The organism is Streptomyces sp. NPDC045955 (assembly GCF_056430805.1).
Map to the genome: position 1 here is coordinate 57,672 of NZ_JBWKKY010000003.1, position 57,406 is coordinate 115,077.

General features: G+C 71.9%; 44 protein-coding genes and 9 pseudogenes (2 of these 53 only partly in view). 23 read left to right on the top strand and 30 right to left on the bottom strand.

Features of this window, described 5'->3' with window-relative positions; all coding sequences use genetic code 11:
- The 4 genes in view from AC07F0_RS06675 to AC07F0_RS06690 are tightly spaced (at most 55 nt apart) and all read left to right on the top strand, a layout consistent with a single transcriptional unit that may run on beyond the window.
- Positions 1 to 19: the final stretch of an 8-amino-7-oxononanoate synthase gene (locus tag AC07F0_RS06675; RefSeq protein ID WP_478975136.1), read on the top strand. Its footprint begins 1,148 nt before the window's first position; only the last 19 of its 1,167 coding nucleotides appear in the window; the start codon falls outside the window, past its left edge; the stop codon is at positions 17 to 19.
- A 55-nt stretch (positions 20 to 74) separates the two neighbouring features.
- Entirely contained in the window at positions 75 to 1,625 is a 1,551-nt protein-coding gene (locus tag AC07F0_RS06680) for an AMP-binding protein (protein ID WP_478975139.1), read from the top strand.
- Positions 1,622 to 2,821 carry a thiolase family protein gene (locus AC07F0_RS06685; RefSeq protein WP_478975142.1) on the top strand — a complete coding sequence of 400 codons (1,200 nt, stop codon included), beginning with the start codon at positions 1,622 to 1,624 and terminating at the stop codon, positions 2,819 to 2,821. Before AC07F0_RS06680 ends, AC07F0_RS06685 begins: the two co-directional genes overlap by 4 nt.
- A gap of 5 nt (positions 2,822 to 2,826) precedes the next feature.
- Complete coding sequence (locus AC07F0_RS06690) at positions 2,827 to 3,471, top strand: energy-coupling factor transporter transmembrane component T family protein (protein ID WP_478975145.1); 645 nt, start codon at positions 2,827 to 2,829, stop codon at positions 3,469 to 3,471.
- A 4-nt stretch (positions 3,472 to 3,475) separates the two neighbouring features.
- Here the strand turns inward: AC07F0_RS06690 and AC07F0_RS06695 are convergent, their stop codons facing one another.
- The gene (locus tag AC07F0_RS06695) at positions 3,476 to 4,714 is read right to left on the bottom strand and encodes a cytochrome P450 (protein WP_478975148.1); all 1,239 of its coding nucleotides are present in this window, start codon (positions 4,712 to 4,714) and stop codon (positions 3,476 to 3,478) included.
- 180 nt (positions 4,715 to 4,894) lie between these two features.
- On the opposite strand from AC07F0_RS06695, the gene AC07F0_RS06700 reads away from it, so the two are divergent.
- Complete coding sequence (locus tag AC07F0_RS06700; RefSeq protein WP_478975150.1) at positions 4,895 to 5,461, top strand: biotin transporter BioY; 567 nt, start codon at positions 4,895 to 4,897, stop codon at positions 5,459 to 5,461.
- Entirely contained in the window at positions 5,458 to 6,138 is a 681-nt protein-coding gene (locus tag AC07F0_RS06705; protein WP_478975153.1) for an energy-coupling factor ABC transporter ATP-binding protein, read from the top strand. The genes AC07F0_RS06700 and AC07F0_RS06705 overlap by 4 nt, the downstream gene beginning before the upstream one ends.
- A gap of 130 nt (positions 6,139 to 6,268) precedes the next feature.
- Here the strand turns inward: AC07F0_RS06705 and AC07F0_RS06710 are convergent, their stop codons facing one another.
- Positions 6,269 to 6,817: a streptavidin gene (locus tag AC07F0_RS06710; RefSeq protein ID WP_478976218.1), complete on the bottom strand. Its 549-nt coding sequence runs from the start codon at positions 6,815 to 6,817 to the stop codon at positions 6,269 to 6,271.
- A 423-nt stretch (positions 6,818 to 7,240) separates the two neighbouring features.
- Here AC07F0_RS06710 and AC07F0_RS06715 point away from each other — a divergent pair, with 423 nt between their 5' ends.
- The 4 genes from AC07F0_RS06715 (at position 7,241) to AC07F0_RS06730 (ending at position 15,870) form a co-directional block, all read left to right on the top strand.
- Complete coding sequence (locus AC07F0_RS06715) at positions 7,241 to 8,425, top strand: MFS transporter (RefSeq protein ID WP_478975156.1); 1,185 nt, start codon at positions 7,241 to 7,243, stop codon at positions 8,423 to 8,425.
- A 57-nt stretch (positions 8,426 to 8,482) separates the two neighbouring features.
- Positions 8,483 to 9,349: an SDR family NAD(P)-dependent oxidoreductase gene (locus AC07F0_RS06720; RefSeq protein ID WP_478975158.1), complete on the top strand. Its 867-nt coding sequence runs from the start codon at positions 8,483 to 8,485 to the stop codon at positions 9,347 to 9,349.
- Positions 9,350 to 9,400: 51 nt separating this feature from the next.
- Positions 9,401 to 14,140, top strand: a complete 4,740-nt coding sequence (locus AC07F0_RS06725; protein WP_478975161.1) for an amino acid adenylation domain-containing protein — start codon at positions 9,401 to 9,403, stop codon at positions 14,138 to 14,140.
- 77 nt (positions 14,141 to 14,217) lie between these two features.
- A complete protein-coding gene (locus AC07F0_RS06730) occupies positions 14,218 to 15,870 on the top strand; it encodes an AMP-binding protein (RefSeq protein WP_478975164.1) in 1,653 nt (550 codons plus the stop codon).
- Positions 15,871 to 15,914: 44 nt separating this feature from the next.
- Here the strand turns inward: AC07F0_RS06730 and AC07F0_RS06735 are convergent, their stop codons facing one another.
- Positions 15,915 to 17,276, bottom strand: a complete 1,362-nt coding sequence (locus AC07F0_RS06735) for a cytochrome P450 (protein ID WP_478975167.1) — start codon at positions 17,274 to 17,276, stop codon at positions 15,915 to 15,917.
- Positions 17,277 to 17,437: 161 nt separating this feature from the next.
- Here AC07F0_RS06735 and AC07F0_RS06740 point away from each other — a divergent pair.
- A pseudogene (locus AC07F0_RS06740) lies at positions 17,438 to 17,721 on the top strand (PIG-L deacetylase family protein); the annotation flags it as partial.
- Between the two features lie 131 nt (positions 17,722 to 17,852).
- Here AC07F0_RS06740 and AC07F0_RS06745 read toward each other — a convergent pair.
- From AC07F0_RS06745 to AC07F0_RS06785, 9 genes and pseudogenes are all read right to left on the bottom strand, one after another.
- A complete protein-coding gene (locus AC07F0_RS06745; protein WP_436729319.1) occupies positions 17,853 to 18,311 on the bottom strand; it encodes an RrF2 family transcriptional regulator in 459 nt (152 codons plus the stop codon).
- Positions 18,312 to 18,414: 103 nt separating this feature from the next.
- Positions 18,415 to 19,314, bottom strand: a complete 900-nt coding sequence (locus AC07F0_RS06750; RefSeq protein ID WP_478975170.1) for a TauD/TfdA dioxygenase family protein — start codon at positions 19,312 to 19,314, stop codon at positions 18,415 to 18,417.
- 40 nt (positions 19,315 to 19,354) lie between these two features.
- A complete protein-coding gene (locus AC07F0_RS06755; RefSeq protein ID WP_478976221.1) occupies positions 19,355 to 19,714 on the bottom strand; it encodes a 4Fe-4S dicluster domain-containing protein in 360 nt (119 codons plus the stop codon).
- Positions 19,715 to 19,769: 55 nt separating this feature from the next.
- Positions 19,770 to 20,045, bottom strand: a pseudogene (locus tag AC07F0_RS06760) (LLM class flavin-dependent oxidoreductase); the annotation flags it as partial.
- Between the two features lie 67 nt (positions 20,046 to 20,112).
- Positions 20,113 to 20,496 (bottom strand): annotated as a pseudogene (locus AC07F0_RS06765) (ABC transporter permease); the annotation flags it as partial.
- Positions 20,497 to 20,776: 280 nt separating this feature from the next.
- The gene (locus AC07F0_RS06770) at positions 20,777 to 22,006 is read right to left on the bottom strand and encodes an acyl-CoA dehydrogenase family protein (protein ID WP_478975172.1); all 1,230 of its coding nucleotides are present in this window, start codon (positions 22,004 to 22,006) and stop codon (positions 20,777 to 20,779) included.
- 13 nt (positions 22,007 to 22,019) lie between these two features.
- Positions 22,020 to 22,589 carry a winged helix-turn-helix domain-containing protein gene (locus AC07F0_RS06775; protein WP_478975175.1) on the bottom strand — a complete coding sequence of 190 codons (570 nt, stop codon included), beginning with the start codon at positions 22,587 to 22,589 and terminating at the stop codon, positions 22,020 to 22,022.
- 272 nt (positions 22,590 to 22,861) lie between these two features.
- Positions 22,862 to 24,838, bottom strand: a complete 1,977-nt coding sequence (locus AC07F0_RS06780) for an FAD/NAD(P)-binding protein (RefSeq protein ID WP_478975177.1) — start codon at positions 24,836 to 24,838, stop codon at positions 22,862 to 22,864.
- Complete coding sequence (locus tag AC07F0_RS06785) at positions 24,835 to 25,842, bottom strand: amino acid ABC transporter permease (protein ID WP_478975180.1); 1,008 nt, start codon at positions 25,840 to 25,842, stop codon at positions 24,835 to 24,837. The genes AC07F0_RS06780 and AC07F0_RS06785 overlap by 4 nt, the downstream gene beginning before the upstream one ends.
- A gap of 528 nt (positions 25,843 to 26,370) precedes the next feature.
- Here AC07F0_RS06785 and AC07F0_RS06790 point away from each other — a divergent pair.
- The 7 genes and pseudogenes from AC07F0_RS06790 (at position 26,371) to AC07F0_RS06820 (ending at position 33,336) form a co-directional block, all read left to right on the top strand.
- Positions 26,371 to 27,507, top strand: coding sequence for an LLM class flavin-dependent oxidoreductase (locus AC07F0_RS06790; protein WP_478976224.1), 1,137 nt, complete (start codon positions 26,371 to 26,373; stop codon positions 27,505 to 27,507).
- Positions 27,504 to 28,049 carry a GNAT family N-acetyltransferase gene (locus AC07F0_RS06795; protein WP_478975183.1) on the top strand — a complete coding sequence of 182 codons (546 nt, stop codon included), beginning with the start codon at positions 27,504 to 27,506 and terminating at the stop codon, positions 28,047 to 28,049. Before AC07F0_RS06790 ends, AC07F0_RS06795 begins: the two co-directional genes overlap by 4 nt.
- A complete protein-coding gene (locus AC07F0_RS06800) occupies positions 28,046 to 29,038 on the top strand; it encodes an ABC transporter substrate-binding protein (RefSeq protein WP_478975186.1) in 993 nt (330 codons plus the stop codon). The genes AC07F0_RS06795 and AC07F0_RS06800 overlap by 4 nt, the downstream gene beginning before the upstream one ends.
- A gap of 21 nt (positions 29,039 to 29,059) precedes the next feature.
- Positions 29,060 to 30,085, top strand: coding sequence for an amino acid ABC transporter permease (locus AC07F0_RS06805; protein ID WP_478975189.1), 1,026 nt, complete (start codon positions 29,060 to 29,062; stop codon positions 30,083 to 30,085).
- 50 nt (positions 30,086 to 30,135) lie between these two features.
- Complete coding sequence (locus AC07F0_RS06810; RefSeq protein WP_478976227.1) at positions 30,136 to 30,888, top strand: amino acid ABC transporter ATP-binding protein; 753 nt, start codon at positions 30,136 to 30,138, stop codon at positions 30,886 to 30,888.
- Positions 30,889 to 30,926: 38 nt separating this feature from the next.
- The gene (locus AC07F0_RS06815) at positions 30,927 to 31,913 is read left to right on the top strand and encodes an ABC transporter substrate-binding protein (RefSeq protein ID WP_478975192.1); all 987 of its coding nucleotides are present in this window, start codon (positions 30,927 to 30,929) and stop codon (positions 31,911 to 31,913) included.
- A 205-nt stretch (positions 31,914 to 32,118) separates the two neighbouring features.
- A pseudogene (locus tag AC07F0_RS06820) lies at positions 32,119 to 33,336 on the top strand (LLM class flavin-dependent oxidoreductase).
- Here the strand turns inward: AC07F0_RS06820 and AC07F0_RS06825 are convergent.
- From AC07F0_RS06825 to AC07F0_RS06860, 8 genes and pseudogenes are all read right to left on the bottom strand, one after another.
- Positions 33,326 to 36,112: a fumarate reductase/succinate dehydrogenase flavoprotein subunit gene (locus AC07F0_RS06825; RefSeq protein ID WP_478975194.1), complete on the bottom strand. Its 2,787-nt coding sequence runs from the start codon at positions 36,110 to 36,112 to the stop codon at positions 33,326 to 33,328. The pseudogene AC07F0_RS06820 and the gene AC07F0_RS06825 overlap by 11 nt on opposite strands.
- Before the next feature lie 20 nt (positions 36,113 to 36,132).
- A complete protein-coding gene (locus AC07F0_RS06830) occupies positions 36,133 to 36,921 on the bottom strand; it encodes an ABC transporter ATP-binding protein (protein WP_478975197.1) in 789 nt (262 codons plus the stop codon).
- Positions 36,905 to 37,780 (bottom strand): ABC transporter permease, encoded by an 876-nt coding sequence (locus tag AC07F0_RS06835; RefSeq protein WP_478975200.1) that lies wholly within the window; start codon positions 37,778 to 37,780, stop codon positions 36,905 to 36,907. Before AC07F0_RS06835 ends, AC07F0_RS06830 begins: the two co-directional genes overlap by 17 nt.
- Positions 37,777 to 39,120 carry an ABC transporter substrate-binding protein gene (locus AC07F0_RS06840; RefSeq protein WP_478975201.1) on the bottom strand — a complete coding sequence of 448 codons (1,344 nt, stop codon included), beginning with the start codon at positions 39,118 to 39,120 and terminating at the stop codon, positions 37,777 to 37,779. The genes AC07F0_RS06835 and AC07F0_RS06840 overlap by 4 nt, the downstream gene beginning before the upstream one ends.
- Before the next feature lie 15 nt (positions 39,121 to 39,135).
- On the bottom strand, positions 39,136 to 39,363 hold the full coding sequence (locus tag AC07F0_RS06845; protein ID WP_020120576.1) for a 4Fe-4S dicluster domain-containing protein: 228 nt from the start codon (positions 39,361 to 39,363) through the stop codon (positions 39,136 to 39,138).
- A gap of 42 nt (positions 39,364 to 39,405) precedes the next feature.
- Positions 39,406 to 40,194 (bottom strand): GntR family transcriptional regulator, encoded by a 789-nt coding sequence (locus AC07F0_RS06850; RefSeq protein ID WP_478975204.1) that lies wholly within the window; start codon positions 40,192 to 40,194, stop codon positions 39,406 to 39,408.
- 484 nt (positions 40,195 to 40,678) lie between these two features.
- Positions 40,679 to 40,837 (bottom strand): annotated as a pseudogene (locus AC07F0_RS06855) (NADPH-dependent FMN reductase); the annotation flags it as partial.
- Complete coding sequence (locus AC07F0_RS06860; RefSeq protein ID WP_478976274.1) at positions 40,792 to 41,031, bottom strand: hypothetical protein; 240 nt, start codon at positions 41,029 to 41,031, stop codon at positions 40,792 to 40,794. The gene AC07F0_RS06860 and the pseudogene AC07F0_RS06855, both read right to left, overlap by 46 nt.
- Before the next feature lie 306 nt (positions 41,032 to 41,337).
- Between AC07F0_RS06860 and AC07F0_RS06865 the strand changes: the two genes are divergently transcribed.
- Positions 41,338 to 42,576, top strand: coding sequence for a PP2C family protein-serine/threonine phosphatase (locus tag AC07F0_RS06865; protein ID WP_478975207.1), 1,239 nt, complete (start codon positions 41,338 to 41,340; stop codon positions 42,574 to 42,576).
- An 85-nt stretch (positions 42,577 to 42,661) separates the two neighbouring features.
- On the top strand, positions 42,662 to 42,787 hold the full coding sequence (locus tag AC07F0_RS06870; RefSeq protein WP_478975210.1) for a hypothetical protein: 126 nt from the start codon (positions 42,662 to 42,664) through the stop codon (positions 42,785 to 42,787).
- Between the two features lie 467 nt (positions 42,788 to 43,254).
- Here AC07F0_RS06870 and AC07F0_RS06875 read toward each other — a convergent pair whose 3' ends face one another.
- Positions 43,255 to 44,544: an MFS transporter gene (locus AC07F0_RS06875; protein WP_478975213.1), complete on the bottom strand. Its 1,290-nt coding sequence runs from the start codon at positions 44,542 to 44,544 to the stop codon at positions 43,255 to 43,257.
- A gap of 163 nt (positions 44,545 to 44,707) precedes the next feature.
- Between AC07F0_RS06875 and AC07F0_RS06880 the strand changes: the two genes are divergently transcribed.
- Positions 44,708 to 46,759, top strand: coding sequence for a phosphocholine-specific phospholipase C (locus tag AC07F0_RS06880; RefSeq protein WP_478975216.1), 2,052 nt, complete (start codon positions 44,708 to 44,710; stop codon positions 46,757 to 46,759).
- On the opposite strand, the gene AC07F0_RS06885 is transcribed toward AC07F0_RS06880, so the two are convergent.
- The gene (locus tag AC07F0_RS06885) at positions 46,749 to 47,696 is read right to left on the bottom strand and encodes a DMT family protein (RefSeq protein WP_478975219.1); all 948 of its coding nucleotides are present in this window, start codon (positions 47,694 to 47,696) and stop codon (positions 46,749 to 46,751) included. The two genes, AC07F0_RS06880 and AC07F0_RS06885, sit on opposite strands and share 11 nt — an antisense overlap.
- Positions 47,693 to 48,508, bottom strand: coding sequence for a phosphatase PAP2 family protein (locus AC07F0_RS06890; protein ID WP_478975222.1), 816 nt, complete (start codon positions 48,506 to 48,508; stop codon positions 47,693 to 47,695). The genes AC07F0_RS06885 and AC07F0_RS06890 overlap by 4 nt, the downstream gene beginning before the upstream one ends.
- A 378-nt stretch (positions 48,509 to 48,886) precedes the next feature.
- Here AC07F0_RS06890 and AC07F0_RS06895 point away from each other — a divergent pair, with 378 nt between their 5' ends.
- Positions 48,887 to 49,495 carry a TetR/AcrR family transcriptional regulator C-terminal ligand-binding domain-containing protein gene (locus AC07F0_RS06895; RefSeq protein WP_086839953.1) on the top strand — a complete coding sequence of 203 codons (609 nt, stop codon included), beginning with the start codon at positions 48,887 to 48,889 and terminating at the stop codon, positions 49,493 to 49,495.
- A gap of 183 nt (positions 49,496 to 49,678) precedes the next feature.
- On the opposite strand, the gene AC07F0_RS06900 is transcribed toward AC07F0_RS06895, so the two are convergent.
- From AC07F0_RS06900 to AC07F0_RS06915, 4 genes and pseudogenes are all read right to left on the bottom strand, one after another.
- The gene (locus tag AC07F0_RS06900) at positions 49,679 to 50,800 is read right to left on the bottom strand and encodes a hypothetical protein (protein WP_478976229.1); all 1,122 of its coding nucleotides are present in this window, start codon (positions 50,798 to 50,800) and stop codon (positions 49,679 to 49,681) included.
- Between the two features lie 267 nt (positions 50,801 to 51,067).
- A pseudogene (locus AC07F0_RS06905) lies at positions 51,068 to 51,148 on the bottom strand (DUF2510 domain-containing protein); the annotation flags it as partial.
- A 57-nt stretch (positions 51,149 to 51,205) separates the two neighbouring features.
- Positions 51,206 to 51,433, bottom strand: a pseudogene (locus tag AC07F0_RS06910) (anhydro-N-acetylmuramic acid kinase); the annotation flags it as partial.
- 16 nt (positions 51,434 to 51,449) lie between these two features.
- A pseudogene (locus AC07F0_RS06915) lies at positions 51,450 to 51,664 on the bottom strand (MFS transporter); the annotation flags it as partial.
- A gap of 231 nt (positions 51,665 to 51,895) precedes the next feature.
- Here AC07F0_RS06915 and AC07F0_RS06920 point away from each other — a divergent pair.
- Positions 51,896 to 54,580 (top strand): annotated as a pseudogene (locus tag AC07F0_RS06920) (ATP-binding protein).
- Position 54,581: 1 nt separating this feature from the next.
- Here the strand turns inward: AC07F0_RS06920 and AC07F0_RS06925 are convergent.
- The 3 genes from AC07F0_RS06925 to pcaB form a co-directional block, all read right to left on the bottom strand.
- Entirely contained in the window at positions 54,582 to 55,373 is a 792-nt protein-coding gene (locus tag AC07F0_RS06925; protein ID WP_478975224.1) for an SDR family NAD(P)-dependent oxidoreductase, read from the bottom strand.
- A 64-nt stretch (positions 55,374 to 55,437) separates the two neighbouring features.
- Entirely contained in the window at positions 55,438 to 56,559 is a 1,122-nt protein-coding gene (gene pcaDC, locus AC07F0_RS06930; RefSeq protein WP_478975227.1) for a bifunctional 3-oxoadipate enol-lactonase/4-carboxymuconolactone decarboxylase PcaDC, read from the bottom strand.
- Positions 56,556 to 57,406, bottom strand: partial view of a 3-carboxy-cis,cis-muconate cycloisomerase gene (gene pcaB / locus AC07F0_RS06935; RefSeq protein WP_478975230.1) — the 3' portion only. It continues 445 nt past the right edge of the window; 851 of the gene's 1,296 nt are visible here — the last part of the coding sequence; the start codon falls outside the window, past its right edge; the stop codon is at positions 56,556 to 56,558. The genes pcaDC and pcaB overlap by 4 nt, the downstream gene beginning before the upstream one ends.

Genomic DNA, 57,406 nt, shown 5'->3' on the forward strand with positions numbered 1-57,406 from the left:
CAAGAACAGCCCCTGGTGAGGGGACCCGACCCGTGGCCATCCACCCGACGACCGCCGAACGAGGGCATGACGCAATGACGATCGCCAGTGGATTTCTCACCCACGCCACGAAGTCCCCGGACCGTGTCGCTCTCGCCCTCCCCTCGGGCGACGGCGGCCCGGGCCGGTCATGGAGTTACGCAGCGCTGCGACGCGGTGTGCTCGCCGTCGCGCGGGCACTGCGCGCCGAGTTCGGCGCGGCCCCCGGGCCAGAGGTACGGATCGCCGTGTTGCTCGGCAACCGCAGGGAGTTCCTGGAGATCTTCCTCGGTGCGGCCGTCGCCGGCATCCCGGTGATGGTGCTCGACCCCGAGTGGAGCGAGGCGGAGCTGGCCGCCGTCCTGGAGGGCACCGCCCCGGCACGGCTGTTCCACGACCGGTCCGCCGCGGCGCCGCTGCCCGCCGACGCGGAGGTGGACGTGGCCGATCCCGGCTCCGACTCCGGCTTCGCGCGGTGGCTGCGGCGGCACGGGGGCAGCGAACGCCCCGCGGCCGAGGACGAGTTCGACGCGGTGCCGGACAGCGCTCCGTTCTACGTGGGGTTCACCTCCGGAAGCACCGGACACCCTAAGGGCGCCGTGCGCGCGCACCGGTCCTGGCTGCGGACGTTCGAGCACTACTCCGGGTTCGGCATCGGTGAGGCCGACACGATCCTGCTCCCGGGCTCGCTCGCGCACTCGCACTTCCTCTTCGGCGCGGTGCACGGGCTGCACGCGGGCGCGACGGTGTGCCTGACGCCGTCGTTCGACGCGGAGGCCGTGTTGGACCACGTCGAGCGGTACGGGGCGAAGCACCTGTATCTGGTGCCGACCATGTTCGAGGCGCTGCTGGAGCAGGCCCGCCGGCAACCAGGCCGGTCGTTCCCCGGCGTGCGGACGTTGCTGTCGGTCGGCGCGAAGTGGTCGCCCGCACGGCGGTCACGGGTCCCTGAGCTCTTCCCGAACGCTGACCCGGTGGAGTTCTACGGGGCGACGGAACTCAGCCTCGTCTCCGTGCTGCACGGCCACGAGGACGGCCCGTGGGAGTCGGTGGGCCGCCCCGTGCCGGGCGTCGAGCTCTCCGTACGATCGCCGTCGGGGCAGGAACTGGGCGTGAACGAGGTCGGCCGGCTGCACGTCCGCAGCGACATGCTGTTCACCGGCTATCTGTCCGCCGAGCACACCGGTGCCCCGGACGAGGACGGCTGGTTCACGGTCGGCGACATCGGCCGGGTCGACGAGCAGGGGTATCTCCATCTCGTGGGCCGGGACAAGGGCATGCTGATCAGCGGGGGAATCAACGTGTACCCCGAGGAGGTGTCGGCCGCCCTGCTGCGGCTGGAGGAGATCGCGGAGGTCGCGGTCGTGGGCCTGCCCGACGAACGCTGGGGCGACCTGGTGTGTGCCGTGGTGCGCTGGCGGGACGGGGCACGCCTCGGCCTGGCGGAGCTGCGGGACCGGGCGTCACGCCATGTCTCGCGGCAGAAGTGCCCCCGCCGGCTCTTCGAGACGGAAGATCTGCCCTACACATCGAGCGGAAAGATCGACCACCGGAGGGTGCGCGGCATGCTCCTGGAGAGTCGGCACGGCATGCGGGAGGTTCTGTGAACGGGCAGCGGCCCATCGTCGTGGCGGCGCGGCGCACTCCGATCGGCAGGATCGGCGGGGCGTTCGCCACGACACCGATCCATGAGCTGCTGCGGCCGGTGCTCGCGGCTCTCCTGGACGACCTGGGAGTCAGCGGCGCCGACGTGGACGACGTGATCGTGGGCAACGCGGGCGGCTGCGGCGGCAACCCCGCCCGGTACGCCTCGCTGTTCGCGGGCCTCGGGATCGAGGTTCCGGGCATGACCGTGGACCGGCAGTGCGCCAGTGGCCTGGAGGCGGTCAACCTGGCGGCCCGGCTGGTCGCGGCGGGCGCCGCGGACGTGGTGCTGGCCGGAGGCGCGGAGAGCGCCAGTACCGCGCCGTGGCGGGTGGAGCGCCCGCCCGTCCTGCACGGCATGCCCCGCTTCACCGCGCGACCGCACTTCGTGCCCGCCGAGTTCGGCGACCCGGACATGGGGATGGCCGGGGAGAACGTGGCCCGGCTGGGCGGGATCGGCCGGGAACGGCAGGACCGGTACGCGCTGGGCAGCCACCGCAAGGCCGTCGCCGCGGCCGAGGCCGGACGGTACGACGCCGAGCTCGTGCCGGTCGAGGTGCGCGTCGGCAGGGCGGGCACCGTGACGGTGACGGCGGACGAGTGTCCGCGCCCGGACACCAGCCTCGAGAAACTCGCCCGGCTCAGGCCGGTGTTCGCCGAGGACGGCACGGTCACCGCGGGCAACGCGTGCCCGGTGAACGACGGCGCCGCCATGGTCGCGGTCGTGTCGGAGCGGAAGTCGCGCGAGCTGGGGTTGTCGCCGGGGCTGCGGTTCGTCGACGCCACGGTGACGGGAGTGGACCCGAAGATCCTCGGCTGGGGCCCGGTGCCCGCTGTGCGGCGGCTGCTGAAGCGCAACCCCGGGCTGGGCCTCCCCGACGTGGGGCTGGTGGAGTTCACGGAGGCGTTCGCCGGCCAGGTCCTGGCCTGCCTGGACGAGCTGGGCATCCCCGAGGAGAGGGTCAACCGGGGCGGTGGCGCCATCGCCCTCGGCCACCCGTGGGGTGCGTCGGGCGCGGTCCTTGTGACCCGGCTGTTCTCCGACATGTCCGGCACCTGCGACTATGTCGCCGCCGAGGCCCGGTACGGCCTGGCCACCCTGGGCGCGGCCGGCGGTCTCGGCGTCGCGACGCTGTTCGAGCGCCACACGGAGCGCTGAGCGGTGTGATCGGCCTCTACCACCCCGCGCGCACGCCGGTGCACTCGACACCGGCAGGCCTGAAGCTGCTGGGGCTGTTCGCCACCGGCACCGGAATGTTCTTCGTACGGTCGCCACTCGCGCTTGGCGGGGCGGTGGCCGCGGTGGCGCTGTGCTACGCGCTCGCCAAGATCCCCGTACGGCTCGCCCTACGGCAACTGCTGATGATCCTGCCGTTCGCCGCGCTGCTGGTGCTCGCTCAGGGACTGCTGAGCGACTGGACGAAGGCGCTGTTGATCGGTGAACGCATCGTCGTACTGGTGACGCTGGCGAACCTGGTCACCCTGACCACCCGCACGTCCGACATGATCACGGCCGTCGAGTACGTACTCAAACCGCTGGCGCCGTTGGGGGTGCGGCCGGAGCGGGTCGGGCTGATGGTGGCCATGACGATCCGCTTCGTACCGGTCATCAAGGAGCAGGCGGATCTGGTGCGGGCCGCCCAGCGGGCGCGAGGCGTGGAGCGCAGTACGGCCTTCCTCACCCCGCTGCTGGTACGAACCCTGCGCCTGGCCGACGGACTCGGCGAGGCGCTGGAGGCGCGCGGCCTGGACGCGCCCGCCGATGAGCGGCCGACCCGGCGGTCCGGTGCGGCCCGGCGCGAGGGCTGACGGCTCAGCCGCGCACGACCGGGACCCGGAGCGGGGCGCGGAAGGACAACAGCGCGAGCATCGGCGGCGTGGCGGGGTCGGCGAGCCGGAGGTCCGGGAACCGGGCGGTGATCATGCGCATCACCACGTCGGCCTCCATCCGGGCCAGTTCCGCGCCGGAGCAGCGGTGCACGCCGAGGCCGAAGGAGAGGTGCTGGCGCACGTTGCCCCGGTGCGGGCAGATCCGCTCGGGCTCGTCGAAGACGCGGGGGTCGGAGCCGGTGGAGGCGAGCATCAGCAGGAGCGGCGCCCCCGCGGGCAGGTCCGCACCGGCCACCGTGACGGGCCGGGCCGTGATCCGCCGCCAGGTGGTGATGGGCGGCTCGCGCCGCAGCATCTCCTCGGTCCACGGCTCGACGGTCTCCGGCTCCTCGGCGAACCGCCGCCACAGGCCGTCCTGTTCGAGGGCCCGTCGGAACATGGTGCTGAGCATCTGGGTCGTGGTCATCTGCCCAGCGATGATCATGAAGTAGACGACGGCGGCGGCCTGAGCCGGGCTCAGTGGCCCCCCGTCCGGCAGGCGGTGCGCCGCGAGCGCGCCGAGCAGCGTGCCGGGATCGGGGTCCGGCTGCCGCACCAGTTCGATGAGCCAGGCGTAGAAGTCAGCGGCTTCCCGGGCGAGTTCGACCTCCCGGTCGCCCTGCGGCCGGCCCCAGAACAGTTCCAGGGATGCCTCGCTCCACCGGGCGAGGGTGTCGATGCCGACGTCGACGGCCTCGTCCAGGCCGAGGATCCGCAGCATCACCCGGAACGGCACGTTGCGTGCCGGCCCGGTGGCGAGGTCGCACACGCCGTCGGCCGCGAGTCGCTCCTCGAGGTCGTCGAGGCACTCGGCCACGACCTGCTCGACCATCGGGACGGCGCGGTTCACGGCGTGGGCGTTGAGCAGCCTGGTCATGATGCGCCGGTAGCCGCTGTGGCTGTCACTGCCGTTGTTCGCGAGGGTTTTCGGCAGATCGAATTTGACCTTGGCCAGCGTTCGCAGCGTTCGCACGGAGAAACGGCTGACGGCGTCGATCGCGTTGTCCGGAAGGAAATTCTCCGGATCCAGCAGAATCGCCCGGACGTCGTCGTAACGGCTCACCAGCCACAGGCCCGTATGCTCGTCGTACTTCACGGGTTCGCGTTCGCGGAGTGCTGCCATCACCGGAAACGGATCCAGCGCGTACCGCTGGTCGAACAGATCGACATGGTCCATCGGCATCGCCGCCATAATGTCACCCTCACCTTCCGGAAAACGCTATCAATCCTCGGGAGTACGACGAATACTCCGAGGCGTCGGACGTGTGTGAGCCGTATCTCGTGGAAGTGCGGGGCGTGTGACGGAGGTGCGGCCTAGGATGAGCCGAGTGTCCGCGGTCCACACCGTTTCAGGGGGAGTGAGGTGCGTACGAAGGACATCGCCCAGATCGCGCTGTTCGCCGCGATCATGGTCGTACTCGGCCTGTTCCCGCTGATCGAGGTGCCGATCGTGCCGGCTCCGATCACCTCGCAGACGCTCGGCATCGCACTGGCGGGCTCCATCATCGGTGCGCGCAGAGGCGGGCTGTCGATGCTGTTGTTCGTCGTGCTGGTGGCCGTCGGGCTGCCCGTCCTGGCCGGCGGGCGCGGCGGCCTCGGGGTCATCCTCGGACCGACCGGCGGGTTCATCCTCGCCTATCCCCTCGGCGCTTTCGTCGCAGGCTTGTTGACCGAGCGGATGTGGCACCGGTACACGCTCCGGCGCGCGATCCTGTGCAACTTCACCGGAGCCGCCCTGGTGCTGTACGTCATCGGCATCCCCTGGATGTCCGTCGTCTCCGGCATGCCGCTGGGCAAGGCTTTCGTGGTCTCGGCGGTCTTCCTGCCGGGCGACACGCTCAAGGTGGTCCTCGCCTCGCTGGCCGCCGTGGCGGTGCGCCGCGCGTACCCGCTGATCGAGCCCGGCCGTCCTGCCGACGCGCGCGCATGATCGAGATCAGCGGGGTCAGCCACTGGTTCGGCGAGCGGCGGGTGCTGGACGACATCACCCTCACGCTCGACACCCGCCGCGTCGGCGTCGTCGGGTCGAACGGCTCGGGCAAGAGCACCTTCGCCCGGCTGCTCAACGGCCTGCTGGTGCCCGGCAAGGGCCAGGTCCGGGTGAACGGCTTGGACACGGCCCGCAAAGGCCGGGAGGTGCGCCGCCAGGTCGGTTTCGTCTTCCAGGACCCGGACGTGCAGATCGTGATGCCCACGGTCGCCGAGGACCTCGCGTTCGGGCTGAAGCACCACGGCCTGGACAGGGCGCAGATCGCCCGGCGGGTGGACGAGGCGCTGGAGCAGTACGGGCTCGACGAGTTCCGCGACCACCCCGCGCACCTGCTGAGCGGCGGACAGAAGCAGATGCTGGCCATCGCCGCGGTGTTGGCGGTGCAGCCGCGGTACGTCGTCTTCGACGAGCCGACGACGCTGCTCGACCTGCGCAACCGCCGCCGGATCACCAAGCTCATCAGGGAGTTGGAGCAGAACGTCGTGGTGATCTCCCACGACCTGGAGCTGCTGGCCGAGTTCGACCGGGTGATCGTGCTCGACCGGGGCCGGGTCGTCGCGGACGGCCCGCCACCCGAGACGATCGAGGCGTACGTCGCGATGTATCCCCCGCTGTAGCGGGTAGCCGTGCGCGGGACGCCGCGCGGGTGGGGCGACGGCTGTGCGAGACCGGCACGAGGGCGGGGCGCCCCAAGGGAATCCAGTCCCTTGGGGCGCCCCGTGGTGGTCCTCCGGGTGGCTCAGCGCGTCACTTCTGGGCGAAGGGCACGCCGCTGTTCACACCGGCCTTGCGAGCCGCGGCGATGGAGGCGGCCGACGGCTTGGTCTTGGTGAACACGTCGTGGCCGACCAGCGTGGACTTCCACTCGTTCGCGGTGGTGGTACCCGAGGTCAGCAGCCACTGGGTGGCGATCCGCTCGGTGCTGCCACCGAAGTACTGGCCGCTCCACGACGTCGCGGAGTGGGCGTTGCGGTAACTGTTGCGCCAGGCGACGGTCCAGCCCAGAGCCGTACCACTGCCGTCCGTGGCGGCCGCGGAGTCGTACCGGCCGGTGATCACGTAGCGGTTCTCGGCGTTGCCGACGGTCGACTCGTAGGTGCCGGTGAGCCCGCCGTCCGAGGTGGCGGTGACGGTGAAGGTCGAGCCGAGCTGGTTGTACCAGGTGCCGGTGATTCCGGCGGCCGCAGCGGACTTCGTCTCCGCCACGGTGGCCTTGCCCGAGTCGGCCGAGGCGCTCGCGGTGACCGTGACACAGGTCAGCGATATGGCGGTAGCCGCAATGACGATCTTGCGCATGTGAGACACGAAATTCTCCCCTGATTGTGTCCGCGAAACCGGCGGCCGCGCATGTTTCGCGCGCCGACGCCGGCAGCTCAATCCGTTGTGGCGGAAAAGGACAGGATGGTCGAGGTCCCGTCGATAGTGCCAACGACACATGATCGATGGAGATCGTACTCGTGCTCGCCCCGTTTGCATCAACAGACTGAGAAATCAGGCCTTTTCGGCCAATCCATGGCCGACTTTCGAGCAGGTGGAGTTTCGGACAGATAAGAGAGCCACTTCATCTGGGCGACAGATCTTGGCTCGGAACGGCCGTTGGTCCGTAACTTGATGGTGTGGGAGGGTGGTTGACGGCGCCGCGTCGGGTGCGCTCTGACGACGCGTTCCATGACCACGTCCGACCTTGACCATCGGGGCGCGCAGGGGGTTCCTTTCGTGTTGGGCAGGATCTCTACACTCGCGCTCGGGGCGTTCGCGGTGGGGACGAGCGGATACATCGTCACCGGTGTGCTTCCCGAGCTGAGTTCGGAGCTTTCCGTCTCCTTGTCCACGGCCGGGCTGCTGACCACGTTCTTCGCCGTTGCATACGCGGCGGGTTCGCCGCTGCTCGCCGTGGCGCTGGGCGGGTGGCGCCGACGGCGGCTCATCGTCGCCGCGCTGATCGTGTCCGCGGTCGGCAACGCGCTGGCGGCCGAGGCCCCCGGCTTCGGCGTGCTGCTGGTCGCACGGATCGTCACGGCCGTGGGCGCCGCGGTGTTCACCCCGGCCGCCACCGCGGCCGCCGCCGAGCTGAGCGGGCCCGAGCGCAGGGCGCGCGCCGCGGCGTGGGTGTTCGGAGGGCTGGTGACGGCGACGATCGTCGGAGTGCCCGCCGGGTCGCTCCTGGCGGGGCCGCTCGGCTACCGGGGTGTCTTCTGGCTGGTCGCCGCGGTCTGCGTGCTCGCCGCGGTGGCCGTGGCCCTGGCGGTACCCGAGGTCGCGGCGCCACCGAGGGTGACGCTGCGGGAGCGGGTCGCGGTCGCGGCGGACACGCGGGTGGTGGCCGTGCTGGGGATCACGCTGGCCGCCAGCCTCGGGGTGTTCACCGTCTACACCTACGCGGCGCCAGTGCTCGCCGACCGTGTCGGTGCGCACGGCACCGGCTTGAGCCTGCTGCTGTTCGGGTACGGCATCGGCGGCGCGCTCGGCAATGTGGTCGGCGGTGTCGCGGCCGACCGGTTCGGCTACCGGGTGCCCCTGCTGGTCGCGGTCTGCGGGAGTGTCGTGGCGCTGGCAAGCCTGTCGGTGGCGCGGAGCACGGCGTTCGCGGCGGCGCTGCTCTTCGCGTGGGGCGTGTCCAGTTGGGCGTTCAACCCGCCGGTGCAGCGGCGGCTGCTCGAACTGTCGCCGGAGGCGGGTGGTCTGCTGCTGGCGCTCAACGCGTCGGCCCTGTACCTGGGCATCGGGCTGTCCGGGGTCGTCGGCGGCGCGGTGATCGACCACGCGGGGGTGGGCGACGTGCCGTTGACCGGGGCGGCGCTGTGCGCCGCGGCGGTCGTGATCCAGGTCCTCTGCGGCCGTCGCGCCGCCAGGCCCGAGGCGACGCGGGCGACCCGGACGACGACGCGGGCGTCCGGACGGTGACCGTCGTGACAGCGGGGAGGCTACCGGTCTCCGCAGCGTCTCGTGAGGGAGAGGCGCGTGCGTGAACTGAAGGGTGCCGTGGGGATCGTCACCGGGGCCTCGCGCGGCGTCGGCCCGTACATCGCCCGCCATCTGGCGGCGGCCGGGGTACGGCTGGCGCTCGTCGCCCGGTCCGAGGAGGACCTGCGGGCGACCGCCCGGGACCTCGGGCGGCGAGAGGGACCTCAGCCGCTGGTGGTGCCGGCCGACGTGTCCGACGAGGACGCGCAAAAAAGTGTCGTCGAGAGAGTCCGCCAAGAGCTGGGACCGCCGGCACTGCTGGTGAACAACGCCGCCGTCGAACATGTCAGCCGGTTCCAGGACGTGCCCGTCGAGACCCTCAGGAAGATCCTGCTGGTGAACCTGTTCGGCGCGGAGGCCATGACCCGCCTCGTCCTGCCCGACATGCTGGCCGCCGGCCGCGGACACATCGTCAACATCGGCTCGGTCGGCGGGCGTACGGCCTACCCGTACGCCACCGTCAACTCCTCCGCCAAGCACGGCCTGGTCGGTTTCACCTGGTCCCTGCGCGAGGAGTTGCGCGGAACCGGCGTGAGCGTGTCCGCGGTGTACCCCACGCTCATCGCGGACGTGGGCATCTCGGCGGGCTGGCAGGGGGGCCGGCGCCCGCCGCTCCTCGGCCGGGTGACCCCGGACGACGTGGCGCGCGCCGTGCTGACCTGCGTACGGAAGGACAAGGTCGAGATCACCGTGGCTCCGGTCCTGGAGCGGATCGCGGACGTGGTGAGCGCCGTCTCTCCCCGGCTGACCTCATGGATCGCCCGCACCGGGGGCGTCCACGCCTATCTGCGCAGGGTTGCCGACGCGCAGGCACATCCACGCCAGCGACCAGGCGCAAGCGACCACGAGCACGAACGCGATTGACGTCAGCGCGATCCGCCGGACCGACCAGCCGGAGACCACGGGGGTACTGTGATGTCCGAGAATTCCGTTTCCGCCACTACCGTTCTTCCCGACCGGGACGAGATCCTGACCCGGGCACGCGACCTGCTCACCGCGATCGACCCCGGGTACGACCGGACGCTGGATCCGGGGGAGCCGCTGTTCCTCGACTCGCTCGGGGCCGTCGCCCTGAAGTCCGCGCTCGACGCGGCGTACGGAGCCGACGTGCCGCTGGAGATCTTCTTCGGCCGGTGCACGCTGGAGACGGTCGCCGAGGCCGTACGCAACCACCGCACCGGCACGTCCCCCTTGCCACCGCTCGTCCCGGCCCCGGAGCGTGCCCACGAGCCCTTTCCGCTCACCGAGATCCAGCAGGCGTACTGGCTGGGCAGCCGCGACTTCGAGCTGGGTGGCCGCTCCGCGCACTTCTACGTCGAAGTGGACCTTTTCGCGGCCGAACACGACCGCGTCGAGGAGGCGTTCAACCTGCTCGTCGTCCGCCACGGCATGCTGCGGGCCACGCTTCTCCCGGACGGCCGGCAGCGGATGGCGCCCGAAGTCCCGTACTACCGCGTCCGCCACGGGGACCGCAGCGGTCTCACGGACGACGAGTTGCTATGTCGGCTGCGGGAGACCCGCGACGAGATGAGCGGCCAGGTGTTCGACCCGCACACCTGGCCGCTGTACGACATACGCACGCACCGCCTGCCCGGCGGACGCCTTCGCCTCCATGTGAGCATCGACCTGCTGTTCGCCGACGCCGGCAGTATCCAGATCCTGATGGCCGAGTGGATTCGGCTGATCCTCGACCCCGCCTCCGCCGGGTCCGCCCCCGAACTGACCTTCCGCGACCACGTCGAAGCCCTCACCGCGTACCGCCGCGAGCCCGGCCACGACCGGGCCCGCGGCTACTGGCTCGACCGGCTCGACACCCTGCCCCCGGCGCCCGAACTGCCCGTGCGGGCCGTCACCGACGACGGGCCGCCGGTGTTCGTCCGCAGGGAGCGGCGGCTGTCCGGCCGCGTGTGGCGCCGGCTCCGGGAGCGCGCGAACGCCCTGGGCGTCACGCCGTCGGTGCTCCTGTGCGCCGCCTACGCGCAGGTGCTGCGCACCTGGAGCCGCAGCTCCCGCTTCACCCTCAACCTGACCCTGGCCGACCGCCCCCGCGTCCATCCCGACATCGACCGGATCATCGGCGACTTCACCAGCACCGTCCTGCTGGACTGCGACCTGACCGGCGCCCCCGACCTGGCGGCGGCCGCCGCCAGGCTCCAGAGCCGGCTGCTGCAGGACCTGCCCCATGCCCGGTTCAGCGGTGTCGAGGTGCAGCGGGAGCTCGCCCGCCGTGGCGACCCGGCGCAGGCCCGGATGCCCGTGGTGTTCACCGCGCTGCTGCGCGAGCAGGACGGCCTCGGCTCGCTGGAGGGCATCCTCTTCGAAACCGGCTACGCCCTGTCGCAGACCCCGCAGGTGTACCTCGACAACCAGGTCGTGACGCGCGGCGACGACCTGGTGATCAGCTGGGACGCGGTGGAGGCGATGTTTCCCGAGGGCCTGCTCGACGACATGTTCGCCGCCTACCTGGAGCTCGTCGAGGCCGCCGCGGAGCGCGAGGAGCCGTCGCCCGTGCTGCTTCCGCCGGACCAGGCCGCCGTGCGGGCGGCGGTGAACGACACCGTGGGATGGCTGCCGGACGAGCTGCTCCACGCGGCGTTCGACCGGCGTGCCGACGAGGACCCCGGCGCTCCGGCCGTGATCACCGCCGAGAGGACACTGACCTTCGGCGAACTGGACCACCGCGCCCACCAGGTGGCCCGGCGCCTGCGCGAGCTGGGCGCGGGCCGGCCGGGCACCCTGGTCGCCGTCCTGATGCACAAGGGCTGGGAACAGGTCGTCGCCGTGCTGGGCGTGCTCCGCGCCGGGGCGGCCTATCTGCCGGTCGACGCGGGCCTGCCGTTCGAGCGCGTGACGCAGCTCGTCGAGGCGGGCCGGGCGGACATCGTGCTCACCCAGCCCGGGCTGACGGTGCCGCCGGGCGTCACGGCGCTGGTGGTGGAGGGCGAGCCGTGGCCCGAGGTACCGGACACGCCGGTGGAACCGGCCGCCACCGGGCCGGACGACCTCGCGTACGTCATCTTCACCTCGGGGTCGACCGGGCGGCCCAAAGGCGTGATGATCAGTCACCGCAGCGCGGTGAACACCCTGCAGGACGTCAACGAGCGGTTCGCCGTCGGTCCTCAGGACCGGGTCCTCGGCCTGTCCTCGCTGAGCTTCGACCTGTCCGTGTACGACGTGTTCGGCGTCCTGGGCGCCGGCGGCGCCCTGGTGCTGCCGGCACCGCAGGAGTCCCGCGACCCGGGCCGCTGGCTGCGGCTGGCGAACGAGCACCGGGTGACGCTGTGGAACAGCGTCCCGCCGCTGCTGGAGCTGCTGGTCGAGTACTGCGAACGGCAGGGCGCGACGCTCCCGCCGACCCTGCGCACGGCGCTGCTGAGCGGCGACTGGATCCCCCTCACCCTGCCCGGCCGGGTCCGCGCCGTCTCTGCGAAGGCGCCGCGGCTGGTCAGCCTCGGCGGTGCCACCGAGGCGGCGATCTGGTCGATCTGGCACCCGATCGACCGCATCGACCCGCAGTGGCGGAGCATCCCGTACGGCACCCCGCTGCGGAACCAGACCTTCCACGTACTGGACGCGGACCTGACCGACAAGCCCGACCACGTCACCGGTGAGCTGTTCATCGGCGGCGCCGGCGTCGCCCAGGGCTACTGGGCCGACCCGGACCGCACCGCGGAGCGGTTCCTCACCCACCCGACCACCGGGGAGCGGCTGTACCGGACGGGCGACCTCGGCCGCTACCTGCCCGACGGCACCATCGAACTGCTCGGCCGGGACGACTTCCAGGTGAAGATCGGCGGCCACCGCATCGAGCTCGGCGAGATCGAAGCCGTGCTGGGTGGCCATCCCGGCGTGCGGGCCGCCGTGGTCGTGGCGCAGGACCGCAGGAGGCTCGTCGCCTACGCCGTGCCCGAGGAGGGCGCCACCGTGGCGGAGGACGAGCTGCGGGGCCACCTCGCCGCGAAACTCCCCGCCTACATGGTCCCCTCGGTCGTGGTCCTCCTCGACCGGCTGCCGATGGGACCGAACGGAAAGCTGGACCGGCGCGCGCTGCCGGCCGTCGACCAGGCCACCGCGGGCACCGGCACGGACCACGAACCGCCGGCGGAGCCCACGGAGGCGGCACTCGCCCGCGCCTGGGCGGCGGTGCTGCCGGTCGACCGGATCGGCCGCCACGACAACTTCTTCGCCCTCGGCGGCGACTCCCTCCTCGTCGTCCGGGCCGTCGCCAAGGCTGCCGAGGAGGGACTGCGGCTGACCGTCACCGACTTCTACGACCACCGGACCCTCGCCGAACAGGCGGCGCACGCGACGGCACTGCCCGCCGCCGCACCGCAGGAGCAGGCCGAGGTCACGGGCCGGGCCGGACTGGCCCCGAGCCAGCTGTGGTTCTTCGAGCAGGACTTCGCCGACGCCCACCACTGGAACGGCATGTGGCCGGTGTTCGAACTGAACCGGCCGATGGACCCCGGCCCGCTCCGCGCCGCCCTCCACGCGGTGCTCGCCCACCACGACGGCCTGCGCGCCCGGTTCGCTCGGGACGACGACGGCTGGTACGCGGAGCTGCCCGGCGCCGAACCGGTGGAGGACTCCCGGGTGACGGTCGTCGACCTCGCTGCCCTGCCGGACGACCGGATCGAGGCGGAGATCGCCCGCCACGCCGCGATCCGCAACGGCGGACTCGACCTCCGGACGGGGCGCACCGTCCAGCTCACCCAGTTCGACCTCGGCCCGCACCGCCCGCCCCGGCTTCTCGTCAGCGCCCACTGGCTCGTCATGGACTACTACTCCTCCCGGGTGTTCCACGAGGACCTGCGTACCGCGTACCTGGCGCTCGAACAGGGCGAACAGCCGGTCCTGCCCGCCAAGACCGCCTCGCTGCCGCAGTGCGCCGAGCAGCTGCGGATTCACGCGGCGAGCGCGGAACTCGCCGCGGAGATCCCGTACTGGACCCGGCTCGCCGGCCACGCTCCGGCCCCGCTGCCGGTCGACCACCGCCTCGGCCCCAACACGCAGGCCTCGGCCGTACGGCACTTCGTCGAGGTCACCGGGGACACGGCCGCCGCCGTGACGGCCGGGCTGCCACGCACCCACGGCGTCGAGATCCGCGAGGTGCTGCTGACCGCCCTGGTACGGGCCGTGTCGGCGTGGACGCGCCGGCCCGAGACGCTGGTGGAGGTCGAGGGCCACGGCCGGCGGCGGGCCTTCGGCTCGCTCGACGTCACCCGCACCATCGCCCGGTTCTCCACACTGTCGCCGCTGCTGCTGCGCCCCGGCGGCCTGGCGTCGGTCCGCGACCAGATCCGGGAGGCGCCCCACCAGGGCGACGGCTACGGCCTGCTGCGGTACCTGCATCCGGACCCGGAGGTGCGGGACCGACTGACGGCGGCACCGGCGCCCGAGATCGGGTTCAACTACTGGGGCGACGTCAGCGAGTACTTCACCGGCGACGCCCGGCCGATCGTGGAGTCGTTCGGCCACCACCGCAGCGACGCGGGCCACCGCAGCCGGACGCTGGACCTGATGGCCATGGTGTCGGACGGCACGCTGAGGCTGGTGTGGACCTACAGCCGGCACCTCCACACCGAGGCGACGATCCGCGCCCTGGCCGACCGCTTCACCGCGGAACTGCACACGCTGGCGCGGAGCGCCACATGACGAACAGGGGAGAACACATCGTGGACCACCCGCGGCCCTTGGCGGACCACCCGCGACCCGAAGACATGTTCGGAGCGGTGACCGTTCCCGAGGCGCTGGAGCTGGCCGCCGCCACGCCGCGCGGCATCACCGTGGTGGACCGCCGGCTCACCGCCGTGCCGCTGCCGTACGCCGTGGTGGCGTCCGGCGCGCGGCGGGTGGCCGCCGGACTGGTGGAGGTGGGTGTGGGACGCCAGGACCGGGTGGCCATCCTGTCGTCCACCTCGCCGGGCTTCCTGCTCAGCCTGTTCGGAGTGTGGCGAGCGGGCGCCGTACCGGTGATCCTGCCGCTGCCGCACCGCCTGGCCGATCTGCCGGACTTCGTCTCCGAGGTGGACCGGCGCCTCGACCATGTCGACGCGCGCTGCGTGGTGGTCGCCGACGCGTTCGGCGACTTCGTGACGGGCCGCGTCGGCGGCGGCCGGCCCCTTCTGACGTGCGCCGAACTCGCCGCGGGCCGAACGGAGATCGAGGGCCCCGCGCCGGCAGGTCCGGACGACCTGGCGTACCTGCAGTTCACCTCGGGCACCACCGGCCTGCCCCGGGCGGTCGCCCTCACCCACCGGCAGATGCTCACCAACGCCGCAGTGTGCTGCGAGCGGCTCCGGCTGGAGCGGGACCGCAGCGTCCATGTGAGCTGGCTGCCGCTTTACCACGACATGGGCCTCATCTCCGTGCTGTCCGCGATGGCGTACCGGATCAAGCTGGTACTCCAGGCTCCCGAGGACTTCCTCGCCCGGCCCGACTCGTGGGTGGACGCGCTGTCCGCGTACCGGGCAACCAGCACGGTTGCGCCCAACTTCGCGTACGGGCTCGCCGCGCAGAGCATGACCGAACGGCCCCGGGACCTCGACCTGTCCGCGCTGGAGGTGTGCGGGGACGGCGCGGAGCCGATCCGTGCCGCGCCCCTGGAGCGGTTCACGCAGGCAGGTGCCCGCTACGGGCTCAGGCCTGAGGCCGTCACCCCCATGTACGGCCTCGCCGAGGCTACCCTGGCCGTCGCCATCGGCGAGGTCGGCGTGCCGATGGCCTGGGAGCACGTGTCCCGGGAGGGGCTGCAGCGGGACCGGGTCGCCCGCCCCGTCCCGGTCGGCGACCCCGCTGCGAGGTCCCTCGCGGTGTGCGGCCCGCCCGTGCCGGGCGTGGAGGTGGAGATCAGGGACGAGGACGGCAAACCCCTCGACGACCGCCGGGTCGGCGAGATCTGGGTCCGTGGCCCGGCCCTGATGCGCGGGTACTGGAAGGATCCGCAGGCGACCGCGGACGTCCTGCGTGACGGCTGGCTGCGCACCGGCGACCTCGGCTACCGCACCGACGAGGGCCTGGTGGTGTGCGGCCGCCTCAAGGACTTGATCATCGTGGGGGGCCGCAACCTCCATCCGGAGGAGTACGAGCACGTCGCGGCCGGCGTGCAGGGCGTACGGCCCGCGTGCGCCGCCTTCCCGGTCCCGGACACCGAGCGGATGATCGTCGCTGTGGAGCCCGCGAAGGACTTCGACGGCGACCCCGGGGACCTCGCCGGCCGGGTCATGCGGCGGCTGCGCGAGCAGCTCGGACATGCCCCGGACTCGGTGGCCGTCCTGGAGCGCGGCGCGATCCCGCGCACCTCGTCCGGCAAGGTCCAGCGCGGCCGCTGCCGGGAGCGGTACCTCGCGGGACGGCTGAAGGTGCTGGCGGAAGCCGCGCGCTGACCCCCGGCCCGGGGCGGACACCTGTGGCCGCCCCGGGCCGGGGGTCAGCGGCGCCGGGTCACCACGACACGCGCGCCCCGCGAGGGAATCAGCGTGACGTGGTGGGCCTTCTGTTTCTCCGGTTCGGGCCGGTCGGGCCGGATGTCGTACCGCAGGAGCATCTCGCGCAGCGCCACGCCCGCCTCTAGCAGCGCGAACCCGGCGCCGAGGCAGCGGCGTGCGCCGCCGCCGAACGGTATCCAGGTGTGGGCGGGCGGCTGCCCGTCGAGGAACCGCTCGGGGCGGAAGACGTCCGGCTCGTCGTGGTGCGCGGGGTCCGACTGGACCAGGCCGATGGCGGGCATCACCGTGGCGCCCGCGGCAATGCGGTAGCCGCCGACGGTGAGCGGCCGGGTCAGCTGCCGGGCCACTTCGTAGACGACGGGTTTCAGACGCAGCCCCTCCTTGGCGACCGCCGTCAGATACGCCTCGTCGCCGTCGTCGGCGGCGCGCCGCGCCTTGCGTATCTGCTCGGGACTCCTGACGAGTTCGTGCACCGCCCAGGCCAGGCCGGTGGCGGTCGTCTCGTGCCCGGCGAGGAGCAGGGTGATGAGCTGGTCGCGCAGCTCGGCGTCGGTGAAGGCGCCGCCCTCCTCGTTGTGTGCCACCTGGAGGAGGCGCGACAGCACGTCGGTGCGGCTGTGCAGGTCGGGGGAGCGGCGCCGCTCGGCGATCTCCTCGTACAGCAGCGCGTCGAGGCGGCGCTGCATGGTGATGTGCCGACGCCACGGCCCGACGCGCTGCAGCAGCGGGTACGGCAGCCCGAGCAGGGTGACCGGGCCGATGTCGGCGATGCCGCGCACCAGCGGACGCAGCCTGGCCAGCCGGGCCTCGTCGGTCACCCCGAACACCACCTGGAGGATGACCTCCAGGGTGAGTGCCTGCATCCTGTGGTGAACACTGAACACGACACCCTCGGGCCAGCGTTCCACCTCCGCCTTGGTCAGGGTGGTCACCATCTCCTGGTAGCCGGCCAGCGCCGCGCCGGTGAAGGCCGGCATCAAAAGGCGGCGGGCCCGTCGGTGTTCGGCCTCGTCCAAAAGGAGGACCGAGTGGTCGCCGAGGGCGGGCCCCATTATGGCGTTGCCCTTTCCCGCGTGCAGGGTCTCCACCGGACCGCCGAAGACGGTCTTGATGTCCTCCTGCCGGCTGAGGATCACCAGGTGCCGGGTCGGCGTGGTGAGCCGCAGGGTGAAGACGTCCCCGTACCGGCGGCGCATCACCGGGAACAGGTGGTGCCGGTACTGGGCGAAAAGCAGGGTCTGCACCACCGCGGGCAGCCGGAGGCCGGGCGGCCGCTCCACCCGTCCCGCCGACGGCGTGGTACTGCCTCGTAACGCTGACACGTCGTCAATGCCGCTGGACATCGCCGGATCCCCCTCGGTGAGCGATGCTTCGCGGTCCGCGTGGTCTCCGCGAAGCCGGTCGTGGTTCACGCTAGCAGCCGTACGGACAGGACGAGCAGTCCCTTCCGGCCGGGACCGGGCCACTGACTGAGACACGCTTCTAGTCTGCGGAAGTGACAGAGATGACGATCACCCAACTCCAGTCCGTGCCCGGCGACTGCCGACGGGTCCTGCCGTCGTTGCGCACCCGGACGACCTCGAGTACGGCTGTTCGGCGGCGATCGTGGCCTGGACCGACGCGGGCCGCGAGGTCGCCTATGTCCGGGCGACCCGGGGCGAGGCGGGCATCGACACGCCGGAGCCGGAGAGGTGCGGCCCGCTGCGGGAGCGGGAGCAGCGGGCCAGTGCGGCGGTCGTCGGCGTGTCGGTGGTGGAATTCCTCGACCTCAGGGACGGCGTCATCGAGTTGGATGAGGGGACCCCCACAGGGCCGGAAACTCGGATCGTGGCAGAAGGTGGCGTTCGCCCCAAGGGGGTGTTCATATGATGGGCGCGGCTATCTCGCTCTTTGGGAGGCTTGGCTGATGGCCCAGCGTGTCAGGGGTTTACCCAGGCTTTCGGGGCGTCGGTCAGCGCGGCTACGTCGGCGGGCAGTTGGGCCGATGCGACGTCGGCGAGCGACACGCCCTCAAGGATCTCGCGCACGTTGGACCGCAGGGCGATCCACAGCGGGAGCAGTGACTCGGCCGGGCCGGTGTAGGACAGCTCGGGCGGGCGGACCCCGCGTACCGAGACCAGGGGGCCCTCCACGACGCGGATGACGTCGGCGATGCTGATCGACTCGGCGGGTTTGGCCAGCCGGTAGCCGCCGTTGCCACCGCGCTGGCTGAGCACGAGGCCGCCCCGGCGCATGTCGTTCAGGATGCTCTCGAGGAACTTGTGCGGGATGTCCTGGGCCTCGGCGATGGCCTCGGCTTTCAGTGGCCCGTCATCCCGTGACGCGGCGAGCTGCAGCGCGGCACGTACCGCGTAGTCCGCTCTGGCTGAGATCCGCATGCGTCCATTATCCCGTAAGGCTTCGGCCGGTATCCACCACCGGCGGGCCGCCGGGCGGGAGCGGAGCCCCCTGCCCGGCGGCCACGCGTGGCGGGCGCGGTGCTCAGGCCGCGGCCGGGGTGTAGTGAGCGGCGTCGTCGCCCTCGATGACGTGGCTGAGAGTGCCGTCGACACCGGCCGGGACGTCGCCCGCGACGGTCACCCGGTGCAGCAGGCGCGGCAGGTCGCCGTAGTCGTCGGGGGCGTAGTGCTGGGTGATGCGGTTGTCGAACAGGACGAGGTCGCCGGGCGTCCAGGCCACGCGCACGATGTTCTCGGGACGCGTGATGTACGACTGGAAGATGCGCAGCAGGTCGCGGGAGTCGGACGGGCCGAGGCCCACGATGCTCTGGGCGAAGCCGCCGACGAACAGCCCACGCTCCCCGGTCTCCGGATGGACACGGACGACCGGGTGCGCGGTGCGGTACTTCCGGGAGACGAACCGCCTGCGGTGCTCGGCCGCCTTCTCGCTCTTCGGGGCGGCGTAGTCGTAGTCGTTGGTGTGCACCGCCCACAGTTTGTCCGCCAGCTCGCGCAGCGGTTCGGGCAGGTCCCGGTAGGCGGCGGCCGAGTTGGCGATGAGGGTGTTGCCGCCGTAGGGCGGGACCACGATGCTGCGCAGCGTGGACGCCTTCGGGGGTGTCCGGACGAAGGTGACGTCCGTGTGCCACTGGTTGGCGCGGATCCCCTCGTCACCGTCGACCGGCAGGATGTTCGGCTGGCCATCGACGGAGGGGACTGTCGGGTGTGCGGTGGTCAGCTCACCGAAGAGGGAGGCGAAGCGGAGCTGGCCCGCGTCGTCCAGGTCCTGGTCGCGGAAGACGAGCGCCTTGTGTTCCAGGAGTGCGGAGTTGATCTCGGTGACGACGGCGGGGTCGAGGTCGGTGGAAAGATCCACGCCGAGGATTTCGGCGCCGATACGGCCGCCGATCTTGCGGATGTCGAAGCCGGTGCTGGTGGTCATGCGCGGGTGTCCTTTCGAGTGGTGATCAGTCGGGAGGTCGTCAGGAGGTGAGGGGCGGGGAGCTTCCCTGGGACCCCGGCGGGCTGAGGGGAGGGCCGATGGCCCGCAGCGCGCCGGGTGTGCGGCCCCGTCCCCAGCCGATGTGCCGGCGGTAGCTGCCGAGCAGCCCCGTACGGTCCAGGTGGTCCTCGTCCCGGGCGGTGGGGTCGTCGGGCAGCGGGTGGGTCAGGGGCGCGACGAACAGGGCGTCGGCCGGGCAGTTCGCCTCGCACTGGAAGCAGGTTTGGCAGTCGTCGCGGCGGGCGAGCACCGGGATGCCGTCCTCGCCTCGGTCGAAGACGTCGGTCGGGCAGACCTTGATGCACTTGTCGCAGGTGATGCAGCGTTCCGCCGAGACCAGTTTCGGCGGTGTGGAAGGGCTCGTTGAAGGTGGTGGAGACGGTGGCGATCAGGCCCACGTGCTCGGTGACCGCCGCCAGGGCCGACAGCAGGGTGAGCGGTTCGAGGCCGCCGAGGGCGTTGTGGCGGACCTTGCCCCACAGGGCGAGTCCGTCGGCGAGGAAGACGGAGTCGAGCAGACCGCGCTCGGCGGTGCGCGCGAGGTGCTGGAAGTAGCGCAGGTCGGTGACGCGTTCGGGCTGGGTGCGCGGGTGCCGCCAGGCGGCGTCGTGGTGGCCCGCGTTCATCAGGAAGGCGTTGAGACGCAGCTGACGGGGTCTGGGCGCGGTCATGGGGTTCCTCGATCAGGGGGACCTGGGTGAGCGGGGGAGGGAGAGAGAACGAGAGGGCGGGTGCGGGTCAGCCGCCCGCGGGTACGCGCCAGGAGCTGAGCCGCCGTTCCACGGCCACCAGGAACTGGTTGAAGACCACGCCGATGGCGGAGATCGTGATGATGCCCGCGTACATCTGCGGGATCGCGAAGTTGTACTGCGAGGCATTGATCAGATAGCCGAGGCCCGCCTTGGCACCGATCATCTCGGCGGCGACCAGCACCAGGATCGACACCGCTCCGGCCAGCCGGATACCGGTGAACATCACCGGCACCGAGGTCGGCAGGATGACCCTCTGGAACAGCCGGGGCGCGGACGGGTCCATCGACTTCGCCAGCTTCAGCAGGGTCGGATCGACGTGGCGGACCGCGCTGATGGTGTTGAGCAGGATCGGCCAGGTGCACGCGTACAGTCGGCGGACCGTCCGCAGCGCCGTACGGCGGACACGGGCCGTGAGGGAGGGAGACCGGCGCGCGTCCGGGGATGATGAGGCGCCGGGCGTGGGCGCGGTGGATGTGCCGGCCTCAGGGGACGTGGCGGACTCGGCGGACTTGGTGAGGGAAGGTGCCTGGACGCTCTCTGTCGTGTTCACCGCGTCGGTCATGGTGGTCCCGTGGGTCGCGTCGGTCTTCTCTGGCCCGGCCGGCCCCGTCGACCATGTCACGGCAGGCCTCCGGGTCCCCGCCTCCCGATCAGGCGGGCAGGACGAACGGAGGGTGGGCGCCGTTGAGGAAGTACTCCCCGACATCGCGGAGCCGGTGGGTCACGGGCTCGTACAGGGTGTGGGTTCGGGCGTTGCGCCAGAACCGGTCGAAGCCCAGCCGCGCGGAGATGGAACGGGCGCCGACGATATCGAGGGCGCGGGTGGTGGACTCCTGCGCTGCCCTGGCCGCGGCGGTTTCGGCCATGGCCACGAGGGCGGAGATGTCCGCGGACTCGTCATAGGTGAGGTCCTCGCCGCGCTCAAGGCCGCCCCGCACGGCTTCCAGTGCCTGATCGGTGAGTGCCGACGCGGAGCGGGTGAGGACGGTGAGTTCTCCGTAGGCGGTCTGCACCTGCGGGTCGTGCGGGGTACCGGCAGGCCAGGCGGGGTGCCAGGCTGCGTGGCCCGTCCTGCTGTACTCCCGGGCTTCGGCGAGCACTCCCTCGGCCATGCCGAGAAGGAGCTGGGCGGAGAACAGACGCCCGACCGGGCTTGCCAGGGTGGCCAGGGGCGACAGCAAGTCCTCGTCCGCGGACAGGGAGCCGAGCACGTCCTCGGTACCCACCAGTACGTCGTCGAACTCCACGCTGCCGCCGGCCGCGAGCCGCTGGCCGAACGTGTCGGCGTCACCGTCGATCGCCACACCGCGACGGGCGGGATCCACCACGACGGCGAGTGGTTCACCCGTGTCCTCCCGCACGGCGCGCACGGCGAGGCGATCGGCGACCAGGACCCCGGTGGTGTAGCTCTGCCGACCGTCGAGCACCAGTCCCTTGGAGGTCCTGGCCAGCTTCAGAGACGGCTCCTGACGCGCGAAACCGCCGCCCCAGCACCACTGTTCGGCTGCGGACCGCTCGTCTATCCGCGCGGCGAGAGCGGGCCCTGCGAAGAACCGTGCGCTCCCCGACAGGAAGTAGTGACAGCCGAGCAGTTGACCGATCGCGCCGTCGGCCGCGGCGATCTCCCGGACGACGGCGTAGGCCATGGGCCAGTCCGCGCCGCCTCCCTGAGATTCGGCCGGCGCCAGGAGCGTCAGCAGTCCCGCCTCACGCAGCCGCGACACCTCGTCGATCGGGGCCTTGCCCGCCTGCTCCCTGGCGACGGTGTCCGTGGCCAGGTCGTCCGCCGCCTCGCGGGCCACGCGCAGCCAGTGCGCATGACCCGGCCCGGTTCGGTCGGACGGCGAGGCGGGGCGGGACGGCGCGGAGGCAGGGCCCATGGAAGTCGTCTCCTCAAGGTCGGCCGCAGCGTGCGGCGTTGGGGCTCTCCTGCTGCGCGGGCACGTACTTGTAGCCCACGCGCCGGACGGTGACGATCCGGTCCCGGTGAGCCTCGCCCAGCTTGCGGCGCAGGCGGGCGATGTGGACATCCACGGTGCGGCCGTCGCCGACGTGGTCGTAGCCCCATACGGCGGCCACCAGCCGATCACGCGTCTGCACGTGGTGGGGATGCTGAACGAGATGCGCCAGGAGCTCGAACTCCAGGTAGGTGAGGTCGAGTTCACGTCCGTCGACCTCGGCGACATGTCGCGCCGGATCGATGCGGACGACGTCGTCTGCCGTCCGCCGGACAGGGGCCGAGCCTGCGGCGGCGACCGGTCGGATCTCGGGCCGTGGCCGGTCCTTGGCGAAGAGCTCGGCGGGATCGGTGCCCTCGGGGACGAGCACGAGGTAGCCGACGAGCGGCGCGGAAGTGTGTCCCTGGGCGTCTCTCTGAGCGGTATCGCCCACCAGGCGAAGACGGGGTGTGTCGGAGAGGGGCGGATCGTGTGGGGTGGCCTGGGCTGGAAGTGCCGTGGTCATGGCGGTTGTCCCTCAGAAGTGTGTGGGGCGATCGGGCGCAGTGGGTGAACTCGCCTGATCGCCCGGGAAGGGGGGAGCGGAGCGGCACGGGCGAAGGTGCGAGTCGCGTGCCTTACGCGCGGCAGCAGGCGGCACTGACGACGTGACCAAAGTCGACATGCCGACGACGAACGAGTCGTTGCTGCTTACGGGACATGTTCATCATCCTGTGCGCCCCCGGCGGACACAGTCAAGGCTTCCCTAGTAATTCCATAGGAAAAGTAGGGAAGGTCTCACACTGTGAGAGGTCGGCCGTCCACCGGAGACGTTGCCGTCTTGGCCTCGGTGGCGCTCAGGGCGCGCAGCAGCGCGCGGGCGACCGCGTCGTTCTGGCGGAAGGCCGGCGCGTTGGTGCGGGGGCGGGCGAAGGCGGCGACGGCCCGGCTGTTGGTGGGGGCGCCGAGGGCGATGCGGCGGGAATGGGGGCTGTCGAGGGACGGGTCGATGACGTGGCCGTCTGTGGGGGAGACCGCGAGCAGGCCGGAGCGGTGGGTGTGCGTGGGGTCGGCGATGACCTCCTCGGCGAGTGCGCCTTCCCGATACAGGTCCCGCAGGAGTGGGTCCTCGGTGTGGGCCAGGGAGGGACCCGGCAGGTACGCCTCGATCAGGGCCGTGGCGTGGGTGGTGTGGCCGGAGACGGTGGGGCTGGTCGCGGTGAAGGTGCCGCTCGTCTCGTCGGTGGCGATGCGGATACGCGCCCCCAGGAAGTGGACGATGCCGGCCCGGGACAGCGCGAGGAGTTGGCGCAGGCGGAAGCCGGGCGGACCGGAGGCGAGGAAGCTGAAGAAGCCGTGCCACCAGCCATCGAGGTCGTCGGCGGCAGAGCGGGCGGTGAGACGACCGGAGGCGACGAGGCGGGGCAGTTGGCCGTAGACGGAGAGCAGGGCGAGGAACGCGCCGAGGTCGGCGCTGAACTCCGGGTTCTCGCGGCGGGTGACGTCCTGAGCGATGTGGTCGCGCAGGTGGTCCTGGAAGGCGTCCGATGTGGGGAAGGCGAGGCCGTCCAGCGGACGGTCCAGGGCTTCGAAGTCGAGCCTGTCCGCTGGGTCGGGTACGGCTCCGGCGACGAGGGCGGCCATGTCGTCGCCGTGCCACTCCAGGCCGTCGTACGCGGCGATGAAGTCCGGCCAGGGCAGGGTGGTGCGCTCGGGGTGGGCGTGGAAGAGCTCGTGGTAGTGGCCGAAGCCGATCTCCTTGGCCATCAGCGGCCACACGTCGCGCCGCAGGTCCAGCGGGCGTCCCTCGTCGAGCAGCGCGTCGACGGCCTCGGGGCCGAAGTGGCGCGGCAGCGGGGGCCGCGGGCCCTGGAGGCGGTAGCGGGTCTTGGAGTGGTACGGCACTCCGCGCCGCGATCCGACGTGGAGGACGGGCTCCTGGCCGGACGGGAGGTAGGTGAGGGTGCCGTCGGGCTCGGTGCGGTAGGTGCCGCCGCGGCCCTCGGTGAGCAGGGTCATCAGGTCGATGAAGGCAAGCCCGAAGCCGCGCAGGATGACGTGTTCGCCGGGGCGCAGTGCGGACAGGTCGGCGTCGGCGGAGAACTCGGGCGGGAGGTGGAAGCGGCCGTGCCGGCGGGCGAAGGCGGCGTGGTCACGGTACTCGGCGGCGGGAGTGGAGCCGAGGTGTCCCTGGGCCAGGACCACCAGGTCGGCGGTGAGCGGAGTGGCACCATCGGCGAGATGCACCTGCTGCGGGCCGTCCGGGGGGCCGGTGACGGCGGTCGCGGTGGTGGGGTGCCACTCGACTGTGACGGTGGGCGGCAGCTGGGCCAGCGTCCTGCGGAACACCCAGTCCAGGTAGGCGCTCTGGGCGCGGCGGGTGGGAAAGTCCGTCCCGGCGAGGGTGCGCAGCTCGGCGAGCACCTCCGGGTCGGCGGGCTCGGTGTACGGGGCGTGACGCGGGCTCCGGCCGGAGAACTGGGCGGCCCATTCGGCCAGCGAGGGGCCGGGCCGTACCGGGCCGTCGATGGTGGACGACTCGTCGGTGAACATGGTGACGTCCTCGGCCATGGAGTTCATCCGCAGCAGCGCGGACTGCTCGTGCCGCCAGACACGTCCCGGGCCGGGCGGGTGCGGGTCGACCAAGTGGATGCGCAACTGCCGCGATCTGTCCCACAGTTCGGGCGCGTTCGCGGCGATCCGCTCCAGCAGGCCTGTGGCGCGCGGCCCCGCGCCGACGACGACCAGGACGGCCGGCGAAGGGGTGCTGCTCACCGGTCACCGCCGATCACCGGGCGGGCATCGGCAGCGGTCGCCGCACTCAGTCGCTGGCGCACGGCGGTCAGTTGGCCGCGCAGCCGTTGCAGCGGGGTCGGCGGCAGGGCGCGGGAGTCCCCGCGCGCGTAGTACCGCTCGACGTGGAACTGGCCCGCGCTCAGCACCGTGGTGACCGCGATGTACCACAGCGTGGCGACCATCAGCAGCGGGATGACCTGGTAGGTCTGGTTGTAGATCAGCTGCACCGAGTACAGCAGGTCGTGCACGGCCAGCACGCTGACGATGCTGGTGCCCTTGAGGGTGCCGATCAGCATGTTCCCGGCCGTGGGCACGATGGAGCGCATCGCCTGGGGGACGACGATCCGGCGCAGGGTGCGGCGTCTGCTCAGGCCGAGCGCCTGGGCGGCTTCCGTCTGCCCGGCGTCCACGGAGAGGATGCCGCCGCGCACCACCTCGGCGGCGTACGCGGTCTCGTGCAGGGTCAGGCCGATGACTGCGGTCAGGGTGGGGCCGAGGAGGTTGACCGTCTTGACGGTGAGGAACTGCGGACCGAACGGGATGCCGATGCCCAGCGTCGGATACAGGGCGCCGATGTTGAACCAGAACAGCAGCTGCACCAGCAGCGGTGTGGACCGGAAGATCCACACATAGCCCCAACTCAGCGTACGCAGCACAGGGTTGGCCGACAGCCGCATCACCGCGAGCACGGTGCCCAGCAGGAAGCCGAGCACCATCACCACGGCGGTCAGCCACAGGGAGAGCAGCAGTCCGTCGAGTACGGCGGCGGTGGTGAAGTACCGGCCGACCACGGCCCATTGGAAGGCGTCGTTGCGGACGACGGAGTTGAGCACCATCGCGAACAGCAGCAGCGCGACGGCCGCGGTCGCCCACCGGCCGACGTGCCGGCGCGGAACGATCCGCGGCGGGCCCGCGCCGAGGGCGGCGGGAGGTTCCGGAGTCTTCGTGGCAGGGGTCGAGGTGACATCGGGCGGCGTGACCATGGGGAGGCTCTCCGGGGAGGGAATCGCAGGCGTGGGTGAACCCGGTGTCGTCACGCTCGCCGCGCCCCTCAACGCGGCCGGAGAGGCTGCCGCACCACGCGGAGCCGGTCCGCCGTCGATCGTATGTGCCCCTGACACCGATGTGTCAACAACGCCTCGGCAGGCGCCGGTCGAGGCGGTCCGGCATCCGGGCGCGGCTTGACGCGCGCGACGATGTACTGCTCAAGTAGTCGCATGACTGCCCAGCAGCGCTTGGTCTCGCGCGATCACATCGACTTCGGTCGGGTGTGGTCTGCCGCGTGTTGCGCCTGACTCGGCAGCGGGCCCTCTGACCGGCCCTTCCCTCCCTCGGTGACCCCGTCGCGGGCCGAGTTCTCTCTTCAGGCGCGCTGCCGCACCACCGCCTTCACCGACGCCCGGCGTCGTCACGCCCGTACGCACTCGTCGTTCTGACGAGCCATCACTCATTTTCCGCGTGCCCGGCAGTTTCGTCATGCCCGCGTGCCGCATCCCAGAAAGGCCATGCCCATGCCCGTGGAGTTCCTCGGCATCGCCGCCACCAACGATGGTTCCGAAACCACGCCGCGCTCCGGCGCCGCCTTCGACAGGGAGTACACACTCCGGCTCGCCCGGGCCCACGAGGACCACGGCTGGGACCGGGTGCTGTTCGCCTACGGCTCCGGATCGCCCGACCCCGCACCGGCCGCCGCGTACATCGCGAGCAGGCTGGAGCGCCTGCAGATCCTGCTCGCCCACCGGCCCAACGTGTCCTACCCCACCTTCGCCGCCAAGACCTTCGCCACCCTCGACCAGATCAGCGAGGGCCGGCTGACCGTGCACTTCATCACCGGCGGCAACGACCACGAGCAGGGCCGCGAGGGCGACATCCTCACCAAGGACAAGCGTTACACCCGCACCCGCGAATACATCCGGATCGTCAAGAAGATCTGGACCACCCACGAGCCCTTCGACCACGAGGGCGAGCACTACCGCTTCCACGACTTCGTCAGCGACGTCTTCCCGGTCCAGCAGCCCCGCCCGAACGTGTCGTTCGGCGGCTCGTCCCCTGCCGCGTACGCCGCGGGCGGCGCGGAGGCCGACATCTACTGCCTGTGGGGCGAACCCCTGGCGAAGACCGCCGAGCAGATCGAGAACGTGAAGGCCGCCGCGAAGGCCGCGGGCCGCACCGACGTCCCCCGCATCCAGGTCGCCTTCCGCCCCATCATCGCCCCGACCGAGGAACTGGCCTGGGAGAAGGCCCACCGCACGGTCGGCGCGATCAAGGCGCGCAAGGAACGCGGCGAGGCGATCACCAAGCGCCACAACGGACACGCGGAGCCTCAAAACACCGGCTCGCAGCGGCTGCTCGCCATCGCCGAGGCGGGGGAGCGCTACGACCGGGCCCTGTGGACGCCGACCGCCGCAGCGACCGGCGGCGCGGGCAACTCCAACGCCCTGGTCGGCACGCCCGAGACCGTGGCCCAGGCGCTACTCGACTACTACGACCTCGGCGTCGACATCCTCTCCGCGCGCGGCTACGACCTGCTGGGCGACGCCATCGACTTCGGCCGGTATGTGATCCCGATCGTCCGCGAGGAGGTCGCCAAGCGCGACGCCGAGCGGGCGGCACGCGGGACGCAAACCCTTGCGGCGGTGGGCGAATGACCTCCGTAGCCCAACCACCATCGTCAGCGGTGGACGTGACAGTGCTCCATGTCCCTGTCTCCGATCCGCGCGTGAGACCCCTGCTGCGCGAACTCGGGCACGAGTACTCCACGCGCTACGGCAAGGACGCCCACGCCGAGATCTCCCGCTACCCCGACGAGGAGTTCACCGAACCTTACGGCGGCCTGCTTCTGCTGATGCTGGAGCGCGGCGAGCCCGTCGCGGGCGGCGCCTTCCGCCGGTTCGACGCGACCACAGCCGAGCTGAAGCGGATCTGGACCCACTCCGCCCACCGGCGGCGTGGCCTCGCCCGCCGTGTCATCGCCGAGCTGGAACGCGAGGCGGGCGCACGCGGCTACCGGCGGATCTACCTGACCACCGGGCCACGCCAGCCCGAGGCCCGCGGCTTGTACCTGGCCACCGGCTACACACCGCTGTTCGACACCGAGGCCGACCCGGAGACCATCGGCCCGCTGCCCTTCGAGAAGCACCTGCCGGCCGAAGCACGCACAGCACGCACGGGAAAGGCAGCCGACCTGTGAACCTTCACCCGTGCAGAACCCGCCTGCGCCTCGCCGCGACCATCGCTCTGCTGCCCGTACTGACGCTGACCGCCTGTGGCTCCGGCGACACCTCCGGCACCACACCGGCGGGCGCTCAGGCATCCCCCGCGCCGACCGACGACCCGGTGGCCGCGGTACGCAAGGTGGACTCCGTCGCGGCCCTGCTTCCCGCCGACGTCCGCAGGGCGGGCACGCTCCGCGTCGGCAGCTCGATCGGGTCCCCGCCCGGGGCGTACTACCCATGGGGGTCCCCCCGCTCGAGCGAAGTCGAGAGTGGGGGAGGGCAGGACAAGCCGCCCGCGGGCCAGGACATCGACCTCGCCGACGCGGTGGCCAAGGTCCTCGGCGTGAAGCTGGAGCGGCAGGACGCCTCCTTCGAGACGATCCTGCCCGCCCTGGGCAGCGGCAAGTACGACTTCGGGACCGGCAACTTCGGCGTCACCACCGAACGCTTGAAGACCATCGACTTCGTCACCTACATCAACGACGGCCAGGGCTTCGCGGTGAAGACGGGCAACACCGCCCTCGGCAAGAAGATCACCGACCTCGCCCAGCTGTGCGGTCTGACCATCGGCACCGGCGCCGGCACCACCTTCGAAGCGACCCTCACCGCGCAGAAGGGGGTGTGCGCCAAGGCGGGCAAGACGCCGTACGACGTGAAGGTCTACTCGGAGAACGCGGCGACCCTCACCGCGCTCCAGCAGGGCCGTATCGACGTGATCATGTCGACCATCAACGGCCTGCGTCACCAGGCGGCCCAGCCCGCGTCGCAGACCACCTTCCTCGGCGAGTTCCACCGCCTCGACGTCGGCTTCGCCTTCAAGAAGGGCTCCCCACTCACCAAGGCCTTCCAGGCCGCCGTCAACGAGCTGATCAAGGACGGCACGTACGCCCGGATCCTCAAGAAGTGGGGCACTACCGCCTCCGCGATCGACACGTCGCGGATCAACCCGCCCGAGCACACCTGAGAGTTGAGCAGGAACACCACGATGGCATCCACCACCGACACCACCGCGCCGCCCGGCGCGGCCACCCCGGGCACCGGCCCACAAGCCCCGCCCGCCCCGGACCATCCGGCCTTCCTCAAGGTCGTACCCGCCCGCCACTACGCCCGCTGGGTGTCGGCCGTCGCCGTGATCGTGCTGGTCGCCCAGTTCGTGCACGGTCTGGCCACCAACCCCGTATGGGAGTGGGGCGTCTTCAGCGACTACGTGCTGTCCGAGGCGATCGTGCGGGCGGTGTACGTGACCCTTCAGCTCACCGCGTACGCCACCGTGCTGGGCTTCCTCCTGGGCACCGTCCTGGCCTTCATGCGGCTGTCGCGCAGTCCGGTGCTGCAGACCGTCGCCTGGACCTACATCTGGATCTTCCGGTCCATCCCGATGATCGTCCAGCTGGTGTTCTGGTTCAACCTGAGCGCGCTGTACGAGGAGTTGGGCTTCGGTGTCCCCTTCGGCCCGGTGTTCTGGTCCGTCGACAGCAACAGCATCATCGGCACCATGGGCGCCGCCGTCATCGGGCTGACGCTGCACCAGGCCGCCTATGCCGCCGAGATCGTGCGCGGTGGTGTCATCGCCGTCGACCACGGGCAGCTGGAGGCGGCCGCCGCGCTGGGCATTCCCCGGCTGCGGCAGATCCGCCGGATCGTGCTGCCGCAGGCCATGCGCGCCATCCTGCCCACGGCCGGCAACGAGATCATCGGCCTGCTCAAGGGCACCTCAGTGGTCTACGTGATGTCCATCGGCGAGCTCTTCTACCAGGTGCAGGTGATCTACGGCCGCAACGGCCGGGTGATCCCGCTGCTGCTGGTCGCCACCGCCTGGTACGTGGTGCTGACCTCCCTGCTGTCGGTCGCGCAGTACTACGTGGAGCGCCGCTACGCCCGGGGCGCCAACCGCACCCCGCCGCCCACCCCGCTCCAGCGCGCCCGGCGCTTCGTCCGCACCCTGCGCGCGGCCGCCGCCCAGCGCAACCAGCCCGTCGTACCCCTGAAGCCCTTGGGAGACAGCCGATGAGCGACGTGACGGTGGCCGTCGAGGACGCGACGCCGACGGTCGAGGACGTGATGGTGGACGTCCACGGCGTCCACAAGAGCTTCGGCCCCCTGGAGGTGCTGCGCGGCGTCGACCTTCAGGTTCGCGCCGGCGAGGTCACCGTGATCCTCGGCCCGTCCGGCTCCGGCAAGTCCACGCTGCTGCGCACCATCAACCACCTGGAGAAGGTCAACCGCGGCTGGATCAGCATCGACGGCGAACTCATCGGCTACCGCCGCTCCGGGAGCAAGCTGCACGAACTGAAGGAGAAGGACGTTCTGAAGCAGCGCACCCACATCGGGTTCGTCTTCCAGAACTTCAACCTCTTCCCCCATCTGACCGTGCTGGAGAACCTGATCGAGGCCCCCGTCTCCGCACTGCGCCGCCCGCGCAGGGCAGCGGAGGAGAAGGCCCGCCGGCTCCTCGACAGGGTCGGCCTCGCCGACAAGGCCGACGCCTACCCCCGGCAGCTCTCCGGCGGCCAGCAGCAGCGCGTGGCCATCGCCCGCGCACTCGCCCTCGAACCCAAGGTGCTGCTCTTCGACGAGCCCACCTCGGCGCTCGACCCGGAACTGGTCGGCGAAGTCCTCGACGTCATCAAGGACCTGGCCGGTACCGGAACCACCATGATCGTCGTGACCCACGAGATCGGCTTCGCCCGCGAGGTCGCCGACACCGTGGTGTTCATGGACGGCGGTGTCGTCGTGGAGCAGGGCCCGCCCGCGGCCGTCCTGGACGACCCGCAGCACGAGCGAACCCGCGCCTTCCTCTCCAAGGTCCTCTGACCGACCCTCACCCCTTTTCCCTAGCAAGGAGCACGACCATGTCCACCTCGATCACCCGCCGCCGCACCGCCGCAGCCGCGCTCGGACTCGCCACCACCCTCGTCCTCGCCGCGTGCAGCAACCCCGACGACGGCGGCACGACCGAGGTCGCGGCCACGTCGGACGGCAAGACGAAGATCAACATCAGTCCCGACCAGAACCGCATCACCACCGACAAGGTCGACTCCATAGCCGCCGAGGTCCCGGAGAAGATCCGCAAGAGAGGCACCCTGGAGATCGTCGACTCGTCGGGCTCCGCGGCGCCCCTGACCTTCTTCGCCACCGACAACAAGACCGTCATCGGCGTCGAGCCCGACATCGCCTCTCTGGTCGCCGACGTGCTCGGCCTCAAGCCGCACATCAACACGGTCTCCTGGGAGAACATCTTCGTCGGCCTCGACAGCGCCAAGTACGACGTCGGCTTCAGCAACATCACCGTCACCGAGGAACGCAAGGAGAAGTACGACTTCGCCACCTACCGCGAGGACAACCTGGGCTTCGAGGCGAAGAAGGGCAGCGGACTGAAGGTCACCGGACCCGAAGACGTGGCGGGCAAGACGGTCGCGGTGGGCAGCGGCACCAACCAGGAGAAGCTGCTCATCGAGTGGAGCAAGGAGAACGAGAAGGCCGGCCGCAAGCCGGTGAACATCAAGTACTACCAGAACGACAGCGACACCTATCTCGCCCTCCAGTCCGGCCGCATCGACCTCTTCCTCGGCCCCAACCCGACCGCCGCCTACCACGCGGCCACCACCGGCCGCACCGAGGTCGTCGGCACCTATTCCGGTGCCGGCGCCACCCTCCAGGGCCTCATCGCGGCCACGACCAAGAAGGACAGCGGCCTGGTCAAGCCGCTCGCCGACGCCCTCAATCACGTCATCGAGAACGGGACGTACGCGAAGGTGCTGAAGCGCTGGGGCCTGTCCGACGAGGCGGTGAACAAGTCGGAGATCAACCCGCCCGGCCTGCCCAAGACCAACAAGTAGCCGGTCCACGGCGCGGAGACGCACGGCCTCCGCGCCCTCGACCGGGCCCGTGCCAGGCGCGACCGCCCCGGACCGTCTTCGACCCTTAAGGATTTGCGTGTGGCCGGCGCGCTCTGTTGTTCCTGACCCGTTCCTTCACCGCCGTGCCCAACCCTGCGTGAGGGCCGGCGCTCTCGTCACGGACCTCCAGGAAGGCACTCCACTCGTGTCCTCAACACCTGCTTCTTCGCTGCACCTTGCCGTCGCCCTGGACGGCACCGGCTGGCATCCCGCCTCCTGGTGCGAGCCGGTGGCCCGGCCACGGGATCTGTTCACCGCCACGTACTGAGCCGATCTGGTCGCGGAGGCCGAGCGCGGGCTCCTCGACTTCGTGACCATCGAGGACGGCCTCCGCCTCAAGTCGTCCCACTTCCTGGACCCGGACGAGCGCACAGACCAGGTGCGCGGTCGTCTGGACGCCGTCCTCATCGCTTCCCGCGTGGCACCGCTGACCCGGCACATAGGCCGGGTGCCGACGGTGGTCGCCACCCACACGGAGCCGTTCCACATCTCCAAAGGCGATCGCCACCCGCGACTACGTCAGCACCGGCCGAGCCGGCCTGCGCGTCCAGATCACCGCCCGCCCGAACGAGGCCGCCCACTTCGGCCGCCGTACGTCCCGCGTATTCAGGCCTACGACCACCCGGACACACGGGAGTCGGTTACCGACCTCTTCGACGAGGCCGCCGATTACGTGGAGGTGGTGCGCCGCCTCTGGGACGGCTGGGAGGGCGACGCCGAGATCCGGGACGCCGCCACCGGCCGCTTCATCGACCGCGACAAGCTGCACTACATCGACTTCGAGGGCAGGCACTTCAGCGTCAAGGGCCCCTCCCTCACACCCCGCCCGCCGCAGGGCCAGCCGATCGTCAGCGCGCTGGCCCACGACACCGTCCCGTACCGGCTCGTGGCCCGCGCCGCCGACATCGGCTACGTCACCCCGTACGACGCCGACGAGGCCCGCGCGATCGTCGCCCGGATCCGTGCCGAGCAGAACGCGGCGGGGCGAGCCGGCGAACCGCTCCACGTCTTCGGTGACCTGGTGGTCTTCCTCGACGCCGACCCGGCCGCCGCGACCGCCCGCCGGGAACGGCTCGACGCGCTCGCGGGACAGGCGTATTCGAGTGACACCCTGGTCCTCACCGGCACGCCCGACCAACTCGCCGATCTGCTTCAGGAGTTGCAGAGCGCCGGGCTCACCGGCTTCCGGCTAGGGCCCGCCGTCGCCGACCACGACCTCCCGGCGATCACCCGCGGTCTGGTCCCCGAACTCCAGCGCCGGGGCGCCTTCCGCCACGCCTACGAGGCCGACACCCTGCGCGGCCTGCTGGGCCTGACCCGCCCCGCCAACCGCTACACAGCCGCAGCCGATCTCACCGCCTGAGCCGAGGGACGTCACGACCATGAGCAAGCCGCAGCGCCCGCGCCGCATAGGCCCTGACGTCCGCGTCCGAGTCCGTCGTCGCGGCGGCCAGGGCCACTCGGGCGTCCTCGGTGGCACGGTGGCGGGTCAGGGCCAGTACGGCGGACTTGCGGACGTCGGCGTTGGTGTCGGCCAGGGCCTTGGCGAGTGCGGGGACGGCGACGTCGGGATTCGTGGCGGACAGGGCGGTGGCGGCGCCGGCGCGCACCTGCCATGCCGGGTCTGCCAGGGCGGCCTCGGCGCGGGCGGCCAGGGCGGCCGGGCAGCCGGCCGTGCCCAGTGCCTCGTAGGCGGCCCCACGGACCAGGGCGTCGGGATCGTCCACGAGTTCCGCGAGGGCCGAGTGTGCCATGGCCGAGTCCTGGCCCGCGGTGGCCAGGGCCTTGGCGATGGTGACGCGGACCTCGCGTGACGGATCGACGGCCGCCGAGCGGGCCAGTTCTCCGACGGCGTCGACCGACACGAGCGCTCGCACGGCCGCGATGCGGACGGCGCTGTCGGAGTCCGACAACGAGTCCGCGAACAGCTCCACATCACCCAGGCACAAGGCGCGCAGGACATCCAGTGCGGTGGCACGGACCACGGGGTCGGCCTCGGACAGGGCGGCGGCGAGGCCGTCGCGCAGAGCCGGTTCGGGGGCCAGCGTCTCGACAAGTTCGCGCAGGGAGGCGGCCGCGGCGGCGCGGACGCCGGTGTCGGTGTCCGTCAGCGCGGCGGCCAGTGCCGGTCCGGTGCCTGGCGGCACGGTCTCCGTCAGGACCGTGACGGCCGTACGACGCACGGTGGGCTCTGGGTCGGTCAAGTAGGGAGTGAGAGCGGACAGTTCGGGCTCGCCCTCCGTGAGGGCGAGGAGGTCGAGCAGGCGAGGCGTGGCCGGCGTGTCCGCGTCGGCGCCGGCGTGGGCGGGTGTGCCGGTCGCGGTGGGTTCCTGCAGCAACGCCACCGGCGCCGCTTCCCGGCCCCCCGCGGTCGCCACCTGTTCCGGGTGGACCTCGCCGAGGTGACGGGAGGGGCCGCCGGCGGGGGTGAAACCGTCGACCGGGACCAGGAAGGGGGCCACGGGGCGGGCCGTGAACTCCATCACGCCCGTGGGGGACTTGCGCAGATCGAGGTGGTGGAACCAGGACGCGTCGTCGCGCTGCGGGTGGTCGAGGCGGTCGTGGTAGAGGCCCCAGCGGGACTCCGTGCGGGCCAGGGAGGCGCGCGCGGCCATCTCCGCGCAGTCGCGGATGAAGGTGACCTCGGCGCACCGCATCAGCTCGTGCGGGCTGCGGGCGCCCATCGCGGCGATGTCGTCCCGCATCCGCTCGAACGCCTCCAGGGCGAGGGAGAGCCGGGCGCCGGACTTCGGTGGGGCCACGTAGTCGTTCACGAAGCGGCGCAGCTTGTACTCGACCTGGGGCTGCGGCGGGCCGTCGGGGTTGCGCAGCGGGCGGTAGATCAGTTCGTGCGCGTCGCGGAGCTGGTCCAGGGGCAACTGTCCTTCGTATCGCGTGTACTGGGCCGCGTCCGCGCCCGCCAGGTCCCCGAAGACGAACGCGCCGATCATGTAGTTGTGCGGCACACAGGCCAGGTCCCCGGCGGCGTACAGCTGGGGAACGGTCGTACGAGCGTGGTCGTCGACCCGTACACCCGAGGCCGAATGGCCACCGCACAGCCCGATCTCCGAGATGTGCATCTCCACGTCATGGGTGCGGTAGTCGTGGCCACGGCCCGCGTGGAAGGTGCCGCGCGTCGGGCGCTCCGTCGAGTGCAGGATCGACTCCAGCGCCGAGACCGACTCCTCCGGGAGGTGACTCAGCTTCAGGTACACGGGGCCCCGGTCGCTCGCCACCTCCGCCGCGAACTCGGCCATCATCTGCCCCGACCAGTAGTCGGAGTCGACGAAGCGTTCGCCGTGCCGGTTGACCTGGTAGCCCCCGAAGGGGTTGGCGACGTAGGCGCAGGCGGGGCCGTTGTAGTCCTTGATCAGCGGGTTGATCTGGAAGCACTCGATGCCGGTGAGCTCCGCGCCCGCGTGGTAGGCCATGGCGTAGCCGTCGCCCGCGTTGGTGGGGTTCTCGTAGGTGCCGTAGAGGTAGCCGGAGGCGGGCAGACCGAGGCGGCCGCAGGCGCCGGTCGCGAGGATCACCGCGCCCGCTCGGACCGTGACGAACTGCCCCGTACGGGTGTTGAAGCCGGCCGCCCCCACGGCCCGCCCGTCCTCGGGAGCGGTCAGCACGCGCACCGGCATCACCCGGTTCTCGATGCGGATCCGCTCCCGCATCTCGCGCCGCCGCAGCTGCCGGTACAGGACCTTCTTGACGTCCTTGCCCTCCGGCATCGGCAGGACGTAGGAGCCGGAGCGGTGGACCTGGCGGACCGCGTACTCGTTGTGCTCGTCCTTCTCGAACTTCACGCCGTACGACTCCAGGCGCTGCACCATGGCGAAGCCGCGGGTGGCGGTCTGGCGGACGGTGGACTGGTCGACGATGCCGTCGTTGGCGCGGGTGATCTCGGCGACGTAGTCGTCGGGCTCGGCGCGGCCGGGGATGACCGCGTTGTTGACGCCGTCCATGCCCATGGCGAGCGCGCCGGAGTGGCGGACGTGCGCCTTTTCCAGGAGCAGGACGTGCGCGCCGTGCTCGGCGGCGGTCAGGGCGGCCATGGTGCCGGCGGTGCCGCCGCCGATGACGAGGACGTCGCAGGTCAGTTCCTCGGCGTCGCTGAGGGCGGGGATCTCCAGGGAGGTGTGCACGGGGTGGTCACCGGGGCCTTTCAGGTACCGAGCGAGGTGAGGATGTCGCGCCGCAGGGCTACGCGCGCCGGGTCGTCATGGGCGGCGCGCTCGCGCGGGCGGGGCACGTCCCGTACGGCGATCAGCCGGCCGGAGCCGAGGAGGGCCACGCGGTCGCCGAGGAACAGGGCCTCGTCCACGTCGTGGGTGACGAAGACGACGGTCGCGCCCGTGCCGTGCAGCACCTCCACCAGCAGGCCCTGCATGCCGGCGCGGGTCTGGGCGTCGAGGGCACCGAAGGGTTCGTCCATGAGGACGGCGCGCGGGCGTCCGGCGAGGGCGCGGGCCAGTTGGGCGCGCTGGCGTTGCCCGCCGGAGACGCGGTGCGGCAACTGCCGTGCCTGGTCTGTGAGTCCGACCCGCTCCAGCCAGGCATCGGCCTGTTCCCGGCGCTGGGCGCGCGGCACGCCTTGGACGGCGAGGGGCAGTTCCACGTTGGCGCGCAGGGTGCGCCAGGGCAGCAGGGCGTCCTCCTGGAAGACCAGCGCCCGTTCCGCTCCTGGGCCGGTCACCGGCCGGCCGTCCTGTTCCACCGCCCCGTCCAGCGTGGGCAGCAGCCCGGCGAAGGTGCGCAGCAGGGTCGACTTGCCGCAGCCGGAGGGGCCGACGACGGTGAGGATCTCGCCGGGGGAGACGTCCAGGTCGATGTCGGCCACGGCCGGGGCGTCCGATCGGCCGAGCGTGGCGCCGCGGAGGGTGAGGCGGGTGCCGCGCGGTGCCGCCGACGCGGTTCTGGCGTCGGCCGGCCTGGTCTCAGACGAGGTGCTCATCGCGTGCCTCCTCGGCCTTGCCGGGTTCGATGGTGGACGCCGGGGTCCGTGCGGGCCGGGGCCGGGCGCCGGGGACGTACGACGTGCGCGGCAGCCAGTGGGTCAGACGGCGGCCGACCAGCTCTACGGCGGTGGAGGTGAGCCAGCCGAGCAGGCCGATGGTGACCATGCCGACGAAGACACCCGGGTAGTTGACGATCGTGTAGTCCTGCCAGGTGCGGTAGCCGACGCCGTACTGGCCGGAGATCATCTCGGCGGAGATCACACAGATCCAGGACACGCCGATGCCGACGGACAGGCCGCCGAAGATGCCGGGCAGCGCGCCCGGCAGGACGACCGAGCCGAGGATCCGCCACCGGCCGCCGCCCATGGTGAGAACTGCCTCCTCCCACACGGGAGTCAGGGCGCGGACCGCGTGCCGGGTGGAGACCAGCACCGGGAAGAAGGCGGCCGTGAAGGTGATGAAGACGATGCCCTGTTCGTTGGAGGGGAACAGGAGGATCGCGACGGGGACCATGGCGATGGCCGGGACGGGCCGCACGACTTCGAGGAGCGGGCCGAGCAGGTCCTCGGCGAGCCGCGAGCGTGCCACGAGCACGCCGGTGGCCACGCCCAGGACGGAGGCGAGCAGGAAGCCGGTCACGATCCGGGTGAGGCTGTCGGTGAGGTCGGTCCAGTAGTCGGGGCCGGCGAGCCGGTCGGCGAAGGCCCGGGCCACGTCGGTCACCGTCGGGAACTGCGAGAAGCGCACCCACAGGTTCACGTCGAGGGTGGTCAGCAGCTGCCAGAGGCCGAGGGCGGCGGCCAGTGAGCCGGCCCGCAGCACGAGCCGGCCCGTCCGCCGGGGGTACCGGCTCACGAGGCCCGACCCAGGGCGTCCGCGTACGTGATGACCCGGGCGCCGCTGTGACCCGCCTCGTAGGCCCGCGCGGTCTCGGGGGCGACGAAGGGCAGCAGCTGCTTGCTGTCCGCCACCCAGACGGCCTTGTCGGCGAACCAGAGGGTGCCGGTGGTGGCGTCGGGGACGTAGGCGGCGCGGATGTCGTCCTTGTGCTCGGCGACGTGGGCGAGGAGCTGGGCGGGGGAGGTGAAGCTCCGGGTCTTCGTGGCGCCCTTGGGCCAGACCTCGCTCGCGGCGGCGGGCGGGGTGGCGGCGAGCTGCTTGGCGTAACCGGCGCCGAGGGCCTTCCTGACGTACTGGTCGTCGACGAAGGAGTCCACGTCGATGTCGCCGGTCAGCTTGGCCGCCTTCAGGACCGCCACGTCCTGCTTCAGCGCGGAGACGAGCTGCGGCTTGACGGCCGGGTCGAAGGTGGAGATGCCGTGGGCGCCGTTGTAGAGGTAGACGACCTCGGCGGGCAGGCCGGTGGCCTTCGCGACCTTCTCGGCGGCCTGAACCGGATGGGTGTTGAGGTAGCCGGTCGCCTCTGCCTGGGCCTTCAGAAACGCCTTCAGCACGGCCGGGCGCTGCCGGGCGAAGTCCTCGCGGGCGGTGACGCCGTGGAAGGTGGGCAGATCCAGCTGGGCGCCGTCGTACAGCGCCTTCGCCTTGCCCTGGTAGGCGAGCAGGCCCGGCCAGGCCACGAACTGCGACAGTGCGTCCGTGCTGCCCGCCGCCAGGGCCGAGGCGCCCACCGCGGGCTGCTGGTTCAGCTTCTCGATGCCCTTGTCCGGGTCGATGCCGGCGCGCTGAAGGGCTCGTACGAGGGTGCCGTCGGCGGCCGAGCCGACACTCGTGGAGACCTTCTTGCCCTTGAGGTCTTTCAAGGAGCTGAGCCTGGACTCCGGTGGGACGACGACCGTGTTCAGGCCGCCCTTGAGGTTGTAGCCGGTGACCGAGACCAGGTGGGTGGGCTTGCCCAGCTGCTTGCCGCGGGCCGCGTTGATGAGCAGCGGGAAGTCCCCCATCGAGCCGATGTCGATCTTTCCGGCGGTCATCTGCGCGGTGATGGGGGCACCGGTGGCGTAGTCCTGCCAGCTGACCTTGTACGTCTTTCCGTCATGGAGGGCGTTCAACTGCTTCTCGAAGTAGCCGAGGGAGCGCAGGAGGGTGCCGGCCGTGACCGTGTTGATGGTCTTGGACTGGTATCCGACGGTGACGGTCACCGTGGAGCCGCTGCCCGCCTCGGCGCTGCCGCCGCAGGCGGACAGGGGGAACAGGAGAGCGGATGCGGCGAGTGCGACTGCCGTGCGTTTCATGGGAGTTGGGGCCTCTCAGCGGAGCAGATAGGGCATGTTGACCGTGACGGCTCCGGTGGGACAGCGGGCCGCACACGGGCCGCAGTACCAGCACTCGTCGACGTGCATGTACGCCTTGCCGCTGCTGTCGTCGATGGCGAGGGAGTCCAGCGGGCACATGTCCACGCAGAGCGTGCAGCCGTCGATGCACTTCGACTCGTCGATGGTCACGGGCACGTCGGCCCGCTGGGGCACCAAGGGCATGGCTGTCTCCGGGAAGGTCGTGCTGTGGGGAGCGGGTGGTGACTACTGGGAGCGGTGCAGCAGGCCGCTCATGGTGATGCGGTCGCCGCGGAAGCGGATGAACTCCAGGTCGACCGGGCGGCCGTCCGCGAGGTGGGTGAGCCGTTCCAGCATCAGGACGGCCGCACCGCGGGGGGCTTCGAGGACGGTGGCCGAGTGGGCGTCCGCGTTCACCGCCTCCAGGGTGATGTCGGCGTGGCCGAGCTGCCGGCCGGTGATGGCTTCCAGGAGGCGGAAGACGTCGGTGTTCTCCAGGTCGGCGCCGAGCAGGGCGGTGCCGATGTCGAGGGGGATGTAGGTGAGGTCGAGGGAGAGGGGGAGGCCGTTCAGGCGGCGCAGGCGTTCGATGTAGAGGACGTCGGCCCCGGGTGGGATGTGGAGGCGTTCGGCGACGGGGGCGGGTGCGGGGGCGGGGCCCATGGCGCGGACCTCGTTGGTGACGTGGCCGTGTTCGCGCAGGGTTTCCGCGAGGCCCATCAGACGGTCGAGCCCGTGGGGGTACTTCTGGGCGACGACCACGGTGCCGACGCCGGGGAGGCGGTCCACGAGGCCTTCGGCGCGCAGGAGGTCGAGGGCCTGGCGGACGGTGTTGCGCGAGGCCCGGTAGTCGGTGGCCAGGGTCGACTCGTGCGGGAGGGTGCCGGCCGGGAAGCCCCCGGTGAGGAGCTGGTGGCGCAGGAGGTCGGCGAGCTGGCGTGCCCGGTCCGCGCGCAGCCGACGCCGCGTGCGCTGGGCGGCGACGGTGGGCGCGCCCTGGCCGGCGTGGTCTCGGATGCGGTCGGTGGGCGGCATGGCCGGAACCATACCTATCCGGTAGGGATAGTGGTGTTGCGGAAGTGTTGCGCCACCTGGCGCATCGCCGGATGCGTTGCTGACCTGGGCTTTCGGCAGGCGGGAGGGAAGATCTGCCAGGGCCCGCCGGCACGGGGAGCGGGATACCGGGCGGGGGCCCGGCGCAGTTGTCCGGGGGAGGAACTGCGCCTGTCCTGTCCGCTGTGCCACGTGGTCGCGCAGTCGTCTCAGGCCACCGGTCTCGGCGCACCGACGCTGATCCCTGATGTGCGTGTCAGAGGCGAGGCGGCTGCCGCTTGCTGGTGCCTGTGCGGGGAGATGCGGCCGTACGGCCCGCGCGACCCTCGCTCACGCCGCCGCCCTCAGCGGCCGACGTTGGCTGAGGGCGGCGGAGAACTGGTCGGTGACCAGGTCCAGTGCCTCCCGCGTGCCCGGTTCGACGACGTTGCCGCCGTCCTGCCGTACCTCGATGAGCTAGGGGTACGATCACGCCCCCGTCCGCCCGCTCGAACAGGGCGGTGGCCTCGGCGATGGCTGGGTGGCCGAAGTCGGCGTGCAGCAGGGCCTCGGGCGGGAGCGAGCGGACGTCCAGAGGGATCACCTCGTGTCCCTGCGCGGTGAGCCGGGCGACGAGGTCGCGCAGGAGACGGGCGGTGCGGGAGGTGGCGGAGGGGCTTCGGCGAACTTCAGCAGGGCCTCCTCCCGATTCCAGCCCGTCGCCCCCACGCGCAGCGTGACGCCATCCCTGCTGTCCTCCGCGCCCGCGGGGCCGCCGCATGCGCTGAGGACGCCGATGAGCAGCCCGGCGAGGGCGAGCGCACCCCCGGCCCGCCTCACCCGGCCGCTCCCGAGGCGGCGCGGTGCGCCAGCTCCTGGCGGACCAGCGGGAGGACGTGACGGGCGTAATCGATCGCATCGACCTGGCCCTCTACATCACCGAGGCGACCGCCGCGGCGGGTGAAGGCCGGGGGCACCCGGGCGGGTGGCGCGTATTCTCCTGTCCTGACAGCGAGTGCGAGGAGTCGAGCGCCACGACGGAGGCCGGACTGCAGTGCGCGACGCGTCGTCCGGCGGGCGTGCCCGGCGGGCTGCTCGTAGGTTGGAGTTGCAGCGGTCGCGCCTGTAAAGATCGGCAGGTCACGCGTGACAACAGCGAAGATCGATTTCGAGGAGCTGTTCGACGCCGCACCGAACCCGTACCTGGTGCTGGACGCCGACCTGGTGGTCCGCCATGCCAACCGCGCCTACCTCCGGGTCACCGGCAGGAGCCGCGAAGAACTGCTCGGGCGGCACATCCTGGAGGCGTTTCCGGACACCGCCGGCGCGCCGGAGGCGGCGCGTGACTTCGGCGCCTCGCTCCAGCGCGTCCTGGACTCCCACGCGCCCGACCTGGTGGCACCGCGGCGATTCGACATTCCCGTCGACGGCAACCCGGGCGAGGTGGAGGAGCGATGGTGGTGCGGGATGTCCAGCCCCGTCCTGGGGACGGACGGCGACGTGAAATGGATCATCGCCCGGGCCGACGACGTCACCGAGTTGATGCAGTCCCCGGCCGTCCGGAAGCTCACCCAGCCGCTGAGCAACCAGATGACGGGGATCGCGGCCCAGGTGTACGCCCGTTCCCACGATCTGGAACAGCTGAACGAGCAGCTGCGCCAGGCACACGCCCGCGAACGTGAGATCGCCGCCACCCTCCAGGAGGTCATGCTCCGCTCGCCCGACCTGGACAGGCACCAGGACATCGCCGTGCGCTACCTGCCGGCCACCGGGTCACTCAATGTGTGCGGTGACTGGTACGACGTGGTCGATCTGCCGCCCGACCGGTACTCCGTCGCCATCGGGGACGTCGTCGGCCACGGCCTGGAGGCCGCCGCGATCATGGGCATGCTGCGCAGCGCCCTGAGCGCCGCCATCCGGGCCGTGCCCAGCCCCGCACAGGCCCTGGAGGTGCTGGGCCTGTACGCCAGGGCGGTCGAGGGCGCGCTGGCCACCACCGTGGCCAAGGTGCTCATCGACCCGCGCAGCCGGCTGATCGTCTACAGCAACGCCGGCCACCCACCGCCGATCCTGCTCAGCCCGGACGGCAGCTGCCAGCTGCTGGACCAGGCCACCGATCCGCCGCTGGGCGCCCGGCCGGAACACGTCCCCCGCCCCCAGGCCGGTCTGTCCTACCTCCGCGGGGACACCCTCGTGCTCTACACCGACGGCCTCATCGAACGCCGCGACGAGGACATCGACATCGGCCTGGCCCGGCTGATCGACGCTCTGGCCCGGTGCGGCACTCTCCCGGTGGAGGAACTCGCCGACAGACTGCTGGCCCGGATGGGCGTCTCCGGCGGTGGTCAGGTCGACGACATCGCCCTGGTCGTCGTCCGCCTGTGAGCAGATTTCCAGGGAAGTCTTTTCCGCATCAAAAATGAAATCTCTACCAGTGAAGCGTGGCGACACCCTCGGTAAGATCGCGGCTATGCACCGCGACGGGCTGCTCGGCGTACGCCGACGGGCCCGACTCGCAGTGGAGCGCCAGGACGCTGACGGCACGCCGGGCCGGAAGTCGTGGGCGACGCTGCGCGTGCCCGCCGTCTACGAGTGACCGGCACGGCTCCGCGCCGACCACCGCGGACCGCCTGGCGCGCCCGGGCGAAAACCCGGACCGCCTCTCTCGAAGCACAGCTGGAACGCGAGAGTGTCAGGCCCTGCCCCGAAGACCGCAGGACGCTCGTCGAGGGAATGCGGGCCCATCTGGACAAGGCCGGCTCGGCCGCCGAGGAGAATTTCGGATGGCGGCGATCCGGCTGGTCGACGACCGTGCCCAGATGACACCGGCGGAGGCGGCAGGACGACCGACGCCGTGATCGACCCCGGGAGGACCGCCGTCCGGGAGAGCGACGTGCTGGGAGAGACGACCGGGGCGTCCGGAGCCCCGACCGCCTTCGAGAACGGCGCGGGACCGCACGAAGGGCCACAGGCCAGGGCGCGCGAGGGAGCGCACCGGGACGACGAGGCGGAGGGGGCTCGACCGCGAGCCGGGCCCTGACGGGCCGCCGCACCGGCGCCCGTTCACCGCCGGAGAGGTGAGTGAGCCGTCTCGGGCAGCCGCAGGTACACCAGCGACGACAGCAGGCAGAGCACCGCGACGTACCAGGGGAACAACCCGGCGTGGCCCACCTCCTTGAACAGCGTGCCCACGTACGGAGCCGTGCCGCCGAAGAGGGCGACCGTCAGCGAATAGGGGAAGCCGATACCGGCCGCGCGAACCCGGGGCGGGAAGATCTCCGCGTTCACGGCGGCGCTGATCGAGGTGAACCCCGTCAGCAGCACCATTCCGGCGCACTGCACGAGCAGCAGTACCGCGAACGAGTCGCGCAGGGCGTGCAGCAGGGGCACCGTGAGCAGGGCGAAGCCCAGGCCGAAGAAGAGGAGCAGCGGGCGGCGGCCGAAGCGGTCCGACAGGAGGCCGCCGAGCGGTTGCAGCAGGGCGAAGAAGGCCAGTGAGATCGTGCCCGCGAGCAGCGCGTCCGACTTCTCCAGTCCCGCGTTGAGTTCGGCGTACGTCGGGAGGTACGACGTCCACGTGTAGTAGGCGATGGTGCCGCCCGCCGTGATGCCGCCGATGAGGAGCGACTCGCGCGGGTGCCGGCGCAGCGCCTCGAACAGACCGGGGCGCGGGGCCTGCTGCTGCTCGGTGCTGCGGGTCTCCTGCGCGCCCTGCCGGATCCAGAAGCCGACCAGGCTCAGCACCGCCCCGAGCACGAAGGGCACCCGCCAGCCCCAGCCGTTCATCTGCCCGTCGTTCAGCGTGTCCACGAGCAGCGTGGCGATGCCTGAAGCGACGAGCTGTCCCACGGTCGTCGACACGTACTGGAAGCTGGAGAACAGCCCGCGCCTGCCGGGGCCCGCCGACTCGACCAGGAAGGTCGTCGAGGCCGCGAACTCGCCGCCCACGGACAGGCCTTGCAGCAGCCGGGCCAGGACGAGGATCACGGGCGCCAGTACGCCCACCGCCGCGTACGTCGGGGTCAGCCCGACCAGCAGGCTGCTGCCGCCCATCAGCAGGATGGTGACCGTCAGCGCGGCCCGCCGCCCGTGCCGGTCCGCGACCGCGCCCATCAGCAGCCCGCCGACCGGCCGCATGAAGAAGCCCACCGCGAACACCGCGAACGTGGACAGCAGCGGCACCAGCGAGTTGTCCGCGCTCCTGGGGAAGACCTGGGCGGCGATGTACGTGGCCAGAAACGTGTAGGCGTACCAGTCGTACCACTCCACGGCGTTGCCCACGGAGGCGGCGAGGAGCTGGCGAACGGGCCGTTTCGTCGGCGGTGAGGCCGTCTGCGTCTCTGTCACGTCCATGACCCTCCCCTGACAATGCCCCGGCACACCTCACGTACCGGCGACTTTCACACGAGTGTCACCGGCCCCTTCCTCGGCGTTTGGTGTCCCTGAAACACTCCTTGCGCGCAGATTCCGTCACGTTCCGGCCATCCCGTACCTCTGGATGAGAGGTCTGTCCTTCATGTCCGAAGTCAACCGGCGCCGCTTTCTCCAACTCGCGGGTGCCACCACGGTGTTCAGCGCGCTGTCCGCCAGCATCCAGCGCGCCGCCGCGCTCCCGGCCAACCACCGCACCGGGTCGATCGAGGACGTCGAGCACATCGTCGTCCTGATGCAGGAGAACCGTTCGTTCGACCACTACTTCGGCACCCTGAGAGGCGTGCGCGGCTTCGGCGACCCGCGTCCGGTCACCCTCGACAACGGCAAACCCGTCTGGCACCAGGAGAAGGACGGCAAGGAGATCCGGCCGTTCCACCCGGACGCCGACGACCTCGGCATGCAGTTCCTGGAGGGCCTGCCGCACTCCTGGCCCGACGGCCACCAGGCCTACAACGGCGGGAAGTACGACCGGTGGGTGCCCGCCAAGGGCACCACGACCATGGCGTACCTCACCCGCGAGGACATCCCCTTCCACTACGCCCTCGCCGACGCCTTCACCGTCTGCGACGCCTACCACTGCTCGTTCATCGGCTCCACCGACCCGAACCGCTACTACATGTGGTCCGGGTACACGGGCAACGACGGCACCGGCGGCGGCCCGGTCCTCGGCAACGACGAACTCGGCTACGGCTGGACGACCTACCCCGAGCGCCTGGAGCGGGCCGGCATCTCCTGGAAGATCTACCAGGACATCGGCGACGGCCTCGACGCGCGGGGCTCCTGGGGCTGGATCGAGGACGCCTACCGCGGCAACTACGGCGACAACTCCCTGCTCTATTTCGACAAGTACCGGGACGCCAAGCCCGGCGACCCCTGGTACGACAAGGCCCGCACCGGCACGAACGCCAAGGCCGGCGACGGCTACTTCGACGTGCTGAAGGCCGAGGTCAAGGCCGGCAAGCTGCCGCAGATCTCCTGGATCGCCGCCCCCGAGGCCTTCTCCGAGCACTCCAACTGGCCGTCGAACTACGGCGCCTGGTACATCGCCCAGGTCCTGGACGCCCTCACCGCCAACCCGGAGGTCTGGGCGAAGACGGCCCTGTTCATCACCTACGACGAGAACGACGGCTTCTTCGACCACGTCGTACCGCCCCTGCCGCCGAAGGACGCCTCCCGCGGCAAGTCCACCGTCGACGTCTCCCTCGACCTCTTCCCGGGCGACGGCAAGAACACGGCAGGCCCCTACGGCCTCGGACCCCGGGTGCCGATGCTGGTCGTCTCGCCGTGGAGCAAGGGCGGGTACGTCTGCTCGGAGACGTTCGACCACACCTCCATCCTGCGGTTCATGGAGCGCCGCTTCGGCGTGCGCGAGAGCAACATCTCGCCCTGGCGGCGGGCGATCTGCGGTGACCTGACCTCCGCGTTCGACTTCTCCCGCAAGGACACGCGGCCCGCCCCGCTGCCCGGCACCGACGCCTACGAGCCGCAGGATCGCGAACGCCACCCCGACTACAAGCCCGCCCCGCCCGCCGACCCGCGCATGCCCCGGCAGGAACGCGGGCTGCGCCGCGCCCGGCCGCTGAAGTACGCCCCGCACGTGGACGCCTCGGTCGACGCGGCGGCCGGGAAGCTCACCCTCGCCTTCGCCTCCGGGCCGAAGGCCGGCGCCGCCTTCCACGTCACCTCGGGCAACCGCACCGACGGCCCCTGGATGTACACGACCGAGGCCGGCAAGACGCTCTCCGACACCTGGAACTCGGCCTACTCGGCGGGCGCTTACGACCTCACCGTGCACGGTCCGAACGGCTTCGTACGGGTCTTCAAGGGGGCGAACACCACGGCCGGCTGCGAGGTCACCGCACGCCACGCCGGTGACGACATCGAGCTGACCTTCACCAACAAGGGCTCCGGCACGGCACGGCTGAAGCTCTCCGACGCGTACGGCGGCCGGGCCTCGACCGTCACCGTCCGCCCCGGCGCGAAGGTGCGGCGGACCGTCGGACTCGCCGCCGGCCGCCGCTGGTACGACCTGACCGTCACCGCCGAGGGCGACAGGGCGTTCCTGCGGCGGTTCGCGGGACACGTCGAGAACGGGCAGCCGGGCGTGAGCGACCCGGCGATCCTCACCGCGTAGCCGTGGTGAGGTGCCCCGGATCGTGCGGCCGGGGCACCAACGCCGGTTCGGCCGCGGCCGAACCGGGTTCCAGTGCCAGGACGGCGGCCACCGGATGGTCGTCGTCCGCCGGGACGGCAGCGGGCGTCGTCCGGCTGAGCAGCACCACGCCCCAGGACGCCAGGCCGGCTCCGGCGAGCGCGAGCAGCATGCCCGCCGGGCCGCCCTGGAGGCGTTCGCCCAGCAGCGCCAGGCCGATCACCGCGGCGGCCAGCGGGTTGGCCAGGGTCACCATCGCGAGCGGGCCGCCGAGACCGCCCCGGTAGGCCGTCTGTGACAGCAGCAGCCCGCCGGCCGCGAACGCCGCCACGAGCAGCGCCACTCCGACCACCTGGACACTCAGCAGGGGACCGGACCGGTCCGTCGCGGCCATCGTCACGGTCTGCGTGAGGGCCGAGGCGACCCCGGAGGCCACGCCGGACGCGCTCGCGTGCCGCAGGCCGGGGCGGGCGCCCGGCCGGGACAGCACCCCGATGAGGGCCGCGGTCGCGCCCGCCACCGTCAGCGCCTCGGGCACGCTCAGCACGCGGTCGGGCGCCGGTCCGGACGCCGTGACCAGGATCGCGGCCAGGCCGAGCAGCGTCAGCGCGGTGCCCCGCCACTCGATGGCGCTCACCCGCCGCCCGGCGAGCCGCGCACCCATCGGCACCGCCGCGACCAGGGTGAGCGCCCCGAGGGGCTGGACCACGGTCAGCGGACCGTACTTCAGAGCCACGACGTGCAGCAGCGCGGCAGCCGCGTTCAGCCCGACCGAGCACCACCAGGCGCCACTGCCGAGCATCCGCAGCGTGCCCGAGCCGGGCGAGCGGGAGGCGAGCCGCTCCTGGGCGACCGCCGCGGCCGCGTAGGCGACGGCGGAGACGAGGGACAGGACCACGGCGACGAGAACGGCGTTCATCGGCCCGCCCTCGCCAGCACCTGCTCCTCGGCCCGGGCCTGAGCCTGGGCCGGCACGAGCCTGCCCTGCGCCCGGCCCGCCGTCGTCACCGTGCGGTGCGGCAGGTGGATCGCGGCCAGGGCCGACCCCAGCAGCCCCGCGGCCACCATCGCGTCGAGCCAGTAGTGGTTCGCGGTGCCGACGATCACCAGCAGCGTCAGCAGGGGGTGCAGCAGCCACAGCCAGCGCCAGCGCGAGCGGGTCGCCACGATCAGGCCGACCGCCACCATCAGCGCCCAGCCGAAGTGCAGCGACGGCATCGCCGCGAACTGGTTCGACAGGGAGTCCGTCGCGGGAGTGCCGTACACCGACGGGCCGTACACCCGCGCCGTGTCCACCAGGCCGGACGCGGCCAGCATGCGCGGCGGGGCGAGCGGGAGCAGCAGGTGCAGCACCAGGGCGGCGGCGGTGACGGCGGCCAGCACCCGGCGGGCCCACACGTAGTGGGCCGGGCGGCGCAGGTAGAGCCAGACCAGGAAGGCGGCGGTGGCCGGGAAGTGGACGGCCGCGTAGTAGGTGTTCGCGACGTGCACCAGGCCGCCGCCGTGCAGCAGCAGGGACTGCACCGCCCCCTCGCCGGGCAGGTGGACCGCTCGTTCGAGGTCCCACACCCGGTGCGCGTTGTGGAAGGCCTCGCCGGTGTGGCCCGTGGCCAGCTGCCGACCGAGCTTGTAGACGAGGAAGAGCCCTGCGACGAGCAGGAGCTCCCGGACGAGCGGAGGTCGCGGTAGGCCGTGTCCGCAAAGTCCCGCCTGCCCCGCGGCGCCTGGCACGCTCCCCCACTGCCTCAAGGGTGTGGGAGGTGCCTCCACTCGCCGCACCGGACGAGGCCCCGAGTACATCCAGTAGGAGGGACTCCGCCCGGCGCGCCGAGAGCACGCACCAGGCGCCGCGGGGCCCGCCCTCCGGGCGGACGACGGGACTTTGCGGACACGACCTAGCGGGTCGGACCCCTCTGGCGCAGGCTCGGTGCGGGCATTCATTCCCCCGGCCCCTTCGGTGACGGTGGTGCTGTTATCGGTACGAGTGCGTACCGATACGCCAGTGTACCGATACGGCCGCGTACCGGTACACTGGCGTATCGATAGACGAACGACACACCGCCGGCCGGGAATTTTCCGGCCGCCCTACGAAAGCCAGGAGCACAACCCATGACGTCGCAGGCTGCGGACCGACCCGAGCCGGTCGGTTCCTCGCGCCGCTCCAAGATCACGCCGGAGCGTGAGCAGGAGTTCTACGACGCCGTACTGGAGCAGCTCCGCGAGTGCGGATACGACTCCGTCACCATGGAGGGCATCGCGGCCAGCACCCGGTGCAGCAAGTCCACGCTCTACCGGCAGTGGAAGACCAAGCCCCAGTTCGTGGCGGCGGCGCTGCGCTCCCACCGGCGGACGCGCTGCATCGACACCGGCTCGCTCGCGGACGACCTGCGCGAGGCCGCCCGGGCGGCGGGCGAGCTGTCGGGCCGGGACACCAAACTCCTCCAGGCGCTCGCCCACGCCGCGCCCCAGGATCCCGAGCTGAAGCGTGCGCTGCGCGAGGCGCTGGTCGAACCGGAGATCGCCGCGCTGAAGGAGATCATCCGGCGCGGGGTCGAACGGGGCGAGGTGCCCGCCGATCACCCGGCGCTGGAGTACATCCCGGCGCAGATGTTCGGCGTCCTGCGCATCCGGCCCGTGCTGGAGGGCGAGGACGCGGACCCGGACTACCTGGTCCGGTTCGTGGAGGCGGCCGTGCTGCCGGCTCTCGGCCTCACGTGAGACCCGGGCCGCCGTCCACGGGATGACCGGACGGCGATCCGACCGCGCCGACCCGTGGGGACGGGGGCGGCGCGCACCCCCCGGCCGGGTGGGGTGCCCCTGTAGGCGGCGGGGGCGCCCCATCCGGCCGACGGTGTCCGGACCCCCTTTCCGTCCGGTGTTTTCCGGCCGGTGCAGGGGTGGTCAGACGGTCTGGCCGTTGCCGCCGCCCGTCGACACCTTGATGCCCTTGGTGATCTCGTCCAGGACGGCCTGCTTCTGGTCGGCGTCGATGCCGAAGCGCACGACGACCATCTGCTTGGCGTTCGCGGGGGAGGGGAACGCGAGCGACTCCACGATGCCGTCGGCGCCCTTGCTCGTGACGGCCTTCCAGCGGACCAGATAGCCCTTCTGCCCGGCCACGGTCACGGCCTTGGAGTCCAGCACGTCGTGGGAGGTGATCCCGCCGTAGGACTTGCCGCCGTAGGACTCCTCGGCGTTCGCCGCGATGTCCGCCTTGGCGATCTCCTCGGCGGTGCTGCCCTTGCTGCCGAGGGCCAGGGCCGGGGCCGAGTAGGCTCCGCCCTTCGTGCAGGTCGAGGAGGTGTCGCCGGGGCACTTGTAGGAGTCGTCGGACGTCACCTGCGCGCCGACCGTGACCTCCTGGCCGTACCAGCCCTGGGGAATCGGCAGGCTGATACCGCTGACCGCGTCGGTCACCGACCCGCTCCTGATCTTCGGCGACTCGGACCGCTCGGGCGCGGGACTCAGCCCACCGGAGCCGCCGTCCCCGCCGGAACCTCCGGAGCCGCCGTCGCCGCCGGAACCTCCGTGTCCGCCCGGTCCGCCGAACGGCCCGCCCTGGCCCCCGGTTCCGCCCGGGCCCCCCGGTCCCTGCGAGGTGGCGGAACCGCCGCCCGAGCCGCCGTTGTCGGTCAGCGCGTACACGCCGACACCGATGCTGGCGAGGACGACGACGGCTGCCGCCACGGCTATCCCGATCCGCAACCCTCGCCCTCGGCCGGCGGCCGGAGGCGCGGCGGGGTAGCCGGGATACCCGGGGGCTGCCGGATACCCGGAGCCGGGCGGATATCCAGGACCGCCTGGATAGGGCGCGGCGGTCGGTTGCCCGGAACCACCCGGATACCCGGGGGCTCCTGGGGCTCCGGCGGCGGCCCGATCCCCGGCGGCTCCCGGTTGTCCGGCACTCGCCGGATACCCGGAGGCTCCCGCCGTCCCGGCTCCGGTCGGCTGTTCGGCACCGGCCGGACTCCCGGCGGCATCGCCCCCGGCATCGGCCGGCTGCCCCGTTTCCGGATGTCCCACGCCGGTCGGCTGTTCGGCGCCAGGCGGCTTCCCGGCGTCGGCCGGATGCCCGGCACCATCTGGATTCCCGGGGGCGCCCGGCACCCCGGCATCGGCGGGCTGCCCCGCTTCCGGCTGCCCCGCGGCACCCCGCTGCTCCGCGGGCGCCGTATCGCCTGAGGGGGCCGGATCTCCCGAGGGAGCCTCGCCAGGGGCCGGCTCCTGCGGAGGGGGACCCCAGGTCGCGGTCGGCTGGGCCGGGCGGATGCGGTCCGTCCAGGTCTTGCCGTCCCACCAGCGCTCGGTGGCGGGCCCGTCACTTTTCTGTCCGGGGTCGGGGTACCACCCGGGAGGAGTCTCCTGCGTCATGCCCCCACCGTATGAGGCGTCGGTGAAAGTGGGATGAGAGGAGCCGAACGGACCGCGTCAGTCCAGCAGCAGGCGCGTCGGTCTCCGGTCGGCCGGCGGGGCAGCCGCAGCCCGTCCCGGCCCGGCGTCAGCGAGCCGAGCACGCTCGGATGCCGCGCACCCGTGCTCGCGGGCTCGGTGCCGGGCAGGCCGTGCAGGGTCAGGAAGCCCAGGACCGCGAAGGTAGGCCTCCTTCGCGCCGGACGGCAGCCCCAGTTCGTCCGAGGTGCGCACCACCCCCGGCAGGCGACCGGGCTGCCCCTGGTCGCCGACCCCGGTCGCCCAAGTGGCCGAAAGTGCCGCGCCGACAGGGCGGAAGAAGAACGCCGGCGCGAACGAGGCGTACGTCTTCACCAGCCCCTCGATCTCACTGCCGCCCCCCGGCGTGAAGAACCGTGCCGCGGTGATCGTCGCGAAGTAGCCGTAGACGCCGAACTCGTACCACTCGATGAGATTGCCCACCGACCCGGCGACCAGCGCCCGCCGGCCCCGCCGTGTCTCCCCCGGTGTGGTGAAGGGACGTCACCTCCCTTGCAATTGCACGCCGTTGACGCGAGGACGGGCTGGTGACGGCCCGGGTGCGTCGTCCGGCCGCACCCGGTGTCACCCGTCACGGCAACAGGTGCCCCGTCCATCCTCCACTCAGGCAATCGGACGGCTACGCTCGACGTCTGTACGTCGTTCGGGCGGACTTCGGGAGGTAGCGGGATGACGGAGGTTCGGCCCACGGCCGCCGCCTCGGCTTCCCTGTGGGAGCGCGACGAGGAAGTCGCCGCCGTCGCGCGGGCGGTCGACCGCCTGTGCGCGGACCGCTCCTCGTCCGGCGGGCTGCTGGTCTTCCGCGGCGAGGCCGGACTCGGCAAGACCGCGCTGCTGGCCGAAACCCGCCGCATCGCCGAGGCCCGCGGCTGCCAGGTCTGGTCGGCCCGCGGGGGCGAGACCCTCAGGTCTGTCCCCTTCAACGTCGTACGGCAGTTACTGCAACCCGCGCTGATGTCGATGCTGCCGGAGGAAGCCCGCGAGTACCTCGGCGACTGGTACGACATCGCCGGGCCGGCCCTCGGCATCGCCGACCCCGGCGACCGGCAGGCCGACCCGCAGGGCGTGTGCGACGGCCTGGTCGCCGCCGTGCGCCGGCTCTCCCGCCGGGAGTGGCCGCTGGTGCTGCTGATCGACGACGCCCACTGGGCCGACCAGGAGACTCTGCACTGGCTCGCGGGGCTCGCCGAGCGACTCGACGAGATGTCCGTCCTGGTCGTGGTCACCCGCCGCCCGGGCGAGGTCTCCGGCGCGAGCGCCCGGCACCTCGACACCGTCGCCGCCGCTGCGGACGGCCCCGTCACGACCCTGAACGCCCTCACCCCGGACGCCGCGGCCGGACTCACCCGCGCCACCCTGGGCGAGCAGGCCGACGCCGCGTTCTGCCGCGAGGTCTGGGCCGTCACGGCCGGCAACCCCTACGAGACCGTCGAACTCCTCGCCAAGGTGCGGGACAGCGAACTCGAACCGGTCGAGGCCCGGGCCGGGGAACTGCGCGAGCTGAACCGCTCGGCACGCGGCGGCGGCCTCGTCGCCCGCCTTGAGGAACTCGGCATCGACGCCACCAGGTTCGCCTGGGCCGCCGCCATCCTCGGCACCGGCATCTCCATCGACCTGGTCGCCAAGCTCGCCACCCTGCGGCCCGACAACGCCCGCCGCTGCGCCGAACTGTTGCGCACCGCCCGCATTCTCACCGCCCCCGACCCGACGACCGGCCGCATCGGCGAAGGCGACCTGGAGTTCGTCCACCCGCTGATCGCCACCGCCGTCTACAACTCCATCCCCGACGCCCTGCGCACCGCCATGCACGGCATCGCCGCCCGCATCGTCACCGACGAGGGACACGGCGCCGCAGCCGCCGCCCGCCACCTCCTCGAGGTCCACCCGGACGACGACGAGGAACTCGTCGGACAACTGCGCGAGGCCGCCCGTGAGCACCTGGCCGTCGGCGCCCCCGACGCCGCCCGCCGCTGCCTGGAGCGCGCCCTGGAAGAACCGCCCCGGCCCGACGTCCAGGCGCAGGTCCTCTGCGAACTGGGCTTCGCCACCCTCCTGACGGCGCCCGGCAGGACGATCGGCCACCTGCGGACGGCGCTCGGCATGCCCGGCCTCGAGGGCGACGACCGGGTGGACGCCGTCGTCCGCCTCTCGCAGGCGCTCGTTCACCACGACGAACTCGAGGAGGCCGTCCGCACGGTCGAGGCGGAGATGGCCCGGCTCGAACCCGGGCCCGCCCGGATACGGCTGGAGGCCGTGCGCCTCATGTGGGAGGGCATCCACGCCGGCGAGGTCGCCTCACCGGGCCGCTCCGAGCGCCTGGCCGAGCTCGCGCGGACCTGCACCGGCCGCGACAACTCCGAACGCGCGCTGCTCATCCTGCGCGGCTTCGACGCCCTGATGCAGGGTGAGAACGCCGAGGAGGTCGTTGAGCTGTGCGACCGTACCCTCGTCAATGGCCGCCTCGCTGCCGGGCTCGGCTGGACCGGCACCGAGTGGGGCATCGAACTGCTGCTGATGCTGGCCAACGCGTACGCCTACACCGACCGCCTCGACCGGGCCGAGAACCTCTTCAACGACGCCGTGCGCGCCTACGAGATCGCCGGCTGGACCGGTGGGCACCTCGCCCTCGCACACGCCTATGTCGGCGTCGCACACCGCAGGCGCGGCCGCCTCGCGGACGCGGAACAGTCCCTGCGCGAGGCGCTGCCCCTCGCCGAGCGCGTCGGCCGCGGACTGCCCCTGTACTGGACCGTCATCTGCAACCTCGTCGAAACGCTGCTCGCCCGCGGTCATGTCGACGAGGCCTGGGACGCCGCCGAGCGGTACGGCTTCGCCCCGCCCTACCCGTCGACCATAGTGCTTCCGGATCCGCGGGCGGTGCGCGGCAGGCTGCTGCTGGCCGTCGGCCGCACCAAGGACGGCGTCAACGAACTGGAGGCCGCCGAGAAGGCGGCGGCGGCGCGCGGGCACCACAACCCCGTGCTCGTCCCCTGGGCGGCCGACCTCGCCCGGGCCCTGGCCACCGAGGACCCGGCGCGTGCCGCCCGGCTCGCCGTGGACGTCCGGCGCCAGGCCGAGCGCTTCGGCACGGACACCGCCATAGGGGAGGCCCTGCGCTGAGCCGCCGCCCTGGAGACCGGCCAGCGCGCGGTCCGCCTCGCCGCCCAGGCGGTCACCTTCCTGGAGACCTCGCCCTGCCGGTACGAGCACGCGGCGGCCCGCATCGAGTACGGCATCGCCGCCCGCTCGGCGACCGAGCTCGAACGGGGCCTCGGCCTGGCGGTCTCCTGCGGAGCGGACGGACTGGCGGCACGGGCGCGGGCGGCGCTGAAGGCCGGCGCCGGAGCCGGGTAGCTCAGGCGCCGAGCAGCTGCTCGGTCACCGCGGCGAGCCGCCTGCGCACCCCGGGGTCGTACGCCGCCTCATGGGCGCGCGCCGGGCTCGTCCCGTCGTAGTAGCGGCCGCTGCCCAGGTCGTGCGTGGCCAGGGCCAGCACACCGGCCGCCCCGTCGGCGACCGTGTTCCACGGCGTGACGTCCGCCTCGCGGACCATCGCCGTGTCCATGTAGGTCGCCGGGTGCAGCACGTTCACCGAGACGCCGGTGCCCGCCAGTTCCCCGGCGAGCGCGAAGGTGTGCGCGGCGAGCGCGAACTTGCTGCGGCAGTACGCCGACACGCCGTCGTAGCCGCGGGTGAACTCGGGGTCCTCGAAGACGAGGGGTTCCTGACCGGCCGAACCGACGTTGACGATCCGCGCCGGCGCGTTCGCCCGCAGCACCGGCAGCAGGGCCCGGGTCAGCACGACCGGCGCCAGATAGTTCACCGCCAGGCGCAACTCGTGCCCGTCGGCGCTCAGCTCACGGCCCGCACCGGGCGCCCCGAACCCCACGCCCGCGTTGTTGACCAGAACGTCGAGCTCGGGATGCGCGGCGGCGACGTGACCGGCCAGCTCGCGCACCTGCGCCAGCGACGCCAGGTCGGCGACGAACGCCTCGGCGTCCCCCTCGGCGCGCAGTTCCCCGGCCAGCCGTTCGGTGCGGCCCGCGTCCCGGCCGTGGACGAGGACGACGTGCCCGGAGCGGACGAGTTCGAAGGCGACGTACCGGCCGAGCCCCGAGGTGGCGCCGGTGATCAGGATGGTGGACATGCCCCCACCGTAGGCACGCCGGGCGGGCCGCAGCGAGCTGCCGCCGAGCCTACGACCAGCAGGATCACCCTGGCGTGCCGTCCTCCTCCGCCAGCACCCGCTGGGCCGTCGCGAACGCCGAGTTCGCCGCCGGCACCCCGCAGTAGACGGCGCACTGGAGCAGCACCGCGCCGATCTCCTCCGGCGTGAGCCCGTTGTGGCGCGCCGCCCGGACGTGCATGGCCAGTTCGTCGTAGTGGCCGTGCGCCACCAGCGCGGTGAGGGTGATCACGCTGCGCTCGCGGCGCGACAGCGTCGGGTCGGTCCAGATCTCGCCCCAGGCGTAGCGCGAGATGAAGTCCTGGAAGCGCGCCGTGAACGGGGTCTGCCGGGCCTGCGCCCGGTCGACGTGCGCGTCGCCGAGCACCTCGCGCCGTACCTCCATACCGCGTCCGGCCATCCCGCCGAAGTGTGCCCGCAGCGCCGTCAGCACCGCCTCCGGGCACTGCGCGGGTGCCAGGTGTGAGGCGCCCGGGAGCTCCACGAGCGCAGCGCCGGGCACCGCGTCCGCGATCTCCCTCAGATGCGCGGGCGGCGTCGCCGGATCGTCCCGGCCGGCGATGAGCAGCGTCGGCACGGCGATCTCGGGCAGCCGGTCCCGCAGATCGAACGCGGCGAGCGCGTCACAGCAGGCGGCGTACGCCTCCGGGTCGGTGCGACGGTGGTCCTCCACCAGCTCCGGCACGGTGAAACCGGAGGTGAACCAGCGCGCGTCCGCACTGTCCGCCAGCCCGGCCAGCCCTTCCCGCCGCACCAGCGCGGCCCGCTCCTCCCAGGGCTTCGCCCCGCTGAAGTGCGCGGAGGAACAGATCACGGCAAGCGACGACAGCCGCTCCGGACGGTGTACGGCCAGGTGCAGCCCGACGGCCCCGCCCAGCGACACACCCGCGTACGCGAACCGCTGGATGCCGAGAGAGTCGGCGAGCGCCAGCACCAGGTCGGCGAGGTCACCGACCGTCGCGCCCGCGCTGATGAGACCGGCCGCCGAGCCGCCGTGTCCCGGCAGGTCCCAGCGGACGACCCGGTGGGTGATCGACAGCTCGGGCGCCACCTCGTCCCACAGGGCGTTCGACGTGCCGAGGGAGGGGCCGAGCAGCAGCGGGGGTGCGGAAGGGGGCCCTTCGGCACGGTGGGCGAGGAGTGTCAACGTCGCTCCAGGGCACGGTCGGTGAGGGCTCCGGCGGAGCCGGTGTAGTGGGTGGGATCGAGGTCGACGTCCGCCAGCTCCGGCGCCTGGGCCAGTGGGCGCCCCTCGGCGGCGAGCCGGGTGAGGAGTTCCTTGGCGCGGGCGCGGCCCAGCACCGGGGCCAGCTCGGCGGACAGCCGCTCGGAGACGATCAATCCGCCGGTGAGATCCAGGTGTTCGCGCATGGCCTCGGGTCTGACCCGCAGTCCTTCCGCCAGCTCGGCGGCGTCCCGGGCGGCCCCGCCGGCCAGCCGCAGCAGGTCCCGCAGGGGCTCCCACTCCGCGTGCCAGGCCCCGGCCGGCCGTTCGTCCTCCGCTGCCAGCGACCCGTACAGCGTGGCCGCGAGGTGCGGCGCCCGCCGTGCGGCGGAGGCGATGAGGGTGGACCGTACGGGATTGGACTTGTGCGGCATGGCCGACGAGCCGCCGCCGCTGCCTTCCGCGACCTCGCCGATCTCGGTGCGCGAGAGGGTCAGCACATCCGCGGCGAGCTTGCCGAGCGCGCCCGCCGTGAAGGCGAGGCAGCCGGCCAGGTCGGCGACGGGTGTCCGCAGGGTGTGCCAGGGCAGATCCGGAGCGCACAGGCCGACTTCACGGGCGTAGGCCACCGGCAGTGCGGCCGGATCGCTCGCCCCGTACGCTCCGAAAGCCGCCAACGTGCCTGCGGCGCCGCCGAGTTGGGCGGGAAGCGAATCTTTCACGGCCGTCACCCGGTCCCGCGCGTCGAGGACGAGCGCCCGCCATCCGGCCGCCTTCAGCCCGAACGTCGTCGGTACGGCGTGCTGGGTGAGCGTCCGTCCCGGCATGG

What these genes read in the sequence shown, in the direction of transcription:
- AC07F0_RS06785 (WP_478975180.1), bottom strand. Translation starts at nt 25,842, where the DNA reads ATGGTCACGCCGCCCGATGTCACCTCGACCCCTGCCACGAAGACTCCG.
- AC07F0_RS06870 (WP_478975210.1), top strand. Translation starts at nt 42,662, where the DNA reads ATGCACCGCGACGGGCTGCTCGGCGTACGCCGACGGGCCCGACTCGCA.
- AC07F0_RS06885 (WP_478975219.1), bottom strand. Translation starts at nt 47,696, where the DNA reads ATGAACGCCGTTCTCGTCGCCGTGGTCCTGTCCCTCGTCTCCGCCGTC.
- AC07F0_RS06925 (WP_478975224.1), bottom strand. Translation starts at nt 55,373, where the DNA reads ATGTCCACCATCCTGATCACCGGCGCCACCTCGGGGCTCGGCCGGTAC.
- AC07F0_RS06880 (WP_478975216.1), top strand. Translation starts at nt 44,708, where the DNA reads ATGTCCGAAGTCAACCGGCGCCGCTTTCTCCAACTCGCGGGTGCCACC.
- AC07F0_RS06845 (WP_020120576.1), bottom strand. Translation starts at nt 39,363, where the DNA reads ATGCCCTTGGTGCCCCAGCGGGCCGACGTGCCCGTGACCATCGACGAG.
- AC07F0_RS06840 (WP_478975201.1), bottom strand. Translation starts at nt 39,120, where the DNA reads ATGAAACGCACGGCAGTCGCACTCGCCGCATCCGCTCTCCTGTTCCCC.
- AC07F0_RS06680 (WP_478975139.1), top strand. Translation starts at nt 75, where the DNA reads ATGACGATCGCCAGTGGATTTCTCACCCACGCCACGAAGTCCCCGGAC.
- AC07F0_RS06775 (WP_478975175.1), bottom strand. Translation starts at nt 22,589, where the DNA reads ATGACCACGGCACTTCCAGCCCAGGCCACCCCACACGATCCGCCCCTC.
- AC07F0_RS06735 (WP_478975167.1), bottom strand. Translation starts at nt 17,276, where the DNA reads ATGTCCAGCGGCATTGACGACGTGTCAGCGTTACGAGGCAGTACCACG.
- AC07F0_RS06790 (WP_478976224.1), top strand. Translation starts at nt 26,371, where the DNA reads ATGCCCGTGGAGTTCCTCGGCATCGCCGCCACCAACGATGGTTCCGAA.
- AC07F0_RS06710 (WP_478976218.1), bottom strand. Translation starts at nt 6,817, where the DNA reads ATGCGCAAGATCGTCATTGCGGCTACCGCCATATCGCTGACCTGTGTC.
- AC07F0_RS06770 (WP_478975172.1), bottom strand. Translation starts at nt 22,006, where the DNA reads ATGGGCCCTGCCTCCGCGCCGTCCCGCCCCGCCTCGCCGTCCGACCGA.
- AC07F0_RS06705 (WP_478975153.1), top strand. Translation starts at nt 5,458, where the DNA reads ATGATCGAGATCAGCGGGGTCAGCCACTGGTTCGGCGAGCGGCGGGTG.
- AC07F0_RS06695 (WP_478975148.1), bottom strand. Translation starts at nt 4,714, where the DNA reads ATGCCGATGGACCATGTCGATCTGTTCGACCAGCGGTACGCGCTGGAT.
- AC07F0_RS06805 (WP_478975189.1), top strand. Translation starts at nt 29,060, where the DNA reads ATGGCATCCACCACCGACACCACCGCGCCGCCCGGCGCGGCCACCCCG.
- AC07F0_RS06745 (WP_436729319.1), bottom strand. Translation starts at nt 18,311, where the DNA reads ATGCGGATCTCAGCCAGAGCGGACTACGCGGTACGTGCCGCGCTGCAG.
- AC07F0_RS06795 (WP_478975183.1), top strand. Translation starts at nt 27,504, where the DNA reads ATGACCTCCGTAGCCCAACCACCATCGTCAGCGGTGGACGTGACAGTG.
- AC07F0_RS06895 (WP_086839953.1), top strand. Translation starts at nt 48,887, where the DNA reads ATGACGTCGCAGGCTGCGGACCGACCCGAGCCGGTCGGTTCCTCGCGC.
- AC07F0_RS06830 (WP_478975197.1), bottom strand. Translation starts at nt 36,921, where the DNA reads ATGAGCACCTCGTCTGAGACCAGGCCGGCCGACGCCAGAACCGCGTCG.
- AC07F0_RS06815 (WP_478975192.1), top strand. Translation starts at nt 30,927, where the DNA reads ATGTCCACCTCGATCACCCGCCGCCGCACCGCCGCAGCCGCGCTCGGA.
- AC07F0_RS06810 (WP_478976227.1), top strand. Translation starts at nt 30,136, where the DNA reads ATGGTGGACGTCCACGGCGTCCACAAGAGCTTCGGCCCCCTGGAGGTG.
- AC07F0_RS06725 (WP_478975161.1), top strand. Translation starts at nt 9,401, where the DNA reads ATGTCCGAGAATTCCGTTTCCGCCACTACCGTTCTTCCCGACCGGGAC.
- AC07F0_RS06750 (WP_478975170.1), bottom strand. Translation starts at nt 19,314, where the DNA reads ATGACCACCAGCACCGGCTTCGACATCCGCAAGATCGGCGGCCGTATC.
- AC07F0_RS06875 (WP_478975213.1), bottom strand. Translation starts at nt 44,544, where the DNA reads ATGGACGTGACAGAGACGCAGACGGCCTCACCGCCGACGAAACGGCCC.
- AC07F0_RS06850 (WP_478975204.1), bottom strand. Translation starts at nt 40,194, where the DNA reads ATGCCGCCCACCGACCGCATCCGAGACCACGCCGGCCAGGGCGCGCCC.